This window comes from Pseudomonas sp. MPC6, assembly GCF_006094435.1.
Classification (GTDB): domain Bacteria; phylum Pseudomonadota; class Gammaproteobacteria; order Pseudomonadales; family Pseudomonadaceae; genus Aquipseudomonas.
Map to the genome: position 1 here is coordinate 5,201,177 of NZ_CP034783.1, position 54,336 is coordinate 5,255,512.

Here is a 54,336-nt window from a genome sequence, read left to right on the forward strand (position 1 = left end):
TGCGGTCGGCGGCTTCCTTGGCCATGGGCAGCATGGTGCTGACGAAGTCGTCGGCGGAGCTGAAGGCTTTTTTCGCCGGGGCCAGGGGGATTTGCGCCATGGCACGACCCTGGATCTGCAGGCGCCCGCTGGCGGCGGTATCGGTTTGTGCGGTCAGCCAGTCGCCGTTGTACAGGGGGCCGGCGCCGGTTGGAGTGCTTGGCGGCAGCTGGACCTGGTTCAGCGCCGTGGTGGCGGACGGCGCCGTGGTCGCTGTCTTGGTCGATGCCGACGGTACCAGCCCGGCGAGCAAGCGGTCGGCCAGTTTTGGTGGCAGGGCCAGGCGTCGCTGGTTGATCAGGGCCATGTCGTTGTGATGCGCGCCCTCGCCCGCGCTCGCGGTCGACTGTACCGAGCGCGAAGCCCACAGCGGTCGCTCGCCATTGAGGCGCGACAAGGGGCCGTGGGTGGCGGTCGTGCCGGCGGCGATCGGTGTTTCCACCGCGGCTTTCGCGGCTGCCTGCTTGGCGGCGGACGCGGCAGCGGCCTCGCCCGGCGCCAGCGGTTTGTTCTTCGCCATCTGCCGCATCAACACGTCCGCCAGGCCGATGCCGCCGCCTTCGCGGGACATGGAGACGGCGAGCTGCTGGTCGTACATTTCCTGGTACTGCTTGGCCGCCGGGGTGTTGAGCGGGTTGTCCTGGCCCAGCGCGTCGGTGGCCGAGCGCATGGATTTGAGCATTTCGCCGAGGAACAGCGACTCGAATTCCTGCGCGACCTTGCGCAGGTTGCCGTCGCTGTTCTTGTCGCCGACCTTGAGCTGGTTGAGGCGATTGAGGTCCGAATAGGACCCCGAGTCGCTGCTGCTGACCCCCACTCCGCCCTTGCGCATGTCCATGGTCGTCATCCTCAGATCACGATCAAGTCGGCTTGCAAGGCGCCGGCCTGTTTCAGCGCTTCGAGGATGGCCATCAAGTCACCCGGCGCGGCGCCGACCTGGTTCACCGCCCGCACGATTTCGTCGAGGGTGGTGCCCGGGCCGAACTTGAACATCGGCTTGGCTTCCTGCTGGGCGTTGACCCGCGAGCGCGGCACGACTGCCGTCTGCCCGTTGGACAGCGGGCCGGGCTGGCTGACGATCGGGTCTTCGGTGATGGTCACCGTCAGGCTGCCGTGGGTCACGGCGGCCGGCGATACCTTGACGTTCTGGCCGATCACGATGGTGCCGGTGCGCGAGTTGATGATGACTTTCGCCACCGCCTGGCCCGGATCGACTTCGAGGTTTTCGAGGATCGACAGGTAGTCGACGCGCTGGCTGGGATCGAGCGGCGCGCTGACCCGAATCGAGCCGCCGTCGATGGCCTGGGCGACGCCGGGGCCGAGCAGGTCGTTGATCTTGTCGACGATGCGCTTGGCGGTGGTGAAGTCCGAACGGTTGAGGTTCAGGGTCAGGCTGTTGCCCTGGTTGAACCCGCTCGGCACCGAACGCTCGACCGAGGCCCCACCGGGGATGCGCCCGGCCGAGGGCACGTTGACGGTGATCTTGGAGCCATCGCGACCTTCGGCATCGAAGCCGCCGACCACCAGGTTGCCCTGGGCGATGGCGTAGACGTTGCCGTCGATCCCCTTGAGCGGGGTCAGCAGCAAGGTGCCGCCGCGCAGGCTCTTGGAGTTGCCGATGGAGGACACGGTAATGTCGATCTGCTGACCCGGCTTGGCGAACGCCGGCAGGTCGGCACTGATCGACACGGCCGCGACGTTTTTCAATTGCACGTTGCCCGAACCCGGCGGCACCTTGATGCCGAACTGCGAGAGCATGTTGTTGAAGGTCTGCAGGGTGAACGGGGTCTGGGTCGTCTGGTCGCCGGTGCCGTTAAGCCCGACCACCAGGCCGTAGCCGATCAATTGGTTGGAGCGCACCCCGGAAATGCTCGCGATGTCCTTCAGGCGCTCGGCCTGGACGCTGGACGCTGCACACACCATCAAGGCCGCAACGATGAGACTTCTCAAATTCAACGTGGCCACCTAGAAAGGGAACAGCGGGCTGAGGAAGAAACGGTCGAACCAGCCTGGCTGACTCGCGTCGGCAAAGGCACCGGTGCCCGAATAGGTGATGCGTGCGTCGGCGACCCGGGTCGAGGACACGGTGTTGTCGGTGGCGATGTCATCGGCGCGCACCAGGCCGGCAATCCGCACCAGCTCGTCGCCGGTGTTGAGGGTCAGCCACTTCTCGCCGCGCACGGCGATGATGCCGTTGGGCAAGACGTCGGCGACGGTCACCGTGATCGAACCGGTCAGGCTGTTGCTCTGGCCGGACTTGCTGTCGCCCTTGGTCGCGCGGTCGCCGGCGTAACCGACGTCCAGGCTCAGGTTACCGCTGCCCACTGGATCGTTGGTGCTCAGGCCGCCGCCGAAAAACGAGCTCAGGCCGATGTCGGTCTTGCTGTTCTTGGCGGTTTGCGAATTGGCGTTCTTGCTGGCCTGGGTGCGCTCGTTCAGGGTGATGGTGATGATGTCACCGACCCGGAACGCCTTGCGGTCGCTGTACAGGTTCTGTTCGAAACCGGCCTGGTAGATCGAGCCGTTGTTGGCCGCCGCCGGCAGTGGCGTGCGCGGCAACACCGGGGCGTAGTAAGGGTCATTGGGCTTGGGCGGTGGGGCGACACAACCCGCGAGCGCGGTGATCCCACTCAGTGCCAGGACAGATACAAAGCGATTCATGACCCTACCTCACGGTGTTGCTGGCGACCACGTGGCCGCCCCATGGACTTGATTACAGATTCTGCGTGACGAACGAGAGCATCTGGTCGGCGGTGGAAATCACCTTGGAGTTCATCTCGTAGGCGCGTTGAGTGGTGATCATGTTGACCATCTCTTCAACGGTGCTGACGTTGGAGGTTTCCAGGGTGTTCTGCAGCGTGGTGCCGAAACCCGCCAGGCCCGGGGTGCCGACTTGCGGCGCGCCGCTGGCGGCGGTTTCCAGGAACAGGTTGTTGCCCACTGCCTGCAGGCCGGCCGGGTTGATGAAGTCGGCGGTTTGCAGGTTGCCGATCACCTGGGCGGCCGGGTTGCCGGCCACGGTGATGGACACGGTGCCGTCGCGACCGACCGTGAAGGTCTGGGCGTCGTTCGGGATGACGATGGCCGGTTCCAGGGCGAAGCCGCTGGCGTTGACGATCTGGCCGTTGGAGTCGAGGTGGAAGGTACCGTCACGGGTGTAGGACGTGGTGCCGTCCGGCTGCAGGATCTGGAAGAAACCGCGGCCGTCGATGGCCATGTCCAACGGTTGCTCGGTGGTCTGCAGGCTGCCGGCGGTGAAGTTTTTCTGGGTGCCGACGATGCGCACACCGGTGCCCACTTGCAGACCCGACGGCAGTTCGCTGTCCTGGGTCGACTGGGCGCCTGGCTGGCGCTTGATCTGGTAGAGCAAGTCCTGGAACTCGGCGCGGTCACGTTTGAAACCCGTGGTCGAGACGTTGGCCAGGTTGTTGGAAATGGTCGTCAGGTTGGTGTCCTGGGCGGACAGGCCTGTTTTGGCAACCCATAGAGCCGGAAGCATTCGATTCTCCTCGTGCGCCTGTTTTACGGCGCGACGTTCTGATGATTATTAGATCTGCAAGACCCGAGCCATGGCCTGGTCGTCTTCTTTGGCGGTGTTCATCATCTTGACGTGCAGTTCGAACTGCTTGGCCAGGGCCAGCACCGAGGTCATCTCTTCCACGGCATTGACGTTGCTCGACTCGAGGAAGCCGGACACCAGCTTGACGTTGGCATCGGCCTGCGCCGGCTGGCCGTCCTTGGTGTGGATCGAACCGTCCAGGCCCTTGGTCATGTTCTTGAAGTCCGGGTTGACCAGTTTGATCCGGTCGACTTGCGCCATCACCCGCGGGCCCTCGCCCATCGCCCGAATGCTGATGCTGCCGTCCTCGCCCACTTCGATCTGCTGCTCGGGCGGCACGGCAATCGGCCCGCCATTGCCCAGCACCGGCATGCCGTTGCCGGCCCGCAACACGCCGAGGGCGTCGACGTTCAGGCTGCCGGTGCGCACGTAGCTTTCGCCGCCGTTGGGGTTCTGCACCGCAATCCAGCCGTTGCCTTGCACGGCGACATCGAGGTCGCGGCCGGTTTCTACCAGCGCACCAGGGGAAAAGTCGGTGGCCGGGCGCTCGGTCAGGGCAAACGCCCGCGCCGCAAAGCCGTCACCGAACACCGGCATCGAACGCGCCTGCTCCAGGTCTTTCTGGAAGCCGTTGGTGGAGATGTTCGCCAGGTTGTTCGCATGAGCCTTCTGCGCCAGTGCATTCTGGCTGGCGCCGGTCATTGCCACATAAAGGTACTTGTCCACACTCTTTCCTCTGCCTGCCGGACGTTTGCCGCCCAGTGCTGTACTGCTGAGCCATAAGCAATTTGCAGACCAACTTTTTTCTGGCGGTGCAGGGGCCGGCAAACAAGGGGGTTGAGGGGTTCAGAGGGGATTGGGGGAATGGGTTGGAGACGAAAAACCGGCGGTGTCATGCCGTCAGGCGGCAAGGATTGGTCTCGGGTAATGGCCGCCACCGCCTTCGCGAGCAAGCCCGCTCCCACATTTGACCGGGTTCCTCCAGGAAAAACGCGATCAAATGTGGGAGCGGGCTTGCTCGCGAAGAGGCCGGAACAAACACCGCAAGTGCCCGCTATGACTCCGTCTTGCCCACCTCGTACTCACGCAACTTGTTGGCAATGGTGGTATGCGAAACCCCCAACCGCTTCCCCAGTTGCCGACTGCTCGGATGCTCGGAATACAGCCGCTCCAGCACCGCCTTTTCGAAGCGCCCGACAATCTCGTCCAGCCCGCCCTCCAGCGAGAAATCGCCAAGGGGCTGACGCACCCCATAATCCGGCAGTCGAATGTGCTCGGCCTTGACCGTCCCGCCCTCGCACAACGAAACCGCCTGGAACAACACGTTCTCCAGTTGCCGGACATTGCCCGGCCAATGGTAGTGGCTGAGCCGCTCCATCGCCGCCGGCGCCAGTTTCGGCAGCGGGCAACCGATCTGCCGGCTGGCCTGATCGAGGAAGTGCTCCACCAGCGGCGTCAACCCGTCCAGGCACTCGCGCAACGGCGGGATGTGCAACGACAACACGTTCAGGCGGTGATACAGATCCTGGCGAAACTCCCCCCGTGCGCACAGCTCGGACAGGTCGACCTGGGTCGCGCAGATCACGCGCACATCCAGGTAAACCTCTTCATCACTGCCGACGCGACGAAAGCATCCGTCCTGCAGGAAGCGCAGCAATTTCACCTGCAGCCGCGGGCTCATTTCGCCGACGCCATCGAGAAACAGCGTACCGCCCGCCGTCAGCTCCAGCAGCCCGAGCTTGCCTTCGGCCCGCGCCCCTTCGAAGGCCCCGGGGCCGTAGCCGAACAACTCGGTCTCGGCCATGGATTCCGGCAGCCCGGCGCAGTTGAGCGCCATCAGCGGAGACTGGCCACGGGGGCTCGCCAGGTGGCAGGCGCGCGCCAGCAACTCCTTGCCGGTGCCGGTTTCGCCTTCGATCAAGAGCGGCGCATCCAGCGGCGCCATGCGCCGAGCTTCGCGCACCACGGCGGCCATCACTTTCGAACTCTGGAAGATGCTGTCGAAACCGCGCAGTTCCTGCTTGCGCACGTTATAAATGCGCTCCCCCACCCGATCCGCGCGATGCAGGGTCAGCACCGCGCCGGCCATGGCTTCGCTGTCGTCATGCTCCGATTGCAACGGCGCAATGTCGGCGAGAAACACGTCGCCCTTGACCTTGACCCGCAGCCCGTTGATCCGCGACTTGTTGGCGCGCACCAGTTCCGGCAAGTCGAAATCCTCGGCGTAGCGCGACAACGGGATCCCCGGCACCTCATCGACGCGCACCCCGAGCAACTGCGCCGCCGCGCGGTTGGCCGCCACGATCGAGCCGCCCATGTCGATCGACAGCACCGGAAACTCCAGCGCGCCGAGCAAGGCATTGAGCTCCATGTGCCGACGCTCGCTGGGCATCAGCCCTACACGCTTGACCCCGAAGACCCCGGCAATCGATTCGAATTTCGGCCGCAGTGCCTGGAACTGAATGTTGATCAGGTTCGGGCAATGCAGGTAGATGGCATTGCCATGCTCACCGCCGACCTCGCCGCGAGCGACGTTGATCCCGTACTCCACCAGCAGGTTGAGAATGTCGCGCAGAATGCCGATGCGGTTCTGGCAGTGGACTTTGATACGCATATAAAGGCCCGAAAATTCGGTGAATGAGTTGATGCCCGTGCACACCTGTAGGAGCTGGCTTGCCAGCGAAGGCGGTGTGTCAGCCAATACATGTATCGAATGACACACCGCTTTCGCTGGCAAGCCAGCTCCTACAGATGTGCCAATGCCTTTGAGTGTATTTTTCTGCTGAGGCGCTCAGATAGTCGTCAAGATTATGTGACACCTGGAAGCCATTTCAAGCCCGCAGATCTCAATACTTGCGCGGCACCCGGCAAACCGTAACGAATACTTTACGAAAACCGTGGTTTTTTCCTGCGCCCGCTGCAAACCACCTGCTGCAACGCCGAACGCCTTGGGGTATTTCTAAGTCCATAGCAGGACATAACAAGAACGAAATCCCCTAGCAGGAGAGCAGCATGAAGCAGACGCACTACGTGGCTCGCGAGCCCGATGCGCAAGGTTTTATCGACTACCCCGCCGAAGAACACGCGGTGTGGAACACGCTGATCACTCGCCAACTGAAAGTGATCGAAGGGCGTGCGTGCCAGGAATACCTGGACGGTATCGAAAAACTCGGTCTGCCCCACGACCGCATTCCGCAACTGGGCGAGATCAACAAGGTGCTCGCTGAAACCACCGGCTGGCAAGTCGCCCGGGTGCCTGCACTGATCCCCTTCCAGACCTTTTTTGAATTGCTCGCCAACAAGCAGTTTCCGGTGGCGACCTTTATTCGTACCCGCGAAGAGCTGGATTACCTGCAAGAGCCGGACATTTTCCACGAGATCTTCGGTCACTGCCCGCTGCTGACTAACCCCTGGTTCGCCGAATTCACCCACACCTACGGCAAACTCGGCCTGCAGGCGACCAAGGAAGAGCGCGTGTACCTGGCGCGCCTGTACTGGATGACCATCGAGTTTGGCCTGGTCGATACGCCGCAAGGCCTGCGCATCTACGGCGGCGGCATCCTGTCCTCGCCTAAGGAAACGGTGTACTGCCTGTCGAACGAACCTGAACACCACACGTTCGACCCGCTGGAATGCATGCGCACGCCGTATCGCATCGACATCCTGCAGCCGCTGTACTTTGTCCTGCCGAACCTCAAGCGCCTGTTCGATGTGGCCCATGAAGACATCATGAGCATGGTCAAGCAAGGCATGCAGCTGGGCTTGCACACCCCCAAATTTCCGCCCAAAGCTGCGTGATCCGCAGCTTTTAGAATCAAGTGAGCCTGTCGGGAACCGACGCTTTGGTTTAGCGTGGGAGCACTGACGGCCGATTTCCAATAATTCGATTTCAGGAATTCATCATGTCCACATTGAACCAAGCCCACTGCGAAGCCTGCCAAGCCGGCGCCCCTCAGGTCAGCGACGAAGAACTGCCGGTGCTGCTCAAGCAGATCCCCGACTGGAACATCGAAGTTCGCGACGGCGTGATGCAGCTGGAAAAAGTGTTCCTGTTCAAGAATTTCAAGCACGCCCTGGCGTTCACCAACGCCGTCGGTGAAATCTCCGAGGCCGAAGGTCACCACCCGGGCCTGCTGACCGAGTGGGGCAAAGTCACCGTGACCTGGTGGAGCCATTCCATCAAGGGCCTGCACCGCAACGATTTCATCATGGCCGCGCGCACCGACGACGTGGCCAAGGACGCCGAGGGCCGCAAATAATGCATTTCGACGCCATAGGCCGAGTCCCCGGCGACCCGATCCTCGGCCTGATGGAGGCCTATGCGCAGGACCCGAACCCGCGCAAATTCGACCTCGGCGTGGGCGTCTACAAAGATGCCCAGGGCCTGACCTCGATCCCTCAGGCGGTGAAGCTCGCCGAGGCGCAGCTGGTGGATCGTCAGGCCACCAAGACCTACATCGGCGGCCACGGCGAACCGGCGTTCGGCAAAGTCATCAATGAGCTGGTACTGGGTGCCGACTCTGCGCTGATCGCCGAACAACGGGCCGGCGTGACGCAGACGCCGGGCGGCACCGGCGCATTGCGCCTGAGCGCCGACTTCATCGCGCAGTGCCTGCCGGGCCGTGGCGTGTGGTTGAGCAACCCGACCTGGCCGATTCATGAAACCATCTTCGCCGCGGCGGGGGTCAAGGTCAGTCACTACCCTTACGTGGGCAGCGACAACCGTCTCGACGTCGACGCGATGCTGGCGGCACTCGAAGCAGCGCCAAAGGGTGATGTCGTGCTGCTGCACGCCTGCTGCCACAATCCGACCGGGTTCGACCTGTCCCATGACGACTGGCGCCGGTTATTGAAGGTCGTGCGCAGCCGCGACCTGCTGCCCCTGATTGACTTTGCCTACCAGGGCTTCGGCGATGGCCTGGAACAGGATGCCTGGTCGACCCGGCTGTTCGCCGCCGAGTTGCCGGAAGTGCTGATCACCAGTTCCTGCTCGAAGAACTTCGGCTTGTACCGCGACCGTACCGGCGCGTTGATTGTCTGCGCCAAGACCGCCGACAAGCTGGTGGACATCCGCAGCCAACTGGCGAACATCGCCCGCAACCTGTGGTCGACGCCGCCGGATCACGGCGCCGCTGTCGTGGCGACCATCCTCGGCGATCCGCAGCTGAAAAGTCTCTGGGCCGATGAAGTGGAGACGATGCGCCTGCGTATCGCCCAGCTGCGCAGCGGCCTGGTGGAAGCCCTGGAGCCGCACGGATTGCGCGAGCGCTTTGCGCATATTGGCGTGCAGCGCGGAATGTTTTCCTACACCGGGTTGACGCCGGAGCAGGTTAAAAAACTGCGTGATCAGCACAGCGTGTACATGGTCGGCACTGGCCGGGCGAACGTGGCGGGGATAGATGCGACGCGCCTGGATCTGCTGGCCGAGGCGATTGCCGACGTCTGCAAATAACCATCTGCCCCCCGTGTAGGAGCTGGCTTGCCAGCGAAGGCGGCGTGTCAGCCAACACACCCATCGACTGACACGCCACCCCCCTGTAGGAGCTGGCTTGCCAGCGAAGACGGTATATCAGCCAATACATGTATCGACTGACACGCCGCCTTCGCTGGCAAGCCATCTCCTACAGGGGATCGCGTAACCGCAACAGGTTTGTCTATACAACCCCATCCGTCGAAACAAATGGATTTAAAACTCTATTTGTCATTTCGACTCCTGTATCCTTCCCAGGCTTTTTAAAAGCGCGGATCTACCCAGATCTATCAACAGACTTTGCGAGGAGCGCGAAATGCACGAGATCCCTAATCTCCCCTTCCCAAGCCTGCACGAAACTGAGCAGACGACCACGCAACAAGCCGGTGCCCAACAGGCCGAGCCGAAAGAAGCATCTGAACGCCGCCAGGCCGACAGCGAAGACTGAAACACCTGCAATGCCAGACCGTGTGGAAAGCGCTAACATGCGCTTTCCACACCGCCTGAACCTCGAGCGCCACCCCATGACCGACGAATCCACCCCTTCTTTTGAAGAGCAACAGGCCAACGTCCTGATCGGCACCGCCGAGAAGATGATCGAGATCTGGCACCGCCTGTCCCCCGAGAAACAAGCCGCCTTGCTCGCCCGTTTCGGCAGCGAAGAAAACGCCCTGGCCGCCCTGGTCACGACGCAACTGGTTGCTCCGCAGCACCCTGAATGACCCTCTGCGGCAAATAGTTTTACTTTTCCACGACCCGCGGCCGCTCGCGCCGCTATCATAAGCAGCCTATCTATCCTGTTGCCCCGTGGACCTTTACCTCATGCCTGAAAACCAGCGCCCCCTGGCGGTCACGCTGCAAGTCGTCTCCATCGTCCTGTTTACCTTCATCGGCTACCTCAATATCGGCATCCCCCTGGCCGTATTGCCGGGCTACGTCCACAGCGACCTGGGTTTCGGCGCGGTGATCGCCGGCCTGGTGATCAGCGTGCAATACCTGGCCACCCTGCTCAGCCGGCCCTATGCCGGGAAAATCATCGATAACAAGGGCAGCAAACTCGCGGTGATGTACGGCCTCGCCGGTTGCGGCTTGAGCGGTGTGTTCATGCTGATTTCCGCCTGGACCCAGAGCCTGCCGACCTTGAGCCTGATCAGCCTGTTGATCGGCCGGCTGGTGCTCGGCAGCGCGGAAAGCCTGGTCGGTTCGGGCTCGATCGGCTGGGGCATCGGCCGGGTCGGCGCAGCGAACACCGCCAAGGTCATCTCCTGGAACGGCATCGCCAGCTATGGCGCGCTGGCGGTCGGTGCGCCGCTGGGGGTGCTGCTGGTCAGTCGATGGGGCTTGTGGAGCATGGGCGTGAGTATCGTGCTGCTGGCCATCCTCGGCCTGGCGCTGGCCTGGCCGAAAACCGCGGCGCCGATCGTGGTCGGCGAACGCCTGCCGTTCATGCATGTGCTGGGGCGGGTGCTGCCCCATGGCTGCGGACTGGCGCTCGGCTCCATCGGTTTCGGCACTATCGCAACCTTCATCACCCTGTATTACGCCACGCAACACTGGGATAACGCGGTGCTGTGCCTGAGCCTGTTCGGCGCCAGCTTCATCGGCGCCCGATTGCTGTTCGGCAACCTGATCAACCGCCTCGGCGGCTTTCGCGTGGCGATCGCCTGCCTGTCGGTGGAAACCCTGGGCTTGCTGTTGCTGTGGCTGGCGCCGGATGCGCATTGGGCGCTGGCTGGCGCAGCGCTGAGCGGTTTCGGCTTCTCGCTGGTGTTCCCGGCACTGGGGGTGGAAGCGGTCAACCTGGTGCCGGCCTCCAGCCGTGGCGCGGCGGTCGGGGCTTATTCGTTGTTCATCGATTTGTCACTGGGGATTACTGGCCCGTTGGCCGGTGCGATCGCGGCAGGTTTCGGCTTTGCCTCGATCTTCCTGTTCGCCGCCCTCGCCGCCCTGAGCGGTCTGGCCCTGAGCGTCTACCTGTATCGGCAGGCGCCAAAACACCTGAGTGAGAAGTACCGCGAAGAACGGCGCGCGCGTTAGAAGTCGACCTTGCCACGCCCGGCCTTGATGCTGCCGCGCTTGGTCTTGGATTCGAGCCGGCGCTTTTTCGAACCGAGGGTCGGCTTGGTCGGACGGCGTTTCTTTTCGACCTTGGTGGCGCTGAGGATCAACTCGGTCAGGCGCTCCAGCGCGTCGGCGCGATTGGCTTCCTGGGTGCGGTATTGCTGGGCCTTGATGATCAACACGCCTTCACTGGTGATCCGGCTGTCCCGCAGCGCCAGCAGCCGCTCCTTGTAGAACTCGGGCAAGGACGAGGCCGGAATGTCGAAGCGCAGGTGCACCGCGCTGGAGACCTTGTTGACGTTCTGCCCACCCGCCCCCTGGGCACGAATGGCCGTCAATTCGATCTCGGCATCCGGCAGATGCACGTTGTTGGAAATTACCAGCATGGGATTCTCATTCAAATTCCTCAAAGCCGCGGGCTAGCTGCACACGAAAAAGCAATTACCCAATTTGCCAAAATTAACCTATTGGGTTAAATTCAGCCGATGGAAAAAAGAATCCCTCACTGCAAGCTATCTACCGTAAAAGTCTTGATTGAGGCGGGCAAGGTACGTACCACGCAAGCGGCTCGCGTTGGAGCGGTTGAGTTGGGGCTTGATCTTTGCGAGATGCTGACGGTGGTAATGGCGCTTACACCCACTGATTTTTACAAAAGCATGACCACTCACGCCGACCACACGATTTGGCAAGACGTGTACCGCCCGAGCACACAAGCAGGTGACGTGTATCTGAAACTGACGGTTATTGATGACGTGCTGATCGTATCCTTTAAGGAGCTATAAACATGAAATGTCCTGTTTGCGGCGCAGCTGAACTCATCCATGACACCCGCGACCTGCCGTATACCTACAAAGGTGAAACCACTGTCATTGCGGCGGTGATGGGCGACTTCTGCCCCGCCTGTACCGAATCAGTTTTGGGTGCAGCTGAGTCGGATCGTGTCATGCGTGAAATGCGTGCTTTCACCAAGCAAATCAATGCGGCCATTGTCGATCCGGGTTTTATCACGACCGTACGCAAAAAGCTCGATCTTGACCAGCGTGAAGCGGCTGAGATTTTCGGCGGCGGCGTCAATGCATTCTCGCGCTATGAGAATGGCAAGACCAAGCCCCCATTGGCTCTGGTCAAGCTGCTCAAGGTGCTTGATCGTCACCCGGAGCTGTTGAACGAAGTCAAAGCGTATTAACGCATTGGCATTGGCCGGTGCAGCTGGCTGATCCACCCGTGTTGGCGGGCAAAAATCGCCTTGGACTTGTTGTGCTATGCGACAGTTAAACCCAGCTCCGACAGCAGCATCGAGGCTTGTGCGCGAGAAATCACCGCCCCCTTGAACAGTTTGGCATCATTGAGTCGAAAGCCGCTCAAATCGGCGCCGCGCAAATCCGCACCGGCGAATGTCGCGCCATTGATACGGGCATGGGCCAGGCTGCAGTCGACAAACTCGGCCTTGCGAAAGTCCGCGTCACTCAGGTCCGCTTCAGAAAAATCCAGGTTGTTCAGCGTGTTTCTGGCAAAGGACATTCCCGGTAAAAAAGCACTGTTGAGTCGCGTTTCATTGAACGAAAGGCCCAGGCTCGAGCAGTGACTGAAGTTGGCGCCGGTCAGCTTGCAGCCGTTGAACACGACTTGCGCCAATTTGGCTCGCTGCCACCGCGTGTTGTTCAGATCACAATTGCTGAACGATGCTTCCAGCAGGTGCGCGGCTTCGAAAATCCCGTGCGCCCCCCGGCACCCCTTCCACTGCGTGCCTTCCAGGCGAGCCCCGAGGAACTGAGTGCGCAGCAGGCTGCAGCGCTGGAACTCGCAGTGATCCAGCACCAGCCGCGACAAGTCGGCGTCGGTGAAGTCCACGCCAATGAAGCGCAGCGGCAAGCCGTGATGATCAATCGCGGCCTGAACGTCCTCACGGCCCAACAGGCCGCCTTCTATTTCGTAATGCGTTGGTCCTTCGCTCATGCTTGCCTCCTTTTATCTGGCGCGGGCAGTCTATCGTCACCTCGCGTAGGACCGCAGACAAAAAAACCGGCAGAAGCCGGCTTTTTTGTTGTCATCCTTTTCCTACTTGATCGCGGAGCCGGCCACTGCTGCGCCGTGGTCACGACGCTTGTTCTTGATGCCGTAGCAGATCCACATGAATGCCACCCACACCGGAATCGCGTACACCGAGATCTGGATCCCCGGGATCAGCAGCATCACGCCGAGGATGAACACCACGAACGCCAGGCACACGTAGTTGCCGTACGGGTACCACAGGGCCTTGAACAGCGGCGTCTGCCTGGTTTTGTCCATGTGCTGGCGGAACTTGAAGTGCGAGAAGCTGATCATTGCCCAGTTGATCACTAGGGTCGCAACCACCAGTGACATCAACAGCTCAAGGGCGCTGTGCGGAATCAGGTAGTTCAGCAGCACGGCGATCAGCGTCACTGCGGCCGACGCCAGGATCGAACGCACAGGCACACCGCGCTTGTCGATCTTCGCCAGGGCTTTCGGCGCATCGCCCTGCTCGGCCATGCCCAGCAGCATGCGGCTGTTGCAGTAGGTGCCGCTGTTGTACACCGACAATGCCGCGGTCAGGACCACGAAATTGAGGATGTGCGCGGCGGTGTTGCTGCCGAGCATCGAGAACACTTGTACGAACGGGCTGCCGCTGTAGGAGTCGCCGGATGCGTTCAGGGTCTCCAGCAGGCTGTCCCATGGCGTCAGCGACAGCAGAATGACCAGCGCACCGATGTAGAAAATCAGGATCCGGTAGATCACCTGGTTGATGGCTTTGGGGATCACGGTTTTCGGCTGATCGGCTTCTGCTGCGGTGAAACCGAGCATTTCCAGGCCGCCGAAGGAGAACATGATAATCGCCATGGCCATGACCAGACCGCTGATACCGTTCGGGAAGAAGCCGCCGTGGGACCACAGGTTGCTCACCGACGCTTGCGGGCCGCCGTTGCCGCTGACCAGCAGGTAGCTGCCGAGGGCAATCATGCCGACGATGGCCACGACCTTGATGATCGCAAACCAGAACTCGGCCTCGCCGAAGACTTTGACGTTGGCCAGGTTGATCAGGTTGATCAGCACGAAGAACCCGGCGGCCGAGACCCAGGTCGGGATATCCGGCGCCCAGTAGTGGATGTATTTGCCGACCGCGGTCAGCTCCGACATGCCCACCAGGATGTACAGGATCCAGCAGTTCCAGCCCGACAGGAAACCGGCGAAACCGCCCCAGTACTTGTGCGCGAAGTGGCTGAAGGAACCGGCCACCGGCTCTTCGACAATCATTTCGCCGAGCTGGCGCATGATCATGAACGCAATGAAGCCGCAGATGGCGTAGCCGAGGATCATCGACGGGCCAGCGGATTTCAGTACCCCGGCCGAACCGAGGAACAGTCCGGTACCGATCGCGCCACCGAGGGCGATCAGTTGAATATGGCGATTTTTCAGGCCGCGCTTCAGCTCGCCTGAATGCGAGTTTTGTCCACTCATGAAAAGGGTCTCACGCAAGGTTTGATGATGTTCGTTAGACGTTGCTGCTCGGTTACGGCTTCAAGCAGCGCCGATCAAACCCCAGCGCAGGCACCGGGAGTCCAGCGTTTTTACAACGGTCATGCGTCACCTGTTTGTTTTTATCTGTGACGAAATCGGACCCGACACGCTCGTGACGTGGCGGAGTGAACAAGGCGGGTAACCTTGAGGTTTGCGCAGATGCGCAGGAGGTCACAGTTAAAACGCGGCGCATTGTACACCTGTAACCCCCTGCTGCCAGACACCGTTGGATCAACGAGTCGTTTGCCGGGATTGCCTGTGTCCGCCCCGAATGGCTCGGGCGGCTGCAAAAATTGAGTCAGACCTTTGCGGGTCATCGACGGAGGCGCCAGAAAAATCGCCCCGCGGGAAGAGATGGAATCGAGTCACGGCGTACATTGCGCCTCCTTCTTGTTATGCACCTGCACGACAGGCATGGGGCGCATCTGATCCTTGATGAGGCTTTGAAACAAGCGGGCCAGAGGGCAGGAAAGCATTCGAACAGCCAGCGAGTGGAAGTATTTTCTTACAGCGTTTGGTGGGTGACGATTCCACGGGAGAAATCATTGGATTCCGTCAAATTTTCGTTACAGGGCGTAACAACGGTTTTCCACTCCGAGTCCGATGGAGTTGCTACTGGCGCCTTCGCGAGCAAGCCCGCTCCCACAAGGTTTCGGGGCGATCACATGATCTGTGAACACCCCGGCAACTTGTGGGAGCGGGCTTGCTCGCGAAGATGCCCGAACATTCACCACATCACTAAAGCCAGACCAAAAAAAACGCCAACCCGAAGGTTGGCGTTTTTGATAAAGCGCTTACCGCTTACTCAGGCTTGCGACGACCAAAGCCCGGACGCTGGCCGGAGCCGGCTGGCGCGCCGCGGCGTTTGCCCGATGGTGCGTCCTTGTCGACCAGGACGATGCCTGGGCGTTTCTTCGGCGCTGGCTTGGCCGGGCGCTTGGTGTCGGACGGACGGTCCGCCACTGGCGTACCGCGAGCCGAATCACCACGAGGTTGACCACGACCTGCCGGGGCGCCGCGATCACTGCGACCACCGCTTGGCGCACCGCGGCCTTCACCGCGTTCGGTGCGACCGTTGGCCGGACGCGGCGTGCGTGGACCGCGCTCGCCGTCTGCACGGGGTGCGGCTGGCTTGCGGGCCGGACGCTCGCCTTCGATCTGCGGCTCACGGGAGTCCCGCGGCGTAGCAGCGGTCTGGTTACCGATGGCTGGACGCAACGAACGCACGCGCTCGGTCTTGCCCATCGGACGCGACGATTTACGCTGCATGCGATCGAGCTTGTCTTTGCTCTTGGCGTTCATTTGCGGCATGGCCACCGGCGTCAGGCCTACTTCAGCACTCAGAATGTCGACTTCGTACTGGCTCATTTCGCGCCAGCGACCCATCGGCAGGTCGGAGTTGAGAAACACCGGACCGAAACGCACGCGCTTCAGACGGCTGACCACCAGGCCCTGGGATTCCCACAGGCGACGGACTTCGCGGTTGCGACCTTCCATCACCACGCAGTGGTACCAGTGGTTGAAACCTTCGCCACCCGGGGCTTGCTTGATGTCGGTGAACTTGGCCGGGCCGTCTTCGAGGACGACGCCCGCCTTCAGGCGCTCGATCATCTCGTCATCGACTTCGCCACGCACACGGACTGCGTATTCACGGTCCATTTCGTAGGACGGGTGCATCAGGCGGTTGGCCAGTTCACCGTCGGTGGTGAACATCAGCAGACCGGTGGTGTTGATGTCCAGGCGGCCGATGTTGATCCAGCGACCTTCTTTCGGTTTTGGCATCTTGTCGAACACGGTCGGACGGCCTTCCGGGTCGAGGCGGGTGCAGATTTCACCGTCGGGCTTGTTGTACATGATCACGCGGCGTACCGACTCGGCGGCTTCTTCGCGCTTGATCACCTTGCCATCGATGGTGATGGCGTCGTGCATGTCGACACGCAGGCCGAGGGTGGCGTCTTTGCCATTGACCTTGATGCGGCCGTGGCTGATCCAGGCTTCTACGTCACGGCGCGAGCCGACGCCGATGCGGGCGAGGACTTTCTGCAGCTTTTCGCCTGCTGGGCCGATTTCCTGGTCGTCTTTCTGGTCTTTGATACTCATCTGGGCACCTCCCGGTGTGGTCTGTTCAGGCAGCTCTGAAGTGAGTGCCTGAAGCGTTGAAAGCTGGGTACTCGGGCGAAGGGATCGCCGGAGGGTCGCGAATCATACGCTCATGCGAGCGCTCGCGCATCAGAGACTAGTCGATGCAGGCCTGGTTATTTGTTTTTCCGCCGACCGGTGGCGCCGAGCTTGATCAACCGCAGCGCCGCTTCAGCCAGCACCGTGCGCTTGTCGACCTTGTCGAGTTTCTTCCAGGCCTTGATCTCGCGCTTGCTGCGGCCGCAGCCGATGCAGATGTCGTCGGTGAATTTGCAGAGGCTGATGCAGGGGTCTTTGGTTGAGCTCATCGAATACTCCAGTCAACACAAACCCGTGTAGGAGCCGGCTTGCTGGCGATGGCGTCCTGACAGCCAGCACATGTGTTGAATGTGTCACCGCCATCGCCTGCAAGCCGGCTCCTACAGGGAATCTCAGTGCCCACAGAATGTGTGGTCAGTCGTCGAATTCGCGGCGTTCGGCTTCGATCGCTTCGGCGAGGGCCCGGGCTTCGGCTTCTTCGTCGCTCAATTCGGGTTCGGGTTTGTGCTGATCCAGCGCAGCGACAGCGGCCAGGAGTTTTTCCCGAGCTTCGGCGACGCCAAGCACGTCATCTTCCTGCTCTTCTTCCCGCTCTTCGTCCTGCTCCTGCCCCTCTTCCTGCACTTCTTCAACTATGGCTTCAGCCTCGAACTGAAGTTCAGTTTCGATCTCAGGCGGGTCCGAAACCTCTTCAGTTTCAGTCGCAGCCCCGTCGCGCAGCAGGTCGTCGAAATCGGTCTTGAGCCCCTCCTCCATCGTGTCCAGCTCCTGCAGCAACGTATGGAAACTGGTTTCCTCCTTCGGCTCTTCCGGCTCGGCAGTGGCATCCGCCAGCGCTTGCAGCCCGGCTGGCACCGGTGCGTCGTCGAAATCCAGTACCGGATCAGGTTCAAGCTCGCGCAGCTCGGCCAGGGGCGGCAGATCGTCGAGGTTTTTCAGGTTGAAGTGATCGAGAAAGACTTTGGTGGTGGCGAACATCGCCGGTTTGCCGGGCACTTCGCGATAGCCGACGATGCGGATCCACTCGCGTTCCAGCAGGGTCTTGACGATGTGAGTGTTGACCGCCACGCCCCGTACGTCTTCGATCTCGCCCCGGGTAATCGGTTGGCGATAGGCGATCAGGGCCATGGTTTCGAGCATGGCGCGGGAATAGCGTTGCGGCCGCTCTTCCCACAGGCGTCCGACCCAAGGCGAGAACTTTTCACGGATCTGCAGGCGATACCCGGAGGCGACTTCCTTCAGCTCGAAGGCGCGGCCGTCGCAGGACTTGGCCAGAATCGTCAGGGCTTTCTTGAAGACCGGCGGCTCGGGCCGTTCACCCTCTTCGAACAGTTCGAACAAGCGTTCAAGCGATTGCGGTTTTCCCGAGGCCAACAGAAAGGCTTCAAGCAATGGCGCCAGCTCGCGGGGTTCACTCAGGTTCATGATTCAACTCGTTATTCGGCTCGGGCCCGGACGTGGATCGCCGCGAACGGTTCATTCTGCACCAGCTCGACCAGGGATTCCTTGACCAGTTCGAGGATCGCCATAAAGGTCACCACCACCCCCAGGCGTCCTTCTTCCGCGGTGAACAGTTCGACAAACGGCACGAAACCGCCGCCCTTGAGCCGTTCCAGCACATCGCTCATGCGTTCGCGGGTGGACAATGCCTCGCGGCTGACCTGGTGGCTTTCGAACATGTCGCCCCGGCGCAGGACCTCGGCCATGGACATCAGCAACTCTTCCAGACTCACGTCCGGCAACAGTTTGCGCGCCCTGGCCTCGGGGGCGTCAAGCTTGGGCACCACCACGTCACGACCGACGCGGCTCAAGCCATCGATGCCTTCGGCGGCCGCCTTGAAGCGTTCGTACTGCTGCAAGCGCCGGATCAGTTCGGCGCGCGGGTCGTCTTCTTCGTCTGCGATGGTTTCGGCACGGGGCAGCAACATCCGCGACTTGATCTCGGCCAGCATCGCGGCCATCACCAGGTATTCCGCGGCCAGCTCCAGGCGCACCGACTGCATCAGTTCGACATACCCCATGTACTGACGGGTGATTTCCGCCACCGGGATGTCGAGGATGTTGATGTTCTGTTTGCGGATCAGGTACAGCAACAGGTCGAGTGGGCCTTCGAAGGCCTCGAGAAAAACCTCGAGCGCGTCCGGCGGGATATACAGGTCCAGCGGCATTTCCATGACCGCCTGGCCATAGACCATGGCGAAGGGCAGCTCTTGCTGGGCTCCGGCCTGACTGTCGACGGGTTCTACTGCGGACATCTAGGCCTCGGCCATGAATGGCGTGGGGTCGCCACAACCGACGCGGATCACTTCGGGCTCGCCGTCAGCGAGGTTGATCACCGTGGACGCCTTGATCCCGCCGAAACCGCCGTCGATGATCAGGTCGACCTGATGCTCGAGCAACTGGCGCATTTCGTAGGGATCGCTCATCGGGTCGGTGTCACCGGGCATGATCAGGGTCACGCTCATCAACGGTTCACCGAGTTCTTCCAGCAGGGCCAGGGCAATCGGGTGGGCCGGCACGCGCAGGCCGATGGTGCGTTTTTTCGGATGCAACAGCAGGCGCGGGACTTCGCGGGTGGCATTGAGGATGAAGGTGTAGGGGCCCGGCAGATGCGCCTTGAGCAGGCGGAAGGTGCCGGTGTCGATCTTGGCGAACAACCCCAGTTGCGACAGGTCGCTGCAAATCAGCGCGAAGTTGTGCTTTTCGTCCAGCTGACGCAAGCGGCGCACGCGCTCCACGGCGTTCTTGTCACCGATCTGGCAACCAATGGCGTAGGACGAGTCCGTGGGATAAATCACCACCCCGCCGCCGCGGATGATCTCGACAGCCTGTTTGATCAGGCGCGCTTGCGGGTTTTCCGGATGAATCTGGAAAAATTGACTCACATTTTCTACCTGTTCAGACGGCGGCAATAATTGGGTCATGTTTGAATCGACACCACAATGGCGGCAGATCCTCCGGAACCGGGCGGTATTCACCGATCTCGGACCAGCCTCCAGGGCCATGAAAATCACTGCCGGCGCTGACCAGCAGACCGAACTCGCGGGCAAGAATCGCCAGGCTGCCCACTTGCTCCGCGGGCTGATGGCCATTGACCACTTCGATCGCATGGCCCCCTGCTTGAATATAGTCGGCAATCAGCCGGCGACGTTTGCTGCGAGTGAAATCGTAATGCCAGGGATGCGCCAGGCTGACCCAGGCTTTCGCCGCGCGCAGGGTTTCGACGGTGTCTTCCAGGGTCGGCCAGTGTTGCTTGACGTCCCCCAGCTTGCCGGCGCCCAGCCATTTGCGGAACGCCTCGGCGCGATCCTTGACGTAACCCTCGCGCACCATCCAGTCGGCGAAGTGCGGACGGGCCGGCGCGTTGCCGCTGTCGCCCAGTTCCTGCTGAATGGCCCGGGCACCTTCCAGCGCTCCCGGCATGCCTTTCAACGCCAACTTGCGGCTTATTTCTTCGGACCGCAGCCAGCGGCCATCGTGCAATCTGGCAATCGCCTCGACCAGCGGTGGTGCATTCACATCAAATCCGTAGCCCAGCACATGGATGGTCGCGCCTCCCCAGGTGCAGGACAATTCGACGCCATTGACCAGTTGCATGCCCAGCGCGGAGGCCGTGCTGCGGGCCTCATCAAGGCCTTCGAGGGTGTCGTGATCGGTCAAGGCCAGGACTCGCACGCCTTTCTCGAACGCACGCGCAACCAGTATTGCAGGCGCCAGGGCGCCATCGGAGGCTGTGCTGTGGCAGTGCAAGTCAACATTCACGGGGATGTATTACCTCAAATCAGCTGGCGCTATCGCGCGCCCATATGTTTGTTATTATGCCGCCACATCCTGCTTCTGGCTGCCACTGTGAAACAATTCATCGATTTCATCCCGCTCCTGCTGTTCTTCGTTGTGTTCAAGATCGATCCACGGGTCGTCGACATCGCCGGTCATCAACTGACCGTCGGCGGTATCTACAGCGCCACCGCGATGCTGATCGTCAGCTCCCTGGTGGTCTACGGCGCGCTCTATTTCAAGCAGCGCAAGCTGGAGAAGAGCCAGTGGCTGACCCTTATCGCCTGCCTGGTCTTCGGCAGCCTGACCCTGGCGTTCCACAGCGAGACCTTCCTGAAATGGAAAGCCCCGGTGGTCAACTGGCTGTTTGCCCTGGCGTTCATCGGCAGCCACTTCGTCGGCGAGCAATTGTTGATCAAGCGCATCATGGGCCACGCGCTGACCCTGCCGGACCCGGTCTGGACCCGACTGAACATCGCCTGGATCGGGTTTTTCCTGTTTTGTGGCGCCGCCAACCTGTTTGTCGCGTTCACCTTCCAGAGCTACTGGGTCGACTTCAAGGTCTTCGGCAGCCTGGGCATGACCTTGCTGTTCCTGGTCGCACAGGGCATCTACCTGTCCCGCCATTTGCACGACGCCGATACCACAACGCCAAAAACCGAGGACTGACATGCTTTACGCAATCATTGCCACAGACGTCGCCAATTCCCTGGAAGCCCGCCTGGCCGCACGGCCTGCCCACCTTGAGCGCCTGCAAGTGCTCAAAGGCGAAGGCCGCATCGTACTGGCCGGCCCGCACCCGGCCGTCGACAGCAATGATCCGGGGGCCGCGGGTTTCACCGGCAGCCTGATCGTCGCCGAATTCGACTCCCTGGGCGCCGCCCAGGCCTGGGCCGACGCCGATCCGTATATCGCCGCCGGCGTCTACGCCAACGTTTCGGTCAAGCCGTTCAAGCAAGTCCTCCCGTAATATCCCCCGTGCGATGAACCTTCCCGGTTCATCGCGCGCTCAACGCTCATTCTTCTCCTTCACCGGCCGATAACCTGTCCAATAACCGTATTGGCACCAGGCGTCGCGATACGCAAAGGTTCGTTGTGTCTGAAAAGGTCCGTTGTGTCTGATGATAGTGAGTCAGCCGTCCAACAGTCCGCTGCCACATCCAGACCGACCGGCAACAATGGTTCGTCCTCGGTGCGGTTGGCCCTGCTCTGCGGTATCTTCGCCAGTGGTACAAGCAGAACGTCGGCAATGGCTAAATTGAGTGATTCATGAGCGAGTTGTTATTAATTGATGATGATCAGGAGCTGTGTGAGCTCCTGAGCAGTTGGCTGAGCCAGGAAGGCTTCCACGTCCGCGCCTGCCACGATGGCCGCAGCGCCCGTCGCGCGCTGGCGGAAACCTCGCCGGCGGCCGTGGTGCTGGACGTGATGCTGCCGGACGGCAGCGGCCTGGAGTTGCTCAAGCAACTGCGCAGCGATCACCCGGACTTGCCGGTGCTGATGCTCTCGGCCCGCGGCGAGCCGCTGGATCGTATCCTCGGCCTGGAACTCGGTGCCGACGATTACCTGGCCAAACCCTGCGATCCACGGGAACTGACAGCGCGCTTGCGCGCCGTATTGCGCCGCAGTCATCCGACGGCGGTGTCCAGCCAGCTCGAACTGGGCGACCTGTGTTTCAGCCCGGTGCGCGGCGTGGTCAGCATCGATCAACAGGAATTCACCCTCACCGTTTCCGAAAGCCGCCTGCTCGAAGCGTTGCTCAAGCAACCCGGTGAACCGCTGGACAAACAGGATCTGGCGCAGATCGCCCTCGGCCGCAAACTGACCCTGTACGACCGCAGCCTGGACATGCACATCAGCAATCTGCGCAAAAAGATCGGCCCGCACCCCGACGGCCGCCCACGCATCGTTGCCCTGCGCAGCCGTGGCTATTACTACAGCCTCTGAACCCTACGTCCCCCTGTAGGAGCGAGCTTGCTCGCGATGGACCTGAGAACACCATGGGGTATCAGGTTTCCAGCGTTATCGTTGACGACCATCGCGAGCAAGCTCGCTCCTACAGGGCGACGGCGGTGTATCTGACACATCGCGTCGTCTGCTTCGCCAGCAAGCCGGCTCCTACACACCGCGGCGTCTGGTTCGCCAGCATGCCGGCGTCTGTCGGAGGGGCTTTTGTCAGGACGGTACAAAGTCGTCTTTACCCAAGCTTTACGCTTCGCTGACCGCTACTGACCTTGATATGCGTAATCTGCACTCATCCGGAACGTACCGGGAACGAGACAAGGAGATTCACCATGCGCAAGACTCTTATCGCTCTGATGTTCGCTGCCGCCCTGCCGACCGTTGCCATGGCCATGCCCGAAGGCGCCGGCCCGATGGGCCCGATGGACGGCTCGCGCCACGGCGACCAGATGCACGGCATGCACGGCAAAGGCCCGTACGGCCAGCTGGACCTGAGTCGCGAACAGCGCGAGCAGATCCGCAAGATCATGGGCGAGCAGATGCACGAGCGTAAGCAAGTGGTCGACAAGTACCTGGAAAAACTGTCGCCAGCCGACCAGAAAGCCATGAAAGACGAAATGGCCGCCAACCACAAGAAAGCCGAAGCCGACGTGCGTGCCCTGCTGAAACCGGATCAACAGAAGCAGTTCGACGAGATCCAGAAGAAAAAGGCCGAGCGCCGCGCGGAATGGGCCGAGTTCAAGGCCTGGAAAGCGCAACAACCGCAAAAAGCGCAATAATAATGCGTCAAGCCCCGGACCCAACGGCTGAACACCGTTGGGTCCGGCGCACCCCGGTTTAAAATGTAGGAGCTGGCTTGCCAGCGAAAGCGGTGTGTCATTCAACATTTGTGTCGACTGATACGCCGCTTTCGCTGGCAAGCCAGCTCCTACATTAGCTTTGTGTTTGTTCGAGGATTATCTGTGCGCTCATTGTTCTGGCGTATCCTGGCCAGCTTCTGGCTGGCCATCGCTCTGGTGGCAGGGCTGTCCATTCTGCTCGGGCACATGCTCAACCAGGACGCGTGGATTCTCAGCCGCCACCCGGGTCTCAACACCCTGGCCGAACAGTGGACACAAACTTATGAAGCCCAGGGAGAAGATGCAGCCCAGGATCTTCTGCAACAGCGCAAGCGCCAGTATCACATCGACGTCCAGGTGCTCAACGAGAGCGGCGATCCGGTGGTGCGCGGCACTTTCCCCCGCCGCGCGGCAGCCTTTGAAGCGCGGCAGCAAAACGACGATCGCCGCCTGCCGTGGCGCCGCCTGACCGATGAGTACACCAGCGCAAAAACCGGTGACACCTACCTGCTGATCTATCGAATCCCCCATCCGGAACTGGACGCCTGGCACCGCGAAAGCCTGCTCTGGCCGTTGAGTGCATTAGGCATTGCGTTGGTGGTGCTGACCCTGTTCAGTCTGCTGGTGACCTTTTCGATCACCCGCCCGCTCAGCCGCTTGCGCGGCGCGGTGCATGACCTTGGGCAAACCACCTATCAACAGAACAGCCTGGTGAAACTGGCCAACCGGCGCGATGAATTCGGCGTGCTCGCCAACGATTTCAACCGGATGGGCGCGCGCCTGCAAAGTCTGATCGGCAGCCAGCGGCAACTGTTGCGCGATGTATCCCATGAATTGCGCTCGCCCCTCGCCCGACTGCGCATTGCACTGGCACTGGCCGAACGGGCCAAACCCGAGGAACGGGAAAAACTCTGGCCACGCCTGACCCGTGAATGCGACCGGCTGGAAGCGCTGATCAGCGAAATCCTGGTGCTGGCGCGGGTCGATGCCGACAACGCCAGCGCCGAAGAGGTGGACCTGAATGCCTTGCTCAACACCCTGCAAAAAGATGCACAGTTAGGTTCGCCGGAGCAGAACGTGCGCCTGGAGGCCGAGCCGCAACTGAACCTCAAAGGCTGGCCGACCATGATCGAGCGCGCGGTGGACAACCTGCTGCGCAACGCCCAGCGCTTCAACCCCGCAGGGCAATCGATAGAAATGCGGGCATCACGCCAGGGTGAGCGCATTGTCGTCAGCGTGCGGGACCATGGGCCCGGTGTGGTGGCCGAGCATTTGAGCCAGTTGGGTGAGCCGTTCTATCGGGCACCGGGACAGACTGCGGCGGGGCATGGCCTGGGATTGGCGATTGCCCGTCGTGCGGCGGAGCGCCATGGCGGGAGCCTGGTGCTGGCCAATCATCCGCAGGGTGGGTTTATCGCCAGCCTCGAATTGCCGTTGGTGCCCGGCATCGTCGTCCAACCCTGAACCCTGTGGGAGCGGGCTTGCTCGCGAAGGCGATGTGTCAGGTTAATCATGCGTTAATTGACACACCGCATTCGCGAGCAAGCCCGCTCCCACAGTTGATTGGTGGGGTCAGACCTTTCCGGGCCAGGCGCTGACAAACTCGGCCAGATCAACCTTCTCCGCCGCCCGCGGTTCCTTCTGCGGCGTGCCCAGGTAAAGAAACGCGATCACCTCTTCCCCTTCCGCCAGTCCCAACCCTTTGGCCACATGCGGCGAATACGCCAGCTCACCGGTGCGCCATACCGCACCAATTCCTTGCGCATAGGCCGCCAGCAAAATCCCGTGCGCCGCGCAACCCGCCGCCAGCAGCTGTTCGGACTTCGGATATTTGACGTGGTCCTGCAAACGGGCGATCACCACCACCACCAGCGGCGCACGCAGCGGCCCGTTGCGCGCCTTGTCCAGCGCCGCCTCGGACACTTCGCTGTCCTGCAGCCGCGCCGCTTCGGCCAGCAACTCGCCCATCTGCTCGCGCGCCGCGCCTTCGACTGTCAGAAAGCGCCAAGGCTGCAGGTGGCCATGGTCCGGCGCACGCATCGCAGCGGCAAACAGCACTTCGCGCTGCTCCGGGGTGGGTGCCGGTTCAAGCAGTCGTGGAACGGAAACACGGTTGAGCAACGCGTCGAGAGCCTGCATCGGCCACCTCCTGAAAAAATTGTCCGGCTATTCTAGCTGCAAGTGCGCAAACCCTGCCGGTTTACATGCCCTGCGCCGCAGGTAGAATGGCGCCCTTCCCTATTTCAGCCCGAGCGGACTTCATGGCGTTGCCGACCTTACGGACCATTGGTTTCATCATCGGCATCTTCCTGATCACGCTGGCCATCGCCATGGTCGTGCCCATGGCCACGCTGGTGATCTTCGAGCGCACCGGCGATCTGCCATCGTTTCTCTGGGCGAGCATGATCACCTTTGTCGCAGGCCTGGCCCTGGTCATTCCCGGGCGTCCCGAACACGTGCACCTGCGCCCGCGGGACATGTACCTGCTGACCGTCAGCAGTTGGCTGGTGGTGTGCATTTTCGCCGCGCTACCGTTTCTGCTGACACAACACATCAGCTACACCGACTCGTTCTTCGAAAGCATGTCCGGGATTACCGCCACCGGAGCGACGGTGCTCAACCGCCTGGATGACATGTCCCCCGGCATCCTGATGTGGCGCTCGTTGCTGCACTGGATCGGCGGCATCGGGTTTATCGGCATGGCGGTCGCGATTCTGCCACTGCTGCGCATCGGTGGCATGCGCCTGTTCCAGACCGAGTCGTCGGACCGTTCCGAAAAGGTCATGCCCCGCTCGCACATGGTGGCGCGCCTGATCGTCGCGGCCTACGTCGGCATTACCATTTTCGGCAGCCTGGCGTTCTGGTGGGCCGGGATGACCCCGTTCGATGCGATCAACCACGCCATGTCGGCGATCTCCACCGGCGGTTTCTCGACCTCCGACCAGTCCCTGGCCAAATGGACGCAACCGGCGGTGCACTGGGTCGCCATCGTCATCATGATTCTTGGCAGCCTGCCGTTCACCCTGTACGTGGCGACCTTGCGCGGTAACCGCAAGGCCCTGATCAAGGATCAGCAGGTGCAAGGCTTGCTCGGCATGCTGCTGGTGACCTGGCTGGTACTCGGCACCTGGTACTGGTGGACCACCGAACTGCATTGGCTCGAGGCATTGCGGCACGTGGCGCTGAACGTGACCTCGGTGGTGACGACGACAGGCTTCGCGCTTGGGGACTACAGCTTGTGGGGAAATTTCTCGCTGATGTTGTTCTTCTACCTGGGCTTTGTCGGCGGCTGCTCGGGATCGACCGCTGGCGGGATCAAGATTTTCCGTTTCCAGGTCGCCTATATCCTGCTCAAGGCCAACCTTAACCAATTGATTCACCCGCGTGCGGTGATCAAGCAAAAGTACAACGGTCACCGTCTCGACGAAGAGATCGTGCGCTCGATCCTGACCTTTTCGTTCTTCTTCGCCATCACCATCTGCGTGATCGCCCTGCTGCTGTCGCTGCTCGGCGTGGACTGGATGACCGCCCTTACCGGCGCGGCCAGTACCGTGTCCGGTGTCGGTCCGGGACTGGGCGAGACCATCGGCCCGGCAGGTAACTTCGCGTCCCTGCCGGACGCCGCCAAATGGATTCTCTCGTTCGGCATGCTGCTCGGCCGACTGGAGATCATTACGGTATTTGTCCTGTGTATACCGGCGTTCTGGCGTCACTGACCGGGTTCGGCGTTTCCATCAACCGCACCCGGTACTCGCCGGGGGTGGCATCGAACCAGCGTCGAAAAGCGCGGAAGAAATTGCTCGGATCGGCGAACCCCAACAGGTAGGCAATCTCCAGCAGGGTCATGCCCGGTTGCGCCAGATACTGCTCCGCCAGTTCGCGCCGGGTGTCGTCCAACAGCGCCTGGAAACTCGTGCCCTCTTCCTGCAGGCGTCGCTGCAAGGTCCGTTGCGACAGGTGCAGCGTCTGCGCCACGGTATCGCGCTTGGGTTCGCCCTGGGGCAGCAACCGGCACAACACCTGCCGCGCCTTGTGGGTCACCCGGCTTTCGGAGAACCGCGCCAGGTATTCGCCGGCAAACCGGTCATGCAGCAGCGCCATCGCCTCGTTGGCCGTCGGCAGCGGCGCTTCCATGTCGGCGCGTTCGAAGATCAACGCGTCATACGGCGCGTTGAATGCCATCGGGGCGTGGAAGGCTTGTTTATAGGGTTCGAGATTGATCGGCTCATCGCCCTGCAACAACACCTTGCGCGGCTGCAGGATGCGCCCGGTCAACCAGCCACACAGCGCCAGGGCACAGGCCAGTGAAGCTTCGGCGCTCTGCCGGGTGGGCGGCAGATGGTCGCCATGGACCGTCAGAATCAGCGCGTAGCCTTCATCCAGCAACCGGAAACTCAGGTCGGCACTTTCAGCGATGATCCGCTGATAACGCACCAGCCGCTGAAAACCTTCGGCCAGGGTCTGGCTGGACATCAGGGCATAGCCCGCCACGTGGAAGGAGGCCGGCCGCACCACCTTGCCCATGTTCAGGCCAATCGCCGGGTTGCCGGACAGCTCGACCGCACGCTGCCACAGGCGTGTCATGGAATCTTGCGGGAAGCGCGCGTCCGGATCATCCAGCGCTGAATAGTCGAGTCCCAGTTGCCTGAACAGAACCCGGCAATCCAGGCCATCCATTTCCAGTGCCTTGACAATCCCCATTGCCCAGCTTGCAGATGTCGTTCGTTCGCTCATGGCGTGTTCTTAAATGATGAGCCGCACGCAGCGGCCGATTTCCGAAGGATACTAAAGTGGCGCCCATAGTCACTGGCTGATGCCATTGTTCACTCTAGACTTAAATAAGCTACCCGCAGAACAACTTGCAGTCAGAACAATAACCACCGAGATCGCGGTCGTGGAAAACATCAGACGTTTCAACAGTTTCGCTGAGTTTTACCCGTATTACCTCAGCGAACACAGCAACAGTACCTGCCGACGACTGCACTTTATCGGCACGACGCTGGTGATCTTCATCCTGGCCCTGACCCTCGGCAAAGGTGCCTGGCTGATGTTGCTGACCTTGCCGCTGGCGGGTTACAGCTTCGCCTGGATCGGGCATTTCTTCTTCGAAAAAAACCGTCCCGCGACCTTCCAGCACCCGCTGTACAGCCTGCTCGGCGATTTCGTGATGTACCGGGACATGATCCTGGGTCGCGTGCCGTTCTAGGGGCAATCCGTCAACCGAGGACAGTCGATGAATGCCAACGCCCGTTTCACCCACATGAAGGACGGCACGCAGGAAGACTGGGCGATCATCGCCGCCGACTTCAGTGCCCACGCCCGACAACTGCCGACGCGGATTGTGGCGCACCTGAAATTGCTCGAGGGTGACTTCGGCGGCTTCCCGGTGGATCGCCTGACCCACTCCCTGCAAACCGCCACCCGCGCCTGGCGCGATGGTCGCGACGAAGAATACGTGGTCTGCGCCCTGCTTCACGACATCGGTGACACCCTGGGTTCCTATAACCATCCAGACATCGCCGCGGCGATCCTCAAGCCGTTCGTCAGCGCCGAGAATCTGTGGATGGTGGAAAAACACGGGATCTTCCAGGGGTATTACTTCTTCCATTACCTGGGCATGGACCGGCATTTGCGCGAGCAATTCAGCGGCCATCCGCAGTATCAGGCGACGATCGAATTCTGCGCCAGATATGATGCGGCGGGGTTTGATCCGGCGTATGACACGCTGCCGTTGAGCTTCTTCGAGCCAATGATGGAGCGGGTGTTTGCGCAGCCGAGGAATTCGATTTACAAGGCGGCGATGGCGGAGCATGCGCCAGCCTGACAGATCCAGAGTGCACTGACACCGTTGTCCTTAAGCCGGCTCTGCGACTTCCACCGCCTTCAACTGCGCCTCCCGCGCCTGGGCATCCGCCAACCGATACAACTCGATCGAGCCGTCCCAATGCTCGATCAACGCCGTGCACGACTCCACCCAATCCCCGCAATTGAGGTAATCCACCTCGCCCACCTTGCGGATCTCGGCATGGTGGATGTGCCCGCACACCACCCCATGCAGTCCGCGTTTGACGCATTCGTGGGCAATGGCTTCTTCAAAATCGCTGATGAAGCTGACCGCTGTCTTCACCTTGTGCTTGAGATACGCCGACAACGACCAGTAGCCATAGCCATAACGGGCACGCCAATGATTGAGCCAGCGGTTGAGGGTCAGGGTCACTTCGTAGGCGGAGTCGCCAAGAAAGGCCAGCCAGCGGTGGTAACGGGTGATCACATCGAACTGGTCGCCATGGATCACCAGCAAATGACGGCCATCGGCGGTGACGTGCACGGCTTCGTCCACCAACTGGATGTTGCCCAGGATCAGCTTCGAGTAACGGCGCAGGAACTCGTCATGGTTGCCGGTAACGTAAATCACCTCGGTGCCGCGCTTGCTCATGGTCAGCAAACGACGGATCACATTGGTGTGCGCCTGGGGCCAGTAAATGCCGCCGCGCAGTTTCCAGCCGTCGATGATGTCGCCGACCAGGTAGACCTTGTCCGCATGGTAGCCCTTGAGAAACTGCGACAGGTGCTCGGCCTGGCAATCCCGGGTCCCGAGGTGCACATCGGAAATCCACAAGGTCCGCACACGTTGCTTGCGACTGGGTTTGGCGAACTCGGCGCTGGTCATGGGCAACCCTCTGGCGTTTGTTTGGGCAAGCTTGCGCCGGCCGGATTAATGGCCCATGACAGAGGCAAGTCAGTCCCGTGACAGCGCTCGCGTACGCCCTCGGTGTAGAATGGCGACCTTATTCGGGAGACCTGCGATGAGACCGATCCTCACGCTACGCCAGTACAGCGACGAGCTGATCGTCCACAGCCACGACCACGCGCAACTGGTGTTCGGACTGTCTGGCGCGCTGGATTTCGAGGTCGACGGACGCGGCAGCCAGGTGGTCCAGCAGAGTTTCGTGGTGGTGCCGTCCGGTTTTCACCATGCCTGCGGCAGCGCCAATGGCAGCCGTTGCCTGGTGCTGGATGTGCCAGGCGATGAGTGGGTCTTGCAGTCACTGGGTGATCACGCGCAAGCCAGCCGGCGCTTGCTCGACAACGCCGGGCGCCTGCCGCTGGATGCCGGGCAAAGCCAACTGGTGAACTGGCTGGCGGCCAGCCAGGTCAGTGATCCTCTGATCGCGCAACAGGGTGCGGTGCTGTTGCTGGCCAGCCTCAACCATGCCAAACCGCAGGTGGTGGGCGGTCGGCGCCTGCCCTATGCGGCGCTCAATGCGCATATTGATCAGCATGCAGCCTACCCGTTGCAAGTCGCCGACCTGGCGCGTATCGCCGGACTGTCCAGCGCCCGGGTGCATGCGCGCTTCGTTGCCGAATGCGGTCAGACCCCGATGGACTATATCCGTAGCCGGCGCTTGCATATGGCCGTGGGCATGCTGCGGGATTCGGCGCTGCCCATTGGTGAGATCGCCAGTCGGGTCGGCTACAGCTCGCAGAGCGCCTTCGCGGCCGCGGTGCTGCGCGAATTTGGCGCCTCGCCCGGCACATTGCGGCGCGAGGCTGGCGACAAACAACGATAGTTTGTCGACAGACACAGATGGCCTCACACGATTCAATGTAGGAGCTGCCGCAGCCTGCGGCAGCTCCTACCCGGGACCGTGCTCACGTTGGTGAGCGTTGTCCGGCAGATTCGATACGTTCATCAAGGATTGCAATGACTCCCCGTACCGCCCTTGGCGCCCTGCATATCGGCGCACTGATGTTTGGCCTGACCGGTGTGTTCGGCAAACTCGCCGCCGCCTCCCCCGCCGTCATCGTTTTCGGGCGTGCCGCCTTTGCCGTGCTGGCGTTGGCGTTTTTTGCGCGGTTCGCCAGCGCTACGCGCTGGCGCAAGCTCGAGGCCGTGGACTGGCGCCGGTTGTTGCTCAGCGGCTTGCTGCTGGCCGGGCACTGGGTCAGTTTTTTCATTGCGGTGAAGGTCGCCGGCGTGGCGATCGCGACCCTGGGTTTTGCCAGTTTCCCGGCGTTTACCGTGATCCTCGAAGGGCTGATCTTCCGCGAGCGGATTCGCGCCAACGAAATCCTGCTGGTGGTGCTGGTGAGCGTCGGGCTGGTGCTGGTCACGCCGGACTTCGATCTGGCCAGTGGCGCCACCACCGGCCTGCTGTGGGCGGTGGCTTCCGGCTTGCTGTTCGCCCTGCTGTCGTTGACCAACCGAGCCAGCTCCGGGCGCATCCCGCCGGTGCAGGCGGCGCTGTGTCAGAACGTGGTGGTCGCGCTGTGCCTGCTGCCGGTGGCGGCACCGCAATTGAGCGAGGTGCGCGCCCTCGACTGGCTGTGGATTGGCCTGCTCGGAGTGTTCTGCACCGGCGTCGCTCATAGCCTGTTCGTCGCCAGCCTGGCAGTGATCAAGGCGCGAACCGCCGCGGTGGTGTTCGCCCTGGAGCCGGTTTACGGAATCACCATGGCCTGGTTGCTGTTCGATGAAAACCCGACGCTGCGCATGCTGTTCGGCGGTGCGCTGATCATCGTAGCGATTGTGGTGTCCAGCCGGCTCTCGGGCGGTTCAAGCAACAAGACCGTTGCGGCACAAGCCCCGTCTCACTGAGTGCGGTCGTTGTGCCCCAAGTCGCGGTCCGGATCGATCCGGTCGCGGACCCGCTGCTTGAGCACCTTGGCCTCGGGAAAACCGCCGTCGGCCTTGCGTTCCCAGATTTGCACCTCGTCACAAAAAATGTGAAAGACCCCGCCGGTGCCGGGCACCAGGGACACTTTGCCCAGGTCGTCGCCAAAGGTACTGAGCAGTTCCTGGGCCAGCCAGGCCGCACGCAACAGCCATTGGCATTGCGTGCAATAAGTGATGACGATTTCCGGTTTATGCGCGGTCATGATGGGCAGGATTCCTGGGCCAGAGGGCGTCGCTATCATAACCGGGTTTATCGTTTGCCCCGATCTTTTGACCTTCAGCGGATGCCGGCCAATAAACTCCGGGCGGTCTGTCTGAGTGGCTCGTCGCCGTCCTTGAGCAGCTCGTTGAGCAGTTCGATGGCGCTGTCCAGGTCGCCGTCATCGATGCAGGTCTGGGCCTGCTCCAGTTTGCCTGCATTGCTCGATTCGGACGGCTCAGGATCCTCGGCACTCAACGGTTCAAGTTCCAGGGACAAGCCGGTATCTGCGAATCCGTCGAGAAAGTCGTCATCCAGCGGCTGCGCATCAGGTTCGGCCACCCACTCGAACGCGGGTTCGTCCAGCGTCGGTTCGTCAGGCATTTCGAACACATCGGGCAAGACGTGCAAATTCGAGGTGAATTCAGGCTCGTGGGGGCGTGACGGCTCATTCGGCGATGCGGCGGCGGGCGGTGAAGTGTCGAAGGGGCTGATCAAGTCCCAGTTCGAATCCATCGACAGGTCATCCAGGTTCAACTGGAACTCATCGCTGGCGGCGGCCTGGGGCTGCGCAACCAAGGGCGGCGTGATGTTCGGTGAGATGTTCGGTGAGATGTTCGGTGCGACGTTCGGTGCGATGGCCAAGGCGGCCACAGTGCCCAGTTTCGGATAACGCTCACGCATTTCCTGAAGCTGGTGCGGGTCGAATCCGGTATCACGCAGGCTGTTTTCCTGCGCTTCATAGGCGGACACGTCACCCTGCCGGCCCAGCACTTCCAACAGCTGCACGGCCAGATCGGTGCGGTTCGGCTCCTTGACCAACGCCTCCCTCAACACACCGGCCGCTTCGGAAAAACGGCCATAGGCCAGATAGATGCCGACCCCTTCGAGCACATCGCCCGCCGACGACTCTTCGCCCTGGCCGGATGCCGGAGCAGGCGGCTGCGCTCGCCGATCCAGCACCGGCTCCTGCCGTGACGGCAAAACGGCTAACGGCTCAGGGGCTGCCTGACCCTGCTGTCGCCGACGGCGAATGAACCATCCGAGCAACGCCAGGGCCACCAGCAACAGCACCCCGTAGATCAGTGGCCAGTGAGTCGTCTCGACTTTTTCAACGGCAACCGGCGCTGGCGCCGCAACGTCTGGCGCAACAGGCGCAACAGGCGCAACTGCAGCCTGGGTGACTTGCGCCAATTGAGTCTGCAACTCGGTGACCTGTTTTTTCTGGCCGGCAATGTGCTCGTTCTGAGCCTGCAATTTTGCATTCAGCTCATCGATCGTGGTTTGCAACGCCTGGTTCTTCAGGACGCTGACGGCCAGTTGCTCGGCAACAGGATCAGTGACCGGCGCGGCAGCCGGTTGCTCGACAGGCGGGGTGAGCGGCTTTTTGCTCTTCACCGCAGGTGGCACTGCCACGGCCGGCTCGACACTCGGGAATCCGGACGATTGAGTGCTGGCAACCGGTTCGTCAGCCACCGGAACAATCCCCGGTGCGCCCGGCGGGTCGATCAATACCGTGTACTCGCGCAGCAAGCGTCCGTTGGGCTGATTGAGCTGCACCAGGAAATTGAGGAAGGGCTCATTGACCGGCTTGTTGGAGCTCACCCGGATCAGCCGGCGGTCGCCGCGCAGGATCGGCGTGAACTTCAGGTCGTTGAGGAAGAACGCCCGATCAACGCCGGCGCGGCTGAATTCTTCTGCCGTCGCCAGGCTGACCGACAACTCGCCCTCCGCAAGGCCCGCGGCGTCCATCAGGGCGATGTCGGCACGCAGCGGTTGATTCAGTGCCGAATGCAGGGTGATTTCACCCAAGCCCAGCGCGGGGGCCAATGCCGAGTAGGCAACAGCACCACCGACCAGAAGCAGCCTGGCGCAACCCCGCAATACCATGTGCAAACTCTCGAGCATGAGCATCCCTTGGATAACCGGAACCAACTTGTACGCGTTCGCACATCCGGTACGAACACGATATTGCCGACTAGTTCTTTATAGTCTGCCCAACGGGGTATCTCAAAGGACCGGCACGCGGCTATGCCTCAAGATTTTTCCAGGTTGGCCAGTATGTGACCGTGAACCCGCATGCAGATTTTCAGATCCGCTTCATCAACGCCTTCGAACAGTTCGTGACGCAACTGGGTGGCAATGGTTTCAATCTGGTCGATCAGGGGGTGGGCCGGGGCACAGAGGACGATCTTCTTGGCCCGGCGGTCTTCCAGTACCGATTGACGTTGCACCAGTCCCTGGCCTTCCAGGCTGTCGAGCAACCGGGCCAGGGTCGGCCCTTCTACGCCGACGCTTTGCGCCAGTTCGCGTTGGGTGGGTGCATCGTCGAAACGCGCCAGGTGCAGCAGCACCAGCCAGCGTGCCTGGGACAGTCCCAGGCCGGCCAGGCGGCGGTCCAGTTCGGCACGCCAGCCACGTGACATCTGGGCCAGTTGCATGCCAAAGCGGTGTTGATCGGTGAACGGCATAAAACACTCATGATTAGGCTGAAATAGAGAAATACTAATTATTAGTCAGCTAAGCATGACCCTTGGCTATAGGCAAGGGTTGCCATTCAGTGAATCGTTACATCTGTATACCAAGCCATCAGATTTCGAATTCCGACTGCAGAGCGGCCCGGACGCAGTACAAAACACCTTCCGGCACTCGTCCGGCGAACAGCGCGGCAATCTCCGACACGGGTGGCAATTCACCCTCGCCGTCAAGGAAGGCGTCCTGGATTTCGCCCATCAAGTCTTCGGGCAGATCCAGCGCCTGCTCCAGCGACAACTGCTGCTTGCCAATCGCTTCGGCGAGCATGGTGTAGACGTTCTTTTCCGAGCATTGCAGTTGACCGGCGATCTGCAGCGGGGTCATGCCGGCCCGCGCCAGGGTGATCAGCTCGTGGCGTACGTCGGCCACCACTGGCGGCGCCTCGACCTGGCCGCCAAGCACCTCGAGGAAGGCCTGGCCGTAACGCTCCAGCTTGCGTGCACCGACGCCGCTGACCGTGGCCATCTCCGCCAGCGAGGTCGGCTGGCTGCGCAGCATTTCCAGCAGCGTCGAGTCGGGGAAGATGACGTAGGGCGGCACACCATGCTCTTCGGCGAGTTTGCGACGCAGGGCCCGCAAGGCTTCCCACTGTTCGCGTTCTTCGCCGCGAACCAGCTGGCTCGCCTGGCTCTTGCTGCTTTTGGCAGTGGTTTGCGGCTTGAGGTCGCGGCGCAGTTCCAGGGTCACTTCGCCCTTGAGCAATGGCCGGCAGCTGTCACTCAGGCGCAGGCCGCCGTAACCTTCGAGGTCGATGTCGGCCAGGCCGCGGGCAACCAGCTGGCGGAACAGGGAGCGCCATTCTCCTTCGGCCATCGCCTTGCCGACCCCGTAGACCGACAGGTGCTGATGACCGATGCTGCGGATTTTCTCGTTGTCCTTGCCCAGCAGCACGTCCACCAGATGCCCGACGCCATAGCGTTGGCCGGTGCGGTAGATCGCCGAGAGCGCCTGGCGGGCCGGTTCGGTAGCGTCCCAGGTCTGTACGCCGTCGACGCAGTTGTCGCAATGGCCGCAGGGTTCAGGCATGTCTTCGTCGAAATAGGCCAGAAGTGTCTGGCGACGGCAGCGGGTTTCTTCGCAGAGCGAGAGCATCGCGTCGAGCTTGTGCTGCTCCAGACGCTTGTGGCGTTCGTCGCCCTCGGAGTTCTGCAACATCTGCTTGAGCATCACCACGTCTTGCAGGCCGTACGCCATCCAGGCATCCGCCGGCAGCCCGTCACGGCCGCCGCGACCGGTTTCCTGGTAATACGCTTCAAGGGATTTGGGCAAATCGAGGTGAGCGACGAAGCGCACGTTGGGTTTATCGATGCCCATGCCGAATGCCACGGTGGCGACCATGATCAGGCCTTCCTCGTTGAGGAAGCGTTTCTGGTGGTGGGCCCGGGTATCGTTGGGCAGACCGGCGTGATAGGGCAGCGCCGGGAACCCTTGCTCGCTGAGGAACACCGCGACTTCGTCGACCTTCTTGCGCGACAGGCAATAGACGATGCCGGCATCGCTGCGCCGTTCGGCCAGGAACGCCAGCAATTGCTTGCGCGGCTGCTCCTTGGGCACGATGCGGTAGAAAATGTTCGGGCGATCGAAACTCGAGAGGAAACGCTCGGCGTCCTGCAAGTGCAAGCGCTCGACGATTTCTTCCCGGGTACGCTTGTCGGCGGTCGCGGTCAGGGCGATGCGCGGGACATGGGGGAACAGCTCCGCCAGCTGGCCCAGTTGCAGGTATTCGCGGCGGAAGTCGTGGCCCCACTGGGACACGCAATGCGCTTCATCGATGGCGAACAGGGCGATTTCAAGGCTTTGCAGGAACGCGAGCATGCGCGGCTGGACCAGGCGCTCGGGCGCGAGATAAAGCATCTTCACTTCACCGCGCTTGATCCGGGCAGCCAGATCCCGTTGCTGCTCGGCGCTCAGCGTGGAATTCAGTGCAGCCGCGGCGACACCCAGCTCTTCGAGGGTCGCGACCTGATCGTCCATCAGCGCGATCAGCGGCGAAACCACCACCGCCAAACCTTCGCGCAGCAGCGCCGGCACCTGGAAGCACAGGGATTTGCCGCCGCCGGTAGGCATCAGCACCAGGGCGTCGCCGCCGCTGGCCACGCGCTCAATGATTGCACCCTGGCGGCCACGGAAACTGTCGTAGCCGAAGATGTCCTTGAGGACGCGTTGAGCCTGTTCGAGCATAAAAACTCCAGAAATCACCAAAAACATCCCTGCAAGACTGGTTCAGAACCACGCAGGCTGCACTGACGAATAGTAAGTGCGCATTGCATGACGCTTCACATCTCAGCCGTGGCGCCAGCAGGGCATCACAAAACGCGCGAGTATACCCGACGCCTGTCCGCCACAGGGTGCCGCTGAGAAGACACACGCAAGCCAATACCGAACCTCCTGTAGGAGCTGGCTTGCCAGCGAAGGCGGCCTGAAGCCTTGTATCGCCCATGAATACGCCTTCGCTGGCAAGCCAGCTCCTACATAGGGTTCGGCGTTTTCCACCCTGCAGGAGCAGTGCGCCGGGGAGCAAATATCCCGCGCGGCTGGCCTGACTGCTCAAGAAGGCCTAGAATTCCCGCATCTGTTTAATTCCCCAAGGTAGCCCTTTAATGTCCTTCGCTGAGCAACTAACCCGTTTGCAAGTCTTCCTCGACGCCGACGAACTGCATGACGAGGCGCTGGACTACGTGGCCGCCCACGGCTACCTCACTGCGCTGTCGATCTGTTCCGAAAGCGTTCCCGACCGTGAATGGATCGACGCGCTCTTCGCCGAAGAGCCGCATTACGCCGACGACACCGAGCGTGAAGCGATCGAATCCACCCTGCTGGCCCTCAAGGCGCACATCGCCCGCCAACTGGCGTCCGACGAAGAGTTCGAGCTGCCTTGCGACCTGGACCTGGGCGAAGAGCCGGATGATTCCGACCTGCGCGGCTGGTGCATCGGTTTCATGGAAGGCGTGTTCCTGCGCGAAGCGGCCTGGTTCGAAACCGCCGAAGACGAAGTCAGCGAAATGCTGCTGCCGATCATGGTCGGTTCGGGTCTGTTCGACGAACAGCCTGAGTTCGAAGACATCGCCAAAGACGCCAACCTGATGGACGACATGATCGTGCAGATCCCGGAAGCCCTGACCGCGCTGTACCTGCTGTGCCAGGCGCCCGACGAAAAACCGGCGATCCTCAAGCCACGTCACCACTAAGGTCTTGCCTATGGACAATCCCATAGGCAACCGCTCCCTGATGTTGCGTTACGTACTGCTGGCCATCGGCTGGCTGAGCGTAACGCTGGGGGTGATCGGGATTTTCCTGCCGGTGTTGCCCACCACGCCCTTCCTGCTGCTGGCGGCGGCTTGTTTTGCCCGCAGTTCCCCGCGCTTTTACCAGTGGCTGGTGGAGCACCCGTGGCTTGGGCCGTGGATTCGCGACTACCTCGACGGCAATGGCATCCCGCTCAAGGGCAAGGTGTATGCCATCGGCCTGATGTGGGCGAGCATCCTGCTTTCCTGTTACCTGGTGCCACTGCCATGGGCACGCGCGTTCATGCTGACCAGTGCAGTGCTGGTGACGGTTTATATCCTCAAGCAGAAAACCCTGCACAAATCTTGAGCCGACGATTTGCCCTCCCTCGCCAAAACACCGCCTAGACTTCACGCATCTGCACCCAAGTAGTCAGACATGCCCACCGCCAGTCGACACAGCAAGGAGCGTGTCCATGTCACTGCGCAAACAATTGTTTCTCGCCATTTGCCTGTTCCTGCTGGTGGCGATCAGCGGCAGTTTTTTTGTCAGCCTGGAAAGCTCCCGCGAGCAGATGCTCGGCCAGTTGCGCTCCCACGCCCAGGACACCGCCACGGCGCTGGGGTTATCGCTGACCGCGCAAATCCACGACCCGGCAATGATCCAGTCGATGGTCGGTTCGATTTTCGACAGCGGCTATTTCAGCAGCATCCGGATCATCGACATCGAGAATGAGCAGGTGCTGGTCGAGCGCAGCGCAGCGGCATTGGCCGAGGACGTTCCCGGCTGGTTTGTCAGTCTGGTCAAGCTGCATCCACAAGGCGCCGATGCGCTGATCATGCGCGGCTGGGAACAGGTCGCGCGCGTCGAAGTGTTGAGCAATCCGCAGTTCGCCCTGGCCAGGCTCTGGGACAGCACACTGGGCAGCCTGATCTGGTTGTTGTTGTGCGGATTGCTCAGCGCCGTATTCGGTGACTGGTTGTTGCGGCGGCAATTTCGTCCGCTCGAGGCCATGGTCAGACAGGCCGAAGCCATCTGCAAACGCGAGTACCTCAGCCTGCCGAGACTGCCGCGTACGCCTGAACTGAAACGCGTGGTGCTGGCCATGAACCAGATGGTCGAGAAACTCAAGGCGCTGTTCACCGAGGAGGCCGCGCGCAGTGAAAAATTGCGGGCGCAATCCTATCAGGACAGCCTGACCGGCCTGGCCAACCGGCGTTTGCTGGATGAACAGCTGGCCGACCATTTGCTGGTCGGCGAGCAGAGCAGTGACGGCCATTTGCTGATGCTGCGAATCAATGATCTGGTCGGCCTCAACCAGCGCCTCGGTGGCCAGCGCACCGACGCCTTGATCAGCACCGTCGGTGACTTGCTGATGCGTCTGACTCAGGTACCGGAGCGTCGTACCTGGCTGGCGGCGCGTAATCGCGGTGGCGAATTCAGCCTGCTGACACCCGGTCTGGGCAGCCAGGATGCCGCACTCCTGGCCGCCGAAATCAGCGCCACCCTGGAAAACCTGCGCCTGACCGGCGCCAGCGACTGCATGCCGGTGGCGCATTTGGGCATGGTCGCCTTCCGGCCCGGCGAGTCGGCCAGGGATGTGCTGCTGCGGCTGGATCAGGCGCTGACTGAAGCCCAGGGCCACCCCGAGCGGCCATGGAGGCTGCTGAGCCACAGCGTCAGCGCGCCAAACCAGCCCCAACACGACTGGCAAACCTGGATCGACGATGCCCTGACCGAAGGCAAGATGCGCCTGTATTTTCAACCGGTGGTGCAATGCGCCGACACCAGCCAGGTGCTGCATCACAAAGTCCTCGCGCGCCTGCTCGATCCCCGGGGCGAAGCGGTTGCCGCCGGGCATTTCCTGCCATGGATCGAACGCCTCGGCTGGTCGGCGCGGTTCGACCTGATCATGCTCGAAGCCACCCTCGACTACCTCCTGGTCAACCGCTGGCCCCTGGCGTTGAGCCTGTCCGGCAGCACCCTGCGCGACCAGGCGCAACTGCACAAGATCCTTGAAATGCTTGAATCACTGCCTGAACTGGCCGCGCTGCTGACCCTGGAAATCGACGAACGCCAACTGCCTCCTCCAGAGCAATTGCAGCGTCTAAGCCATAGTTTGCTCAACACTGGCTACCGCATCGGTTTGCAGCATTTTGGTGGCAGCTTCAGCCAGATCGGCAACCTCACGCAACTGGGGCTGGCTTACCTGAAGATCGACGGGGCCTATATTCGGGGCATCGATAAGCAGCCAGACAAGCGGCTGTTCATCGAGGCGATTTTCCGGGCGACGAACAGCATCGATTTGCCGTTGATTGCGGAAATGGTCGAGAGCAAAGCGGAGCTGGAAGTGATCAGGGAGTTGGGGGTGTTTGGTGTGATGGGGCGGTTGATCGGGCCGCCGGAGCCGATGTGATTTTTCAGCGGGTGGACCGCGTTATCATTCTTCGCGGGCTTGCTCCGGGCGGCGATCCGACGATGAGGGCCGCACAAGCGATGATCATCTCGGCCCATGATTACGCTGAAAGACCTCCTCCCCCATCGCCGCAATCTGCCCCTCGATCAACGCTTCGAACGGCTTTAACAACGGTTCGAAACTGACAGGCGCTTCCAGCGTCTGCAACGCCTGGACAATCGCTTCCACCGTCGACAACGCCCCCGCCCCCGGCGCCTTGCGCAGCCGATAGCGGGACACGCCCCCCGCAACCAGGGTCACTCTGGGCAACGCCGCCAGCAACGGATTGAGGTGCAGCATCTTGCGCGCCTTGCGCCAGGTGCCGTCCGGCACCACCAGCAGCAACGGTTCCCCGGTTTCGGTGTAGGCCTGCAACGGCTGCGCATCGTCGGCAGGAAACAACAGCCGCGCCCGATAGCCCGGTTGATTCAACAACGCGGGCAACTCCTCGAACACCTCGCCCACGATCAGCTCGGCATTGTTCAAGCCCAACGCCGCCAACCGCGCGGTGTTCAGCGCATGGTTCACTTCGCTCGGATGCTGAAGCAGCAATACCCGCGTGCGGCTATCGAGACTCGGAATCAGCGGGCACAGGCAATGACTCTGTGGGCGCAGGCAGCGCGGGCATTGGATTCTGGACATCGTCTCAAGCCTGATTCAGTTGCGCTTTAAGCAAGTCGCGAAAGGTCTGGATCAGCGGCTCGCGACTGCGGCCACGGCGCACGATCATCGAAAATGGCGCCTGATAACCGAACGTCGCCGGCAGCAGCACCCGCAAGTCGCCCTTGTCGGCCCAGGCCTGGGCGTAGTGTTCCGGCAGGTAACCGATATAGGCGCCGGAGAGCACCAGAATCAGCTGCGCCTCCATACTTTCCACCGTTGCCGCGCTGTGTTTGAAGCCATGGCGCGCCAGTTCCGCCTGGCTCCAGTAACCCCGGCCGACCATGCGCTGCTGGGTGATGACCTGCTCGGGGATACGCCGTTCGGTGAACAGCGGATGCCGACTGCTGCAATACAACCAGTGCTGCTCACGGTACAGCGGCATGTAGACCAGCCCGCTCATGCGCGTGGAGAACGCGCCGATGGCCAGGTCGAGGCGATTGTCCTGCACGCCGAGCTGCAGTTCGTAGGGGCTCATGACCGACAAGTGCAAATGCACCGCCGGGTGCTCCTGGGTGTAGGCGCCGATGGCTTCGGCAAAGGGCAAGGCCTTGTCGCTGACGGTGGAGTCGATCACCCCCAGGTTCAGCGTACCGCGCAGTTCGCCCTTGAGGGCGGCGGCGTACTGCTCGAAACCTTCGAGTTCGCCGAGCAGACGCAAGGTTTCCTGATGGAACAATTCACCCTTGCTGGTCAGGCTGAAGCCGCCGCGACCGCGATGGCACAGCACCAGGCCGAGGGCCGCCTCGAGCTGGCTCATGTAAGTGCTGATGGCCGAGGTCGAGAGGTTGAGCTCCTGCTGGGCGTTGGCGAATCCCTGATGACGGACCACGCTGACGAAGATGCGCAACAGTTTCAGGTCGGGTAAAGCGTTGGCCATGGGGGCTCCGTGCAGGTTCAGTTGAGTCTGGGTTGTCTGCATGGCGGTTGCTGCACAACCGATCGCCAGCAAGCCGGCTCCTACAGGGGGCAAGCAACATTCACGACTAGCGCCGACCTGTAGGAGCCGGCTTGCTGGCGAACGGCCCACCCAGGCAATACATCTCTCAAGCCGAGAGTCTATCGCCCTTCAAACCGATAGTTTAGAAAAATCTGAACTAAGTATTTGCCCGTAGCGATTCTTCCCGGCCACTACATTTCGCAGAATCGGCCCACAGCGGTGCCCGTCTCTCCCCGAACGGCGCAACCGACATAATAAAACAACGACGATGAGGCCCTACCCGTGGACAAGATTCTTCACCAACCACTGGGCGGCAACGAAATGCCGCGCTTCGGCGGCATCGCCACCATGATGCGACTCCCCCATGTACCTACCGCTGCCGGCCTCGACGCCGCCTTCGTTGGCGTGCCGCTGGACATCGGCACCTCCCTGCGTCCCGGCACCCGCTTCGGGCCACGTGAAATCCGCGCTGAATCGGTAATGATCCGCCCGTACAACATGGCCACCGGCGCCGCCCCGTTCGACTCGCTGTCGGTTGCCGACATCGGCGACGTGGCGATCAACACGTTCAACCTGCTGGACGCCGTGCGGATCATCGAAGAGTCCTACGACGCCATCCTCGAACACAATGTGATCCCGCTGACCCTGGGCGGCGACCACACCATCACCCTGCCGATCCTGCGTGCCATCCACAAGAAGCACGGCAAAGTCGGCCTGGTGCACATCGACGCCCACGCCGATGTGAACGATCACATGTTTGGCGAGAAAGTCGCCCACGGCACCACCTTCCGTCGCGCCGCCGAAGAAGGCCTGATCGACTGCGATCGCGTGGTGCAAATCGGCTTGCGCGCTCAGGGTTACACCTCCGAAGACTTCAACTGGAGCCGTAAACAAGGCTTCCGTGTGGTTCAGGCTGAAGAGTGCTGGCACAAATCCCTGGCCCCGCTGATGGCTGAAGTCCGCGAGAAAGTCGGCGGCGGTCCGGTGTACCTGACTTTTGACATCGACGGCATCGACCCAGCCTGGGCACCTGGCACCGGCACCCCGGAAATCGGTGGTCTGACGACCATTCAGGCGATTGAGATCATTCGCGGCTGCCAAGGCCTCGACCTGATCGGTTGCGATCTGGTAGAAGTCTCGCCCGCCTACGACACCACCGGCAACACCTCGCTGCTGGCCGCCAACCTGCTGTACGAAATGCTTTGCGTACTGCCTGGCGTGGCCCACCGCTGAGGATCGGTCATGACCGAACGTGATCAGGTTTTGAAAGCCGCCGCCGATCTGGTGTCAGCCTTCGCCCGTAACGATCGCGAAGCCTACTTCGGCGCGTTCAGCGCCGATGCCAGCTTCGTGTTCTACACCCTCGAGCAGCCCCTGCTGTCGCGCGATGCCTATCAGGCGTTGTGGGACACCTGGCGCGCCGAGGATGGCTTCGAGGTGCTTGCGTGCACCTCGAGCAACGCCTTCGTCAGCCTGCAGGGTGATGTGGCGATTTTCATCCATGACGTGGCCACCGAGCTGCGCATGCAAGGGGAGCAACACTTCAGCCAGGAGCGCGAGACGATTGTGTTTCGCCGACAACAACAAGGCCTATGGCTGGCCTGCCACGAACATTTGTCCGCGATGCCGGAAGGGCTGCCACCCCCTTAGCCAAACAGGTGACGCTCACGCACGATGAGCGCGCCTTTATGATCGGAGCAGATCATGAATAACAACAACAACGACCAAAGCCTTACGCAGATTGAAACCCACGGGGTCGAACAGATCCCGGACAACGAACGCACCGCTGGTCCGACGGACTTGTTCCGGATGATCTTCGGCGGTTCCAACACCTTTGCCACGGCCGTGCTCGGCAGTTTCCCGGTACTGTTCGGCCTGTCTTTCCAGGCGGGCGTCCTGGCGATTGTGCTCGGTGTGCTGCTGGGCTCGCTGATCCTCGCGCCCATGGGCCTGTTCGGCCCGCTCAATGGCACCAACAACGCCGTGTCTTCCGGTGCGCATTTCGGCGTGCACGGGCGGATCGTCGGGTCGTTTCTGTCGTTGCTGACCGCCATCGCCTTCTTCTCGCTCTCGGTGTGGAGTTCGGGGGATGCGCTGATCGGTGGTGCCAAGCGCCTGATCGGTCTTCCGGAAACCGACCTGACCCTGGGCCTGGCCTACGGCCTGTTCGCGATTCTGGTGCTGACCGTTTGCATCTATGGCTTCCGCTTCCTGCTGTGGGTCAACAAGATCGCGGTGTGGAGCGCCAGCCTGCTGTTCCTGCTGGGCATCTTTGCTTTTGCCGGGCCTTTCGATGTGAACTACGCCGGCACCGTCAGCCTGGGGCAACCGGGGTTCTGGGCGGCCTTCATCGGCGCTGCGCTGGTCGCCATGAGCAACCCGATTTCCTTCGGCGCGTTCCTCGGCGACTGGTCGCGCTACATCCCGCGTGACACCTCCAAGCGCCGGATCATGGCGGCGGTGGTGATCTCGCAGATTGCCACTTTCATCCCGTTCCTGTTCGGCCTGACCACCGCCACCATCGTGGCGATCAAGGCGCCGGACTACATCGCGGCCAACAACTACGTCGGCGGTCTGCTGGCGGTCTCGCCGAGCTGGTTCTTCCTGCCGGTGTGCCTGATTGCGGTGATCGGCGGCATGTCCACCGGCACCACTTCGCTGTATGGCACCGGGCTGGACATGTCCAGCGTATTCCCTCGTGTGCTGTCGCGGGTCAAGGCAACGCTGCTGATCGGCGTGATGTCGATTGCCTTCATCTTCATCGGGCGCTTCGCGGCGAACCTGGTGCAGAGCGTGTCGACATTCGCCGTGCTGATCATCACCTGCACCACCCCGTGGATGGTGATCATGATCATCGGTCTGCTGGTGCGTCGCGGCTTCTATTGCCCGGATGACCTGCAGGTGTTCACCCGCGGCGAGAAAGGCGGTCGTTACTGGTTCACCCATGGCTGGAACTGGCGCGGGCTGGGGGCCTGGATCCCGAGCGCACTGGTCGGCCTGTGCTTTGTGAACCTGCCGGGGCAGTTTGTCGGACCGCTGGGTGATCTGGCGGGTGGCATCGATGTCAGCCTGCCGGTGACCCTGGGCCTGGCGTCGCTGGTGTACCTGGCGTTGCTGAGCCTGTTCCCGGAACCGGCGGCGGTGTTCGGGCCGAATGATTCACGCAGCATGGGCACGGATTCGCTCGCTAAACCGGCGATGGTGTAGGAGCGAGGCTTGCCCGCGCAGAACGATAACGCGATCGACCTGACCGACCGCGGTGCTCCTTTCGCGAGCAAGCATCGCTCCTACACAAAAAATTGATTTTCGCCTCACCATAAAAAAGACAATCGGAGACACGCCATCATGGCTTTGGATTTATTCGTCGTACTCATCTATGCCGCAGCGATGCTGATACTCGGCTACTACGGCATGCGCAAGGCCAAGACCCACGAGGACTACCTGGTCGCCGGTCGTAACCTCGGCCCGAGCCTGTACATGGGCACCATGGCCGCCACCGTCCTCGGCGGCGCGTCCACCGTGGGCACCGTGCGCCTGGGTTACGTACATGGCATCTCCGGTTTCTGGCTGTGCGCGGCCCTCGGTTGCGGGATCGTCGCGCTTAACCTGTTCCTCGCCAAACCGCTGCTGAAACTGAAAGTGTTCACCGTCACCCAGGTGCTGGAAAAACGCTACAACCCGATGGCCCGTACCGCCAGCGCCACCATCATGCTCGCCTACGCCCTGATGATCGGCGTGACCTCGATCCTGGCCATCGGTACCGTGCTGCAAGTGCTGTTCGGCCTGCCGTTCTGGATTTCCGTGCTGCTCGGCGGTGGTATCGTCGTGATCTACTCGACCATCGGCGGCATGTGGTCGCTGACCCTGACCGACATCGTGCAGTTCGGTATCCAGACCGTCGGCCTGATGTTTGTACTGCTGCCGATCTGCCTGTACCGCGTGGGTGGCTGGGATCAACTGGTCGCGCAATTGCCGGCGGCGAGCTTCAGCTTCACCAGCATCGGCTGGGACACCATCATTACCTACTTCATGATCTACTTCTTCGGCATCCTGATCGGTCAGGACATCTGGCAACGGGTATTCACCGCCAGGAGCGAAAAAGTCGCGAAGTATGCCGGTACCTCGGCAGGCATCTACTGCATCATTTACGGTCTGGTCTGCGCCCTGATCGGTATGGCCGCCCACGTCCTGATCCCGGACCTGGACAACGTCAACAACGCCTTCGCCGCCATCGTCAAAGTCTCGCTGCCGGACGGCATCCGTGGCTTGGTGATCGCCGCAGCCCTGGCCGCCATGATGTCCACCGCCAGCGCCGGCCTGCTGGCCGCGTCCACCACCCTGACCGAAGACCTGCTGCCGAAACTGCGTGGCGGCAAACAGTCGGACGTGACCATCAGCCGCTTGTTCACCCTGTTGACCGGTATGGCCGTGCTCGGTATCGCCCTGGTCGTGAATGACGTGATCAGCGCCCTGACCCTGGCTTATAACCTGCTGGTAGGCGGCATGCTGATCCCGCTGATGGGCGCGATCTTTTGGAAACGCGCCACCACCGCCGGCGCCATCGCCAGCATGGGCCTGGGTTTTGCCACCGCGCTGATGTTCATGATCAAGGACGGCATGGACGCCAACACCCCGATCTACTACAGCCTCGGCGTCGGCCTGGTGAGTTTCGTCGTGGTCAGCCTGCTGTCCCGTCAGCCCGCAGCGGTGGCCAGCGCCGCCTAAGCTTTCCATAACGACTTGATGCTTTCTTCGACGGGTGTGGCGTCGGTTGCCACACTCGTTTTTTTTCGTCTGAAGGAAATCTGCCTATGAAGATCGTCAGCCGCGATCAGTGGTTCGAGGTGAAGCAGCTCAGTGACGGCATTCGCCTGATTCACGAGCCCTACATCCGCCCGTTCTATCGCTGCAATCTCTGGCACATCCAGGGTCGCGACAAGGACCTGCTGCTGGACAGCGGTTCCGGGCTGGTGAGCTTGCGCGAGCAATTGCCGTGGATCACCGAGCGACCGCTGGTGGCCGTGGCCAGCCATTGCCATTTCGACCACATTGCCGGCCATCACGAGTTCCCCGAACGCCTGGTGCACCCGGCTGAGGCGCAGATCCTCGCTTCTCCCGATGGCGAAAATACGCTGAGCACGGCGTTCGTCGGGGATGACATGTTCGAGGCTCACCCCGAATGCCCGTTGTGCTACGCCGAATACCGGGTCAAGGCCGCACCGGCCACGGGAATGATTGAAGAAGGCGACGTGCTGGACCTGGGCAATCGGGTCCTGCGCGTGTTGCACACACCAGGGCACTCACCGGGCGGCATCAGCCTTTACGAGGCGGCGACCGAGACGCTGTTCAGTGGCGACATCATCTACGACGGGCCGCTGATCGAAGATGCCTACCACTCCAACCTCGACGACTATGCCCGCAGCCTGCAGCGCTTGCGTGCGTTGTCGATCCGCACCGTGCACGGCGGGCACTTCGGCAGTTTTTCCGGGGAGCGTTTACGCACGATGATTGACGAGTGGCAGCGCTCGCACGGCTGAAGCCTGCTGTACTCAAGCGCAGGGACAACAACAATAACGCCCTCGAAGACAATGTCTAGTCCTGAAATAGGTTTACACCTGTTTCACCCCAACGCCCGATGCACCGCATCGGGCGTTTTGTATTTCAAGGACAGGTGCGGGCGTTCCTGGTTGTAGATTAGGATCGCCTCTCTCACCATCTTTTCAGCCTCTGTCAGATCGTTAGGCCGATGAAGCAACAACTCAGTTTTAAGGATGCCGTTGACCCGCTCTGCCAAGGCGTTTTGGTAACAGTCATAGCCATCAGTCATTGAGCACGTTATGCCGTGTCTTGCGTGCAGTTTTTGGTAAAGCGTCGAGCAGTACTGCACTCCACGATCCGAGTGGTGAACCAATCGCTGACTGCTTCGTCGCGTCTTCAACGCCATGCGCAAGGCTTGAGCCACCGAGTCGGCATGCAGACTGCCATGCACGTGATAACCGACAATTTTCCTCGAGAAGACATCCGTCACCAAGCTCAAGTAAGCCGGGTCATCACGTTTGGTGGACAGATAAGTGATATCCGCCACCCAGACCTGCTCCGGGCCGGTGGCAACGATTTGCTGGGGGCCAGGCTTCAGGAGGTTGGGATGGCAGCGGAAGCGGTGATGGCTGTCAGTTGTCTTGTGATAGGCCCGTTTTCTGCGTACCAAATACCGGTGATCGCGCAACACTTCAAACAAGCGATCTCGGCCAACATGCAGTTCCGGCTTGTCATGCTTTGCGTGCATCAGTGAGTGCAGTTTCCGGGTGCCCAGACAGGGTTGCCGCACGCGGATTTCCTGCACAAACTTGATAAGCTTCTGATCCTGCTCGACCCGCGCCCGATAGACCCGATCACGCTTGTAATAGGCCTGTCGACTAATCCCCATAAACTGGCAAGCCCTGCAGACACTCAGGGTTTGGGTTTGCGCAACGACTTGCCTGGCCGCTTTTTTACGATAGATACGCCGTAATCGTTCTTCAGGACATCGACCACGTCTTCGAAGAATTTGGCTTTCTGATTCGCCAACGCCAACTGCTCCTCAAGCTCTTTGATTCTCTGCTCGGGAGTTAATGGCAAAGTAGGCTCGTCCATCGGTCGGACCCTCTGAGCGCGAATGGAAGCGCCTTGACTCCAGTCCTGCCGACCATACTTGCGCAACCAAACCAGCACCGTCGACCGGCCCTGAATCCCGTAGCGCCGTTGAGCCTCTTTATAACTCAACTCGCCTTTTTCTACTTGGTCGACAACCGACAATTTAAAAGTCAGCGTGTAATCTCGCTGACTGCGTTTTTCGCCCGTATCCATTGCACCTTCCTGATAAGAAGCCAGAAGGTGTAAACCTTATTCAGGACGAGTCACAACCATGAAAAAAGCCGCCGTTCGCGCCGCCGTGCATCGCTTCATCAGTCGCCTGCTGGAGGGTCAGGATGACTTCGACGACAACAGCAGCCTGGCGCAGTTGGGACTGGATAAGGAGGATATCGAAGAGCTGATCATCCATCTGGAAGATGAGCTGGATCTGACGGCGTTTACCGCCGAAGAAGACCAACTGCTCAAGACTGCCAGGACGGTGAGTGACTTGAGCCGGTTTTTGCTGGAGATCGGGCGGCATTGAATACCGTCCTATTGAATGGAGCCTGTAGTCCGCCAAGATCGTCCGTACGCGGCCCGAGCCTGTTGCAGCTCCAACAGGAACACTCGCAATCGCAACCTTTGCGCTACTCCCCTTTAGGAGCTGCTCTGTAGGAGCTGCCGTAGGCTGCGATCTTTTCAGACCCGGACGCGTTACCGGCGACGCTGCTGGCGTCGGCGCTGTTCGTCGTCAGTACGAATAGGTACAGGTTGCAGAGGCGGTTCGATCAAACCGAGTGCGACACCCAGGTCATGCAGCCAGTTTTGGATTTTCTCTTTCATGGTGCCCCCTTCAGGGTAGTGCCGAGCGGCTGAAAATTCTGCAGCCCCTTCGCAATGATAATAGTCCGAAGTCCTGCGCAATGCTCGCCAAAAGTGGCAACGATCTGTTACTGAATTGATCCAAATACCTGACCATTAGTTCAAGCCATCAGCTGAACGCGAGTCGGGCCGCCGGATGGACCGTCTGTCGCCACTTGATCCACGCATTCCCATGGGCCCGGGTGCTGGGCTACCTGCCACCGTCAGTGCTGCCCCAGGGCTTTGCGCAGACGACGGCGCACCCATTGCTCAGCACTGACAAAGGTGATGCCCAATAGCACCAGCACCGCGCCGACGACGAAGTTGAGACTCAATTCATCCCCCAGCAGCACCACGCCGAACGTGACGCCAAACAATGGCGTCATGAAGGAAAATACCGCCAGGTTCGCTGCCAGATAACGGCGCAGCAGCCAGAACCACGTCAGGTAACTGAAGAACGACACCACCAATCCTTGAAACAGCACGCTGGCGACCGCCACCGTGGTCAGGCTGACGTGGCCGACCTGGCCGCTGAGGATCGCAATCAGCAGCAGGCCGACGAAACCGACGATCAGCTGATAAAACAGGGTCAGGGTCACCGGCGCTTCCGACAGGCGCGAGGCGCGCACCACCACGGTCGTCGCGCCCCATGACGCGCCGGCCAGCACCCCCAATGCATCGCCCAGCAGCATGCGCCGATCGAGATTGTCCCAGGACACCCCGCCGGCAAATGCGATGGCAATCCCGACGAATGCCAGGAAAATGCCCAGCCACTGGAGAGGTCTTAAACGTTCACTCGGCAACAGCCAGTTGACACCCAGCGCGGTAAAGATCGGCGCGGTGTAAAGAAACACCGACATGTGTGCGGCCGTGGTCAGTTGCAGGCCTTCGGAAATGAACAAAAACTCCAGACCGAACAGTGAACCGGCCAGCAAACCGCCGCGCCAGGTTCTGCCGACCTGATCCCACCCCCCCTTCCAGCACAGCAGCAGGCCTACGAGCAATGCCGAGATGCCCGACCGCCCTACCGCTTGCATGACCGGGGCAATGTCGGGCGCCGCCCATTTGATCATCACTTGCTGAACGCCCCAGATCAGGCACAGCCCCATCATCACTTGCAGGGCAAACCCGTCGGCGCTACGCCGGGTGGCGCTCACCGGAACACCTCGACAACACAATCCATGGCAGTGACTCGACAGTAGAAGCAAAGCCCCGGTTTTTTTGCTGAGAAAGCGTCGGGGCGAAAAATCATGCCGCCGATTATTAACTGAATGGCCAGAAAATGCCGTCTGTCAGAGACATTCGGCTTCCTGGTTACGTCATTTTCTGGAAGTGATTGCGGGGGGCCGACGATTACCTGGAGCTGCCGCGCCGTTCAGCGTACGCGCCCCCCCTGTAGGAGCGAGCTTGCTCGCGATGGACTTCAAGTCGCCGCGTTTAACCAGAAAACCCGCGTCATCGTTGACGACCATCGCGAGCAAGCTCGCTCCTACAGGGGGGGCGGCCGGGTCAGCTCAGTTCGATGCGGTCGGCATGAATCACGATCTGGCCGTTCTTGTACAACGCACCAATCGCCTTTTTGAAGTTGCCCTTGCTGACACCAAACATGCTGGTGATCACCGTCGGATCGCTCTTGTCGCTCACCGGCAGTGTGCCGTTGTTGTCACGCAACCTGGCGAGAATCTTCGAATTGAGGCTGGTGGCCGCTTCTTCGCCGACCGGTTGCAGGCTCAGGCTGATCTTGCCATCGGCCCGGACTTCTTTGATAAAGCCCTTTTCTTCCTTACCGGCGCGCATGAACTTGAAGATTTCGTTCTTGTGGATCAGGCCCCAGTGCTTGTTGTTGATGATCGCCTTGAACCCCATGTCGGTGGCTTCGGCGACCAGCAAATCAACTTCCTGGCCAGGGGTGTAGCTGGCCGGGGTCTTGTCCAGGTAGCGGTCCAGACGCGCCGTCGCCGTGATGCGGCGGGTGTGCTTGTCGAGGTAGACGTGCACCACGACATACTCGCCAGCGGTCATCTGACGTTTTTCTTCGGAGTACGGCAGCAACAGATCCTTCGGCAAGCCCCAATCCAGGAAAACCCCGATGCTGTTGACTTCAACGACTTTCAAACTGGCGAATTCACCGACCTGCACTTTCGGTTTTTCGGTAGTTGCGATGAGTTTGTCATCGCTGTCCAGATAAACAAAAACGTTGAGCCAGTCTTCATCTTCGCTGGGAATATCCTTGGGAATATAACGATTGGGCAGGAGGATTTCGCCGTCCGCGCCACCGTCCAGATATAAACCGAAGTTAGTGTGTTTAACCACTTGCAAACTGTTGTAACGCCCGACTAAAGCCATGTCCAAATACCCTCATTGCGTGGGCGGCATTCTACCCGGTTTTGCGGGTCGCGTTCGGCGGCCAGCCCGATGGCGCAGGAAAATCCTCTGAAGCCCTTAATTTTCCTGATTTTTATCCCGCACGCCTGGCCACTCGTCTGGCCGCGCTGACGCTGCCCGCGGCTGTCAGCCAGGCAAAAACCGTCACTTTCAAGCTGCAGTTTTTAGTTAAAACAGCAGCTTAGGGGCATTTCCCGAATAATAACTTGCGATTCATCACTGACCTGCGACGGGTATTTCGGGAGGATATTTACCAAGCAATTGTCAAGTATTTCCTGTACTATGCCTGGCCAAGTTAATTTCTACAGGTTAATGGCCGCCATGCGTGTAAAAGCATCCAACAGCAAAGCAAAGCCAGCTCCAGCCGTTGAAACCAGCGAATCGATCAACAACCAGATCGCTGCGTTCCTCAAGTCCGGCGGCGAGATCCAGCAAATTGCCAAAGGCGTCAGCGGCCAGACGTTCGGCCCGTCCAAGCAGATCACCTTGGGCAAAAAGTAACGCTACAGAATCTCTCCGAGATAACTGGTCCCTAAGCGCTTTGAGCGTTGAAGCGCTTGGACTGGAACCCTTCCGCAACATCCCGCCCAACACCCATCTTTCAAAAATCGACGAACGGCCATCAATGCCGAGCATTCGCCGGTATCCTTGCACACGTCTAGATCAAGCGTTTCAGCAGGTTTTTTTCCTGCACCTCGCTGTTCATGGAGTGACGCATGCTCAAACCCTCTCTGTTCCTGCTCGCCAGCCTGCTGGCGTGTCCGTTAGCCAATGCGCAAATCTTCCAGCGTGAGCTGGGCGCCTTCGACCTCAAGCTGGGCACCACCCCCAGTCGCAGCATGGCCCAGGGCCTGGTCCAACCTTCCAGCACCGGCTCGTTCCACGGTGGTCTCGACCTGAGCCACGATAGCGGATTCTACGTGGGCCAATGGTCACCGAGCGCGGGCTTGAGCCCGGGTAACAACCTCGAAGTCGATTCCTACATGGGTTTTAAACAGCCCTTCGACCACAGCCTCGGCTACGAAGTCGGCATGATCCATTACAGCTACCCGACAGTGGAGACGCTCGACAGCCAGGAGCTTTTCGGTGGCCTGACCCTGCTGGGCAGTCGGTTTGGCGCGGCGTTAAGCAACGATCCGGACAAACGCAACAGCACGGTATTCGCCGACCTGAGCGGAAATCAGCCGTTCGGCATCGGGGTCAGCATGAAATACACCACCCATCGGCTCAACGTTCCGGTGTCCGTCGAGGGTGGATATGTCGGCAGTTTCACCGATTGGTCAGTGACGCTCTCCCGTCCCTTCATGGGCATCGACCTGGACCTGATCTATAGCGATTCCAGCCTCAGCGGCAGCGACTGTTCCGCTTATTCCGGGCACAACAGCCAGTGCGATGGCCTGGTCACCCTGAAAGCGCAACATGCCTTCTATTGATTGGCTGAACTGGCGGGCTCATCCAGCGTCCACATGAGAACCCACGCATTCGCAAGGACTTGCCCATGTCGCGCTGGTTGAAGTGCCTCGCCGTCGTTATCACCCTCAGTCTCGCCCTCGGCGCGTGCAGCCGCATGGACCTGGCCTATCGCAATCTCGACGTGATCATCCCGTGGTCGCTCGGCGATTACCTGAATATGAACGGCGAGCAGAAAGACTGGTTCAACGAACGCCTGCGAGAGCACCTGAGCTGGCACTGCACCACGCAGCTGCCGGGCTACCTCGACTGGCTGGACCGCTTGCAGGACATGGTCCAGCGCAACCAGGTCACCGACGCTGCGCTGCAAGCCCGCACTCAGGAAGCCAAACAGGCCATCGCCCAGACAGCCCGGGAAATCACCCCATCAGCCATCGAGTTGTTGCAGGGGCTGAATGACCAGCAAGTCGCGGAAATGAACGACGCCTTCGCCAAAGACCAGCGCAAACGCCAGGAGCAATACCTCAAACCGTCGCGTGATCAGCAAATCAAGGAGCGTGGCCAACGCATGGAAAAACGCCTGAATGATTGGCTCGGCCCGCTCAGCCCGACCCAACAGCAACGAGTAGTCGCCTGGTCAAATGCCCTGGGCGATCAGAACACGCAATGGATCGCTAACCGCGTCCATTGGCAAAAGCAATTCAGTGCGGCGGTCGCGCAGCGCCAGAGCCCGAAATTCCCACAGCGCATCGAGACGCTTCTGGTCAATCGAGAGGCGTTGTGGACACCCGCCTATCGCCAGGCCTACGCCAACACCGAAGCCCAGGCGCAGTCGCTGTTCGTGGACTTGCTGGCTGAAAGTACGCCGGAGCAACGGCAGCGATTGCTGAAGAAGATCGACGGGGTGCGCAAGAATTTCAATGATTTGAAATGTTTGAAAGCGGCCAGACAAGGT

The 54,336-nt window shown here is 61.1% G+C and carries 60 protein-coding genes (2 of these 60 only partly in view); 31 read left to right on the forward strand and 29 right to left on the reverse strand.

The genetic code is table 11. The features are described from left to right. From flgJ to ELQ88_RS26040, 6 genes are all read right to left on the reverse strand, one after another. A protein-coding gene (flgJ, locus tag ELQ88_RS26015) for a flagellar assembly peptidoglycan hydrolase FlgJ (protein ID WP_138968642.1) crosses the window boundary here: on the reverse strand, nucleotides 1–877 show its 5' portion. Its footprint begins 437 nt before the window's first position; the window shows 877 of its 1,314 coding nt (coding positions 1–877); it begins with the start codon at nucleotides 875–877; the stop codon falls past the left edge of the window. Between the two features lie 11 nt (nucleotides 878–888). Further along, nucleotides 889–1,962: a flagellar basal body P-ring protein FlgI gene (locus tag ELQ88_RS26020; RefSeq protein WP_128871780.1), complete on the reverse strand. Its 1,074-nt coding sequence runs from the start codon at nucleotides 1,960–1,962 to the stop codon at nucleotides 889–891. Between the two features lie 42 nt (nucleotides 1,963–2,004). Further along, nucleotides 2,005–2,700 (reverse strand): flagellar basal body L-ring protein FlgH, encoded by a 696-nt coding sequence (flgH, locus tag ELQ88_RS26025; RefSeq protein WP_138968644.1) that lies wholly within the window; start codon nucleotides 2,698–2,700, stop codon nucleotides 2,005–2,007. A 52-nt stretch (nucleotides 2,701–2,752) separates the two neighbouring features. Beyond that, complete coding sequence (gene flgG, locus ELQ88_RS26030; RefSeq protein WP_128871735.1) at nucleotides 2,753–3,538, reverse strand: flagellar basal-body rod protein FlgG; 786 nt, start codon at nucleotides 3,536–3,538, stop codon at nucleotides 2,753–2,755. Nucleotides 3,539–3,586: 48 nt separating this feature from the next. Then, the gene (locus ELQ88_RS26035; RefSeq protein ID WP_128871736.1) at nucleotides 3,587–4,324 is read right to left on the reverse strand and encodes a flagellar basal body rod protein FlgF; all 738 of its coding nucleotides are present in this window, start codon (nucleotides 4,322–4,324) and stop codon (nucleotides 3,587–3,589) included. Between the two features lie 328 nt (nucleotides 4,325–4,652). Then, nucleotides 4,653–6,212: a sigma-54-dependent transcriptional regulator gene (locus tag ELQ88_RS26040; RefSeq protein ID WP_111451850.1), complete on the reverse strand. Its 1,560-nt coding sequence runs from the start codon at nucleotides 6,210–6,212 to the stop codon at nucleotides 4,653–4,655. Nucleotides 6,213–6,610: 398 nt separating this feature from the next. Between ELQ88_RS26040 and phhA the strand changes: the two genes are divergently transcribed. From phhA to ELQ88_RS26065, 6 genes are all read left to right on the forward strand, one after another. Further along, on the forward strand, nucleotides 6,611–7,396 hold the full coding sequence (phhA, locus tag ELQ88_RS26045) for a phenylalanine 4-monooxygenase (protein ID WP_138968646.1): 786 nt from the start codon (nucleotides 6,611–6,613) through the stop codon (nucleotides 7,394–7,396). 104 nt (nucleotides 7,397–7,500) lie between these two features. Beyond that, the gene (locus ELQ88_RS26050; protein ID WP_128871738.1) at nucleotides 7,501–7,857 is read left to right on the forward strand and encodes a 4a-hydroxytetrahydrobiopterin dehydratase; all 357 of its coding nucleotides are present in this window, start codon (nucleotides 7,501–7,503) and stop codon (nucleotides 7,855–7,857) included. Continuing rightward, entirely contained in the window at nucleotides 7,857–9,050 is a 1,194-nt protein-coding gene (locus ELQ88_RS26055; RefSeq protein WP_128871739.1) for an amino acid aminotransferase, read from the forward strand. The genes ELQ88_RS26050 and ELQ88_RS26055 overlap by 1 nt, the downstream gene beginning before the upstream one ends. Before the next feature lie 334 nt (nucleotides 9,051–9,384). After that, nucleotides 9,385–9,516 carry a hypothetical protein gene (locus tag ELQ88_RS34995; RefSeq protein WP_256579046.1) on the forward strand — a complete coding sequence of 44 codons (132 nt, stop codon included), beginning with the start codon at nucleotides 9,385–9,387 and terminating at the stop codon, nucleotides 9,514–9,516. Nucleotides 9,517–9,553: 37 nt separating this feature from the next. Beyond that, the gene (locus tag ELQ88_RS26060; RefSeq protein ID WP_178084712.1) at nucleotides 9,554–9,790 is read left to right on the forward strand and encodes a hypothetical protein; all 237 of its coding nucleotides are present in this window, start codon (nucleotides 9,554–9,556) and stop codon (nucleotides 9,788–9,790) included. 100 nt (nucleotides 9,791–9,890) lie between these two features. Beyond that, a complete protein-coding gene (locus ELQ88_RS26065) occupies nucleotides 9,891–11,105 on the forward strand; it encodes an MFS transporter (protein ID WP_138968648.1) in 1,215 nt (404 codons plus the stop codon). Here ELQ88_RS26065 and arfB read toward each other — a convergent pair. Further along, nucleotides 11,102–11,515 (reverse strand): alternative ribosome rescue aminoacyl-tRNA hydrolase ArfB, encoded by a 414-nt coding sequence (gene arfB / locus ELQ88_RS26070; protein WP_008010994.1) that lies wholly within the window; start codon nucleotides 11,513–11,515, stop codon nucleotides 11,102–11,104. The genes ELQ88_RS26065 and arfB overlap by 4 nt on opposite strands. A gap of 99 nt (nucleotides 11,516–11,614) precedes the next feature. On the opposite strand from arfB, the gene ELQ88_RS26075 reads away from it, so the two are divergent. Together ELQ88_RS26075 and ELQ88_RS26080 are read left to right on the forward strand one after the other, a co-directional pair. Next, complete coding sequence (locus ELQ88_RS26075; protein ID WP_138968650.1) at nucleotides 11,615–11,911, forward strand: type II toxin-antitoxin system MqsR family toxin; 297 nt, start codon at nucleotides 11,615–11,617, stop codon at nucleotides 11,909–11,911. Between the two features lie 2 nt (nucleotides 11,912–11,913). After that, entirely contained in the window at nucleotides 11,914–12,315 is a 402-nt protein-coding gene (locus ELQ88_RS26080) for a type II toxin-antitoxin system MqsA family antitoxin (protein WP_138968652.1), read from the forward strand. Nucleotides 12,316–12,389: 74 nt separating this feature from the next. Here ELQ88_RS26080 and ELQ88_RS26085 read toward each other — a convergent pair whose 3' ends face one another. From ELQ88_RS26085 to ELQ88_RS26120, 8 genes are all read right to left on the reverse strand, one after another. Next, nucleotides 12,390–13,085: a pentapeptide repeat-containing protein gene (locus ELQ88_RS26085; RefSeq protein WP_138968654.1), complete on the reverse strand. Its 696-nt coding sequence runs from the start codon at nucleotides 13,083–13,085 to the stop codon at nucleotides 12,390–12,392. A 102-nt stretch (nucleotides 13,086–13,187) separates the two neighbouring features. Beyond that, nucleotides 13,188–14,606, reverse strand: a complete 1,419-nt coding sequence (locus ELQ88_RS26090; protein WP_138968656.1) for an amino acid permease — start codon at nucleotides 14,604–14,606, stop codon at nucleotides 13,188–13,190. An 861-nt stretch (nucleotides 14,607–15,467) separates the two neighbouring features. Continuing rightward, the gene (rluB, locus tag ELQ88_RS26095) at nucleotides 15,468–16,766 is read right to left on the reverse strand and encodes a 23S rRNA pseudouridine(2605) synthase RluB (RefSeq protein WP_128871742.1); all 1,299 of its coding nucleotides are present in this window, start codon (nucleotides 16,764–16,766) and stop codon (nucleotides 15,468–15,470) included. A gap of 155 nt (nucleotides 16,767–16,921) precedes the next feature. Next, on the reverse strand, nucleotides 16,922–17,113 hold the full coding sequence (locus ELQ88_RS26100; protein WP_128871743.1) for a DUF1289 domain-containing protein: 192 nt from the start codon (nucleotides 17,111–17,113) through the stop codon (nucleotides 16,922–16,924). Nucleotides 17,114–17,258: 145 nt separating this feature from the next. Then, entirely contained in the window at nucleotides 17,259–18,269 is a 1,011-nt protein-coding gene (scpB, locus tag ELQ88_RS26105) for an SMC-Scp complex subunit ScpB (protein WP_138968658.1), read from the reverse strand. A gap of 11 nt (nucleotides 18,270–18,280) precedes the next feature. Next, complete coding sequence (locus ELQ88_RS26110) at nucleotides 18,281–19,039, reverse strand: ScpA family protein (RefSeq protein WP_178084774.1); 759 nt, start codon at nucleotides 19,037–19,039, stop codon at nucleotides 18,281–18,283. A 60-nt stretch (nucleotides 19,040–19,099) separates the two neighbouring features. Continuing rightward, nucleotides 19,100–19,729 (reverse strand): L-threonylcarbamoyladenylate synthase, encoded by a 630-nt coding sequence (locus ELQ88_RS26115; RefSeq protein WP_128871746.1) that lies wholly within the window; start codon nucleotides 19,727–19,729, stop codon nucleotides 19,100–19,102. A 13-nt stretch (nucleotides 19,730–19,742) separates the two neighbouring features. Then, a complete protein-coding gene (locus tag ELQ88_RS26120; protein ID WP_138968660.1) occupies nucleotides 19,743–20,606 on the reverse strand; it encodes a PHP domain-containing protein in 864 nt (287 codons plus the stop codon). An 87-nt stretch (nucleotides 20,607–20,693) separates the two neighbouring features. Here ELQ88_RS26120 and ELQ88_RS26125 point away from each other — a divergent pair, with 87 nt between their 5' ends. From ELQ88_RS26125 to ELQ88_RS26145, 5 genes are all read left to right on the forward strand, one after another. Further along, entirely contained in the window at nucleotides 20,694–21,290 is a 597-nt protein-coding gene (locus ELQ88_RS26125; protein WP_128871748.1) for a septation protein A, read from the forward strand. 1 nt (nucleotide 21,291) lies between these two features. Next, complete coding sequence (locus tag ELQ88_RS26130) at nucleotides 21,292–21,591, forward strand: YciI family protein (protein ID WP_128871749.1); 300 nt, start codon at nucleotides 21,292–21,294, stop codon at nucleotides 21,589–21,591. Between the two features lie 299 nt (nucleotides 21,592–21,890). After that, nucleotides 21,891–22,568: a response regulator transcription factor gene (locus tag ELQ88_RS26135; protein ID WP_138968662.1), complete on the forward strand. Its 678-nt coding sequence runs from the start codon at nucleotides 21,891–21,893 to the stop codon at nucleotides 22,566–22,568. Nucleotides 22,569–22,915: 347 nt separating this feature from the next. Continuing rightward, nucleotides 22,916–23,362, forward strand: a complete 447-nt coding sequence (locus ELQ88_RS26140; protein WP_138968664.1) for an LTXXQ domain protein — start codon at nucleotides 22,916–22,918, stop codon at nucleotides 23,360–23,362. 183 nt (nucleotides 23,363–23,545) lie between these two features. Beyond that, nucleotides 23,546–24,886: a HAMP domain-containing sensor histidine kinase gene (locus ELQ88_RS26145; RefSeq protein WP_138968666.1), complete on the forward strand. Its 1,341-nt coding sequence runs from the start codon at nucleotides 23,546–23,548 to the stop codon at nucleotides 24,884–24,886. A 108-nt stretch (nucleotides 24,887–24,994) separates the two neighbouring features. On the opposite strand, the gene ELQ88_RS26150 is transcribed toward ELQ88_RS26145, so the two are convergent. After that, the gene (locus ELQ88_RS26150; protein ID WP_138968667.1) at nucleotides 24,995–25,561 is read right to left on the reverse strand and encodes an NAD(P)H nitroreductase; all 567 of its coding nucleotides are present in this window, start codon (nucleotides 25,559–25,561) and stop codon (nucleotides 24,995–24,997) included. 122 nt (nucleotides 25,562–25,683) lie between these two features. Here ELQ88_RS26150 and ELQ88_RS26155 point away from each other — a divergent pair, with 122 nt between their 5' ends. Further along, nucleotides 25,684–27,138, forward strand: a complete 1,455-nt coding sequence (locus tag ELQ88_RS26155; RefSeq protein ID WP_138968669.1) for a TrkH family potassium uptake protein — start codon at nucleotides 25,684–25,686, stop codon at nucleotides 27,136–27,138. Here the strand turns inward: ELQ88_RS26155 and ELQ88_RS26160 are convergent. After that, complete coding sequence (locus ELQ88_RS26160; RefSeq protein WP_218190523.1) at nucleotides 27,095–28,156, reverse strand: AraC family transcriptional regulator; 1,062 nt, start codon at nucleotides 28,154–28,156, stop codon at nucleotides 27,095–27,097. The genes ELQ88_RS26155 and ELQ88_RS26160 overlap by 44 nt on opposite strands. Before the next feature lie 160 nt (nucleotides 28,157–28,316). Here ELQ88_RS26160 and ELQ88_RS26165 point away from each other — a divergent pair, with 160 nt between their 5' ends. After that, nucleotides 28,317–28,628, forward strand: a complete 312-nt coding sequence (locus ELQ88_RS26165; RefSeq protein ID WP_128871755.1) for a DUF962 domain-containing protein — start codon at nucleotides 28,317–28,319, stop codon at nucleotides 28,626–28,628. Between the two features lie 27 nt (nucleotides 28,629–28,655). Then, a complete protein-coding gene (locus ELQ88_RS26170; RefSeq protein WP_138968671.1) occupies nucleotides 28,656–29,246 on the forward strand; it encodes an HD domain-containing protein in 591 nt (196 codons plus the stop codon). A 30-nt stretch (nucleotides 29,247–29,276) separates the two neighbouring features. Here ELQ88_RS26170 and ELQ88_RS26175 read toward each other — a convergent pair whose 3' ends face one another. Beyond that, nucleotides 29,277–30,092 (reverse strand): UDP-2,3-diacylglucosamine diphosphatase, encoded by an 816-nt coding sequence (locus tag ELQ88_RS26175; protein ID WP_138968673.1) that lies wholly within the window; start codon nucleotides 30,090–30,092, stop codon nucleotides 29,277–29,279. 136 nt (nucleotides 30,093–30,228) lie between these two features. Here ELQ88_RS26175 and ELQ88_RS26180 point away from each other — a divergent pair, with 136 nt between their 5' ends. Both ELQ88_RS26180 and ELQ88_RS26185 read left to right on the forward strand, forming a co-directional pair. Next, the gene (locus tag ELQ88_RS26180; RefSeq protein ID WP_128871758.1) at nucleotides 30,229–30,993 is read left to right on the forward strand and encodes an AraC family transcriptional regulator; all 765 of its coding nucleotides are present in this window, start codon (nucleotides 30,229–30,231) and stop codon (nucleotides 30,991–30,993) included. Between the two features lie 134 nt (nucleotides 30,994–31,127). Beyond that, nucleotides 31,128–32,021 carry a DMT family transporter gene (locus ELQ88_RS26185; protein WP_128871759.1) on the forward strand — a complete coding sequence of 298 codons (894 nt, stop codon included), beginning with the start codon at nucleotides 31,128–31,130 and terminating at the stop codon, nucleotides 32,019–32,021. On the opposite strand, the gene ELQ88_RS26190 is transcribed toward ELQ88_RS26185, so the two are convergent. The 4 genes from ELQ88_RS26190 to recQ form a co-directional block, all read right to left on the reverse strand. Continuing rightward, complete coding sequence (locus ELQ88_RS26190; RefSeq protein ID WP_128871760.1) at nucleotides 32,015–32,302, reverse strand: SelT/SelW/SelH family protein; 288 nt, start codon at nucleotides 32,300–32,302, stop codon at nucleotides 32,015–32,017. The genes ELQ88_RS26185 and ELQ88_RS26190 overlap by 7 nt on opposite strands. A gap of 74 nt (nucleotides 32,303–32,376) precedes the next feature. Further along, nucleotides 32,377–34,206, reverse strand: coding sequence for a FimV/HubP family polar landmark protein (locus ELQ88_RS26195; protein WP_138968675.1), 1,830 nt, complete (start codon nucleotides 34,204–34,206; stop codon nucleotides 32,377–32,379). Between the two features lie 128 nt (nucleotides 34,207–34,334). Beyond that, nucleotides 34,335–34,769 (reverse strand): MarR family transcriptional regulator, encoded by a 435-nt coding sequence (locus ELQ88_RS26200; RefSeq protein WP_128871762.1) that lies wholly within the window; start codon nucleotides 34,767–34,769, stop codon nucleotides 34,335–34,337. Nucleotides 34,770–34,887: 118 nt separating this feature from the next. Continuing rightward, nucleotides 34,888–37,014 (reverse strand): DNA helicase RecQ, encoded by a 2,127-nt coding sequence (gene recQ, locus ELQ88_RS26205; protein WP_128871763.1) that lies wholly within the window; start codon nucleotides 37,012–37,014, stop codon nucleotides 34,888–34,890. A 419-nt stretch (nucleotides 37,015–37,433) separates the two neighbouring features. Between recQ and ELQ88_RS26210 the strand changes: the two genes are divergently transcribed. The 3 genes from ELQ88_RS26210 to lapD all read left to right on the forward strand — a co-directional run bounded on the left by ELQ88_RS26210 (nucleotide 37,434) and on the right by lapD (nucleotide 40,474). Beyond that, entirely contained in the window at nucleotides 37,434–38,021 is a 588-nt protein-coding gene (locus ELQ88_RS26210) for a YecA family protein (RefSeq protein WP_030130067.1), read from the forward strand. A gap of 10 nt (nucleotides 38,022–38,031) precedes the next feature. After that, the gene (locus ELQ88_RS26215; RefSeq protein WP_138968677.1) at nucleotides 38,032–38,427 is read left to right on the forward strand and encodes a YbaN family protein; all 396 of its coding nucleotides are present in this window, start codon (nucleotides 38,032–38,034) and stop codon (nucleotides 38,425–38,427) included. Between the two features lie 106 nt (nucleotides 38,428–38,533). Then, nucleotides 38,534–40,474 carry a cyclic di-GMP receptor LapD gene (gene lapD, locus ELQ88_RS26220; protein ID WP_138968678.1) on the forward strand — a complete coding sequence of 647 codons (1,941 nt, stop codon included), beginning with the start codon at nucleotides 38,534–38,536 and terminating at the stop codon, nucleotides 40,472–40,474. A gap of 84 nt (nucleotides 40,475–40,558) precedes the next feature. Here lapD and ELQ88_RS26225 read toward each other — a convergent pair whose 3' ends face one another. Together ELQ88_RS26225 and ELQ88_RS26230 are read right to left on the reverse strand one after the other, a co-directional pair. Further along, complete coding sequence (locus ELQ88_RS26225) at nucleotides 40,559–41,155, reverse strand: DTW domain-containing protein (protein WP_128871765.1); 597 nt, start codon at nucleotides 41,153–41,155, stop codon at nucleotides 40,559–40,561. Nucleotides 41,156–41,159: 4 nt separating this feature from the next. Then, a complete protein-coding gene (locus ELQ88_RS26230; RefSeq protein ID WP_064679167.1) occupies nucleotides 41,160–42,053 on the reverse strand; it encodes a LysR family transcriptional regulator in 894 nt (297 codons plus the stop codon). A 342-nt stretch (nucleotides 42,054–42,395) separates the two neighbouring features. Between ELQ88_RS26230 and speB the strand changes: the two genes are divergently transcribed. The 5 genes from speB (at nucleotide 42,396) to ELQ88_RS26255 (ending at nucleotide 47,650) form a co-directional block, all read left to right on the forward strand. Then, nucleotides 42,396–43,346 (forward strand): agmatinase, encoded by a 951-nt coding sequence (speB, locus tag ELQ88_RS26235; RefSeq protein ID WP_128871766.1) that lies wholly within the window; start codon nucleotides 42,396–42,398, stop codon nucleotides 43,344–43,346. A 9-nt stretch (nucleotides 43,347–43,355) separates the two neighbouring features. After that, on the forward strand, nucleotides 43,356–43,763 hold the full coding sequence (locus ELQ88_RS26240; RefSeq protein WP_010462006.1) for a nuclear transport factor 2 family protein: 408 nt from the start codon (nucleotides 43,356–43,358) through the stop codon (nucleotides 43,761–43,763). Nucleotides 43,764–43,817: 54 nt separating this feature from the next. Next, nucleotides 43,818–45,320, forward strand: a complete 1,503-nt coding sequence (locus ELQ88_RS26245; RefSeq protein ID WP_128871767.1) for a cytosine permease — start codon at nucleotides 43,818–43,820, stop codon at nucleotides 45,318–45,320. A 138-nt stretch (nucleotides 45,321–45,458) separates the two neighbouring features. Next, complete coding sequence (locus ELQ88_RS26250) at nucleotides 45,459–46,838, forward strand: sodium:solute symporter (protein WP_138968680.1); 1,380 nt, start codon at nucleotides 45,459–45,461, stop codon at nucleotides 46,836–46,838. 86 nt (nucleotides 46,839–46,924) lie between these two features. Continuing rightward, a complete protein-coding gene (locus ELQ88_RS26255; protein ID WP_138968682.1) occupies nucleotides 46,925–47,650 on the forward strand; it encodes an MBL fold metallo-hydrolase in 726 nt (241 codons plus the stop codon). 83 nt (nucleotides 47,651–47,733) lie between these two features. On the opposite strand, the gene ELQ88_RS26260 is transcribed toward ELQ88_RS26255, so the two are convergent. Both ELQ88_RS26260 and ELQ88_RS34825 read right to left on the reverse strand, forming a co-directional pair. After that, the gene (locus ELQ88_RS26260; protein WP_346342818.1) at nucleotides 47,734–48,660 is read right to left on the reverse strand and encodes an IS3 family transposase; all 927 of its coding nucleotides are present in this window, start codon (nucleotides 48,658–48,660) and stop codon (nucleotides 47,734–47,736) included. Beyond that, the gene (locus ELQ88_RS34825) at nucleotides 48,564–48,959 is read right to left on the reverse strand and encodes a helix-turn-helix domain-containing protein (protein ID WP_228761568.1); all 396 of its coding nucleotides are present in this window, start codon (nucleotides 48,957–48,959) and stop codon (nucleotides 48,564–48,566) included. Before ELQ88_RS34825 ends, ELQ88_RS26260 begins: the two co-directional genes overlap by 97 nt. A 58-nt stretch (nucleotides 48,960–49,017) precedes the next feature. Here ELQ88_RS34825 and ELQ88_RS26265 point away from each other — a divergent pair, with 58 nt between their 5' ends. Beyond that, complete coding sequence (locus tag ELQ88_RS26265; RefSeq protein ID WP_138968684.1) at nucleotides 49,018–49,269, forward strand: acyl carrier protein; 252 nt, start codon at nucleotides 49,018–49,020, stop codon at nucleotides 49,267–49,269. Nucleotides 49,270–49,439: 170 nt separating this feature from the next. Here the strand turns inward: ELQ88_RS26265 and ELQ88_RS35000 are convergent, their stop codons facing one another. The 3 genes from ELQ88_RS35000 to ELQ88_RS26275 form a co-directional block, all read right to left on the reverse strand. After that, a complete protein-coding gene (locus tag ELQ88_RS35000) occupies nucleotides 49,440–49,568 on the reverse strand; it encodes a PA1414 family protein (RefSeq protein ID WP_007914492.1) in 129 nt (42 codons plus the stop codon). 242 nt (nucleotides 49,569–49,810) lie between these two features. Next, nucleotides 49,811–50,743 carry a DMT family transporter gene (locus ELQ88_RS26270; RefSeq protein WP_138968686.1) on the reverse strand — a complete coding sequence of 311 codons (933 nt, stop codon included), beginning with the start codon at nucleotides 50,741–50,743 and terminating at the stop codon, nucleotides 49,811–49,813. A gap of 352 nt (nucleotides 50,744–51,095) precedes the next feature. Further along, nucleotides 51,096–51,932 (reverse strand): S1-like domain-containing RNA-binding protein, encoded by an 837-nt coding sequence (locus ELQ88_RS26275; protein ID WP_128871772.1) that lies wholly within the window; start codon nucleotides 51,930–51,932, stop codon nucleotides 51,096–51,098. A 41-nt stretch (nucleotides 51,933–51,973) separates the two neighbouring features. Here ELQ88_RS26275 and ELQ88_RS26280 point away from each other — a divergent pair, with 41 nt between their 5' ends. The 4 genes from ELQ88_RS26280 to ELQ88_RS26295 all read left to right on the forward strand — a co-directional run. Further along, nucleotides 51,974–52,156: a hypothetical protein gene (locus ELQ88_RS26280; protein WP_138968688.1), complete on the forward strand. Its 183-nt coding sequence runs from the start codon at nucleotides 51,974–51,976 to the stop codon at nucleotides 52,154–52,156. A 127-nt stretch (nucleotides 52,157–52,283) separates the two neighbouring features. Beyond that, entirely contained in the window at nucleotides 52,284–52,472 is a 189-nt protein-coding gene (locus tag ELQ88_RS26285) for a hypothetical protein (protein ID WP_017337097.1), read from the forward strand. Nucleotides 52,473–52,687: 215 nt separating this feature from the next. Further along, nucleotides 52,688–53,404: a TorF family putative porin gene (locus ELQ88_RS26290; protein ID WP_138968690.1), complete on the forward strand. Its 717-nt coding sequence runs from the start codon at nucleotides 52,688–52,690 to the stop codon at nucleotides 53,402–53,404. 65 nt (nucleotides 53,405–53,469) lie between these two features. Beyond that, nucleotides 53,470–54,336, forward strand: the 5' portion of a protein-coding gene (locus ELQ88_RS26295; RefSeq protein WP_138968692.1) for a DUF6279 family lipoprotein. 3 nt of this gene lie beyond the right edge of the window; the window shows 867 of its 870 coding nt (coding positions 1–867); it begins with the start codon at nucleotides 53,470–53,472; its stop codon lies beyond the right edge, outside the window.

What these genes read in the sequence shown, in the direction of transcription:
- ELQ88_RS26290 (WP_138968690.1), top strand. Translation starts at nt 52,688, where the DNA reads ATGCTCAAACCCTCTCTGTTCCTGCTCGCCAGCCTGCTGGCGTGTCCG.
- ELQ88_RS35000 (WP_007914492.1), bottom strand. Translation starts at nt 49,568, where the DNA reads ATGAAAGAGAAAATCCAAAACTGGCTGCATGACCTGGGTGTCGCACTC.
- ELQ88_RS26040 (WP_111451850.1), bottom strand. Translation starts at nt 6,212, where the DNA reads ATGCGTATCAAAGTCCACTGCCAGAACCGCATCGGCATTCTGCGCGAC.
- ELQ88_RS26110 (WP_178084774.1), bottom strand. Translation starts at nt 19,039, where the DNA reads ATGGTCTATGGCCAGGCGGTCATGGAAATGCCGCTGGACCTGTATATC.
- ELQ88_RS26255 (WP_138968682.1), top strand. Translation starts at nt 46,925, where the DNA reads ATGAAGATCGTCAGCCGCGATCAGTGGTTCGAGGTGAAGCAGCTCAGT.
- ELQ88_RS26020 (WP_128871780.1), bottom strand. Translation starts at nt 1,962, where the DNA reads ATGGTGTGTGCAGCGTCCAGCGTCCAGGCCGAGCGCCTGAAGGACATC.
- phhA (WP_138968646.1), top strand. Translation starts at nt 6,611, where the DNA reads ATGAAGCAGACGCACTACGTGGCTCGCGAGCCCGATGCGCAAGGTTTT.
- arfB (WP_008010994.1), bottom strand. Translation starts at nt 11,515, where the DNA reads ATGCTGGTAATTTCCAACAACGTGCATCTGCCGGATGCCGAGATCGAA.
- ELQ88_RS26060 (WP_178084712.1), top strand. Translation starts at nt 9,554, where the DNA reads ATGCGCTTTCCACACCGCCTGAACCTCGAGCGCCACCCCATGACCGAC.
- ELQ88_RS26250 (WP_138968680.1), top strand. Translation starts at nt 45,459, where the DNA reads ATGGCTTTGGATTTATTCGTCGTACTCATCTATGCCGCAGCGATGCTG.
- ELQ88_RS26085 (WP_138968654.1), bottom strand. Translation starts at nt 13,085, where the DNA reads ATGAGCGAAGGACCAACGCATTACGAAATAGAAGGCGGCCTGTTGGGC.
- ELQ88_RS26175 (WP_138968673.1), bottom strand. Translation starts at nt 30,092, where the DNA reads ATGACCAGCGCCGAGTTCGCCAAACCCAGTCGCAAGCAACGTGTGCGG.
- flgH (WP_138968644.1), bottom strand. Translation starts at nt 2,700, where the DNA reads ATGAATCGCTTTGTATCTGTCCTGGCACTGAGTGGGATCACCGCGCTC.
- ELQ88_RS26050 (WP_128871738.1), top strand. Translation starts at nt 7,501, where the DNA reads ATGTCCACATTGAACCAAGCCCACTGCGAAGCCTGCCAAGCCGGCGCC.
- ELQ88_RS26200 (WP_128871762.1), bottom strand. Translation starts at nt 34,769, where the DNA reads ATGCCGTTCACCGATCAACACCGCTTTGGCATGCAACTGGCCCAGATG.
- ELQ88_RS26090 (WP_138968656.1), bottom strand. Translation starts at nt 14,606, where the DNA reads ATGAGTGGACAAAACTCGCATTCAGGCGAGCTGAAGCGCGGCCTGAAA.
- lapD (WP_138968678.1), top strand. Translation starts at nt 38,534, where the DNA reads ATGTCACTGCGCAAACAATTGTTTCTCGCCATTTGCCTGTTCCTGCTG.
- ELQ88_RS26185 (WP_128871759.1), top strand. Translation starts at nt 31,128, where the DNA reads ATGACTCCCCGTACCGCCCTTGGCGCCCTGCATATCGGCGCACTGATG.
- ELQ88_RS26160 (WP_218190523.1), bottom strand. Translation starts at nt 28,156, where the DNA reads ATGAGCGAACGAACGACATCTGCAAGCTGGGCAATGGGGATTGTCAAG.
- ELQ88_RS26190 (WP_128871760.1), bottom strand. Translation starts at nt 32,302, where the DNA reads ATGACCGCGCATAAACCGGAAATCGTCATCACTTATTGCACGCAATGC.
- ELQ88_RS26225 (WP_128871765.1), bottom strand. Translation starts at nt 41,155, where the DNA reads ATGTCCAGAATCCAATGCCCGCGCTGCCTGCGCCCACAGAGTCATTGC.
- ELQ88_RS26140 (WP_138968664.1), top strand. Translation starts at nt 22,916, where the DNA reads ATGCGCAAGACTCTTATCGCTCTGATGTTCGCTGCCGCCCTGCCGACC.
- rluB (WP_128871742.1), bottom strand. Translation starts at nt 16,766, where the DNA reads ATGAGTATCAAAGACCAGAAAGACGACCAGGAAATCGGCCCAGCAGGC.
- ELQ88_RS26130 (WP_128871749.1), top strand. Translation starts at nt 21,292, where the DNA reads ATGCTTTACGCAATCATTGCCACAGACGTCGCCAATTCCCTGGAAGCC.
- ELQ88_RS26285 (WP_017337097.1), top strand. Translation starts at nt 52,284, where the DNA reads ATGGCCGCCATGCGTGTAAAAGCATCCAACAGCAAAGCAAAGCCAGCT.
- ELQ88_RS26210 (WP_030130067.1), top strand. Translation starts at nt 37,434, where the DNA reads ATGTCCTTCGCTGAGCAACTAACCCGTTTGCAAGTCTTCCTCGACGCC.
- ELQ88_RS26080 (WP_138968652.1), top strand. Translation starts at nt 11,914, where the DNA reads ATGAAATGTCCTGTTTGCGGCGCAGCTGAACTCATCCATGACACCCGC.
- scpB (WP_138968658.1), bottom strand. Translation starts at nt 18,269, where the DNA reads ATGAACCTGAGTGAACCCCGCGAGCTGGCGCCATTGCTTGAAGCCTTT.
- ELQ88_RS26075 (WP_138968650.1), top strand. Translation starts at nt 11,615, where the DNA reads ATGGAAAAAAGAATCCCTCACTGCAAGCTATCTACCGTAAAAGTCTTG.
- ELQ88_RS26055 (WP_128871739.1), top strand. Translation starts at nt 7,857, where the DNA reads ATGCATTTCGACGCCATAGGCCGAGTCCCCGGCGACCCGATCCTCGGC.
- ELQ88_RS26170 (WP_138968671.1), top strand. Translation starts at nt 28,656, where the DNA reads ATGAATGCCAACGCCCGTTTCACCCACATGAAGGACGGCACGCAGGAA.
- ELQ88_RS34825 (WP_228761568.1), bottom strand. Translation starts at nt 48,959, where the DNA reads ATGGATACGGGCGAAAAACGCAGTCAGCGAGATTACACGCTGACTTTT.
- ELQ88_RS26155 (WP_138968669.1), top strand. Translation starts at nt 25,684, where the DNA reads ATGGCGTTGCCGACCTTACGGACCATTGGTTTCATCATCGGCATCTTC.
- ELQ88_RS26180 (WP_128871758.1), top strand. Translation starts at nt 30,229, where the DNA reads ATGAGACCGATCCTCACGCTACGCCAGTACAGCGACGAGCTGATCGTC.
- ELQ88_RS26150 (WP_138968667.1), bottom strand. Translation starts at nt 25,561, where the DNA reads ATGCAGGCTCTCGACGCGTTGCTCAACCGTGTTTCCGTTCCACGACTG.
- ELQ88_RS26100 (WP_128871743.1), bottom strand. Translation starts at nt 17,113, where the DNA reads ATGAGCTCAACCAAAGACCCCTGCATCAGCCTCTGCAAATTCACCGAC.
- ELQ88_RS26135 (WP_138968662.1), top strand. Translation starts at nt 21,891, where the DNA reads ATGAGCGAGTTGTTATTAATTGATGATGATCAGGAGCTGTGTGAGCTC.
- flgG (WP_128871735.1), bottom strand. Translation starts at nt 3,538, where the DNA reads ATGCTTCCGGCTCTATGGGTTGCCAAAACAGGCCTGTCCGCCCAGGAC.
- ELQ88_RS26265 (WP_138968684.1), top strand. Translation starts at nt 49,018, where the DNA reads ATGAAAAAAGCCGCCGTTCGCGCCGCCGTGCATCGCTTCATCAGTCGC.
- ELQ88_RS26230 (WP_064679167.1), bottom strand. Translation starts at nt 42,053, where the DNA reads ATGGCCAACGCTTTACCCGACCTGAAACTGTTGCGCATCTTCGTCAGC.
- ELQ88_RS26275 (WP_128871772.1), bottom strand. Translation starts at nt 51,932, where the DNA reads ATGGCTTTAGTCGGGCGTTACAACAGTTTGCAAGTGGTTAAACACACT.
- ELQ88_RS26215 (WP_138968677.1), top strand. Translation starts at nt 38,032, where the DNA reads ATGGACAATCCCATAGGCAACCGCTCCCTGATGTTGCGTTACGTACTG.
- ELQ88_RS26195 (WP_138968675.1), bottom strand. Translation starts at nt 34,206, where the DNA reads ATGCTCGAGAGTTTGCACATGGTATTGCGGGGTTGCGCCAGGCTGCTT.
- recQ (WP_128871763.1), bottom strand. Translation starts at nt 37,014, where the DNA reads ATGCTCGAACAGGCTCAACGCGTCCTCAAGGACATCTTCGGCTACGAC.
- ELQ88_RS26065 (WP_138968648.1), top strand. Translation starts at nt 9,891, where the DNA reads ATGCCTGAAAACCAGCGCCCCCTGGCGGTCACGCTGCAAGTCGTCTCC.
- ELQ88_RS34995 (WP_256579046.1), top strand. Translation starts at nt 9,385, where the DNA reads ATGCACGAGATCCCTAATCTCCCCTTCCCAAGCCTGCACGAAACTGAG.
- ELQ88_RS26245 (WP_128871767.1), top strand. Translation starts at nt 43,818, where the DNA reads ATGAATAACAACAACAACGACCAAAGCCTTACGCAGATTGAAACCCAC.
- ELQ88_RS26240 (WP_010462006.1), top strand. Translation starts at nt 43,356, where the DNA reads ATGACCGAACGTGATCAGGTTTTGAAAGCCGCCGCCGATCTGGTGTCA.